Origin of the sequence: Okeania sp. KiyG1, assembly GCF_014132355.1 — a bacterium.
GTDB lineage: Bacteria > Cyanobacteriota > Cyanobacteriia > Cyanobacteriales > Microcoleaceae > Okeania.
Window position 1 is genome coordinate 1 of sequence record NZ_BLZO01000024.1, and the last position, 57,671, is coordinate 57,671.

Annotated in this window: 44 protein-coding genes, 1 pseudogene and 1 CRISPR repeat array (1 of these 46 running past the window's edge); of the genes and pseudogenes, 25 read left to right on the forward strand and 20 right to left on the reverse strand. The window is 35.5% G+C overall.

Features of this window, described 5'->3' with window-relative positions; translation table 11 throughout:
• Positions 1–323: 323 nt before the first annotated feature.
• Positions 324–593, reverse strand: a complete 270-nt coding sequence (locus SAGCYANO_RS02390; RefSeq protein ID WP_202218622.1) for a hypothetical protein — start codon at positions 591–593, stop codon at positions 324–326.
• A 34-nt stretch (positions 594–627) separates the two neighbouring features.
• Here SAGCYANO_RS02390 and SAGCYANO_RS02395 point away from each other — a divergent pair, with 34 nt between their 5' ends.
• From SAGCYANO_RS02395 to SAGCYANO_RS02430, 9 genes and pseudogenes are all read left to right on the forward strand, one after another.
• Positions 628–1,305, forward strand: a complete 678-nt coding sequence (locus tag SAGCYANO_RS02395; RefSeq protein WP_202218623.1) for a GvpL/GvpF family gas vesicle protein — start codon at positions 628–630, stop codon at positions 1,303–1,305.
• 1,330 nt (positions 1,306–2,635) lie between these two features.
• Positions 2,636–2,845 (forward strand): annotated as a pseudogene (gvpA, locus tag SAGCYANO_RS02400) (gas vesicle structural protein GvpA); the annotation flags it as partial.
• A 99-nt stretch (positions 2,846–2,944) separates the two neighbouring features.
• The gene (locus SAGCYANO_RS02405; RefSeq protein ID WP_202218624.1) at positions 2,945–3,445 is read left to right on the forward strand and encodes a hypothetical protein; all 501 of its coding nucleotides are present in this window, start codon (positions 2,945–2,947) and stop codon (positions 3,443–3,445) included.
• A gap of 39 nt (positions 3,446–3,484) precedes the next feature.
• Positions 3,485–3,757, forward strand: coding sequence for a gas vesicle structural protein GvpA (gene gvpA, locus SAGCYANO_RS02410; RefSeq protein WP_202218625.1), 273 nt, complete (start codon positions 3,485–3,487; stop codon positions 3,755–3,757).
• Between the two features lie 633 nt (positions 3,758–4,390).
• The gene (locus SAGCYANO_RS02415) at positions 4,391–6,241 is read left to right on the forward strand and encodes a hypothetical protein (protein ID WP_202218626.1); all 1,851 of its coding nucleotides are present in this window, start codon (positions 4,391–4,393) and stop codon (positions 6,239–6,241) included.
• A 472-nt stretch (positions 6,242–6,713) separates the two neighbouring features.
• On the forward strand, positions 6,714–6,863 hold the full coding sequence (locus SAGCYANO_RS02420) for a hypothetical protein (RefSeq protein ID WP_202218627.1): 150 nt from the start codon (positions 6,714–6,716) through the stop codon (positions 6,861–6,863).
• A 97-nt stretch (positions 6,864–6,960) separates the two neighbouring features.
• Positions 6,961–7,221, forward strand: a complete 261-nt coding sequence (locus tag SAGCYANO_RS43855; protein WP_237395627.1) for a helix-turn-helix domain-containing protein — start codon at positions 6,961–6,963, stop codon at positions 7,219–7,221.
• Positions 7,163–8,101 (forward strand): transposase, encoded by a 939-nt coding sequence (locus SAGCYANO_RS02425; protein WP_237395638.1) that lies wholly within the window; start codon positions 7,163–7,165, stop codon positions 8,099–8,101. Before SAGCYANO_RS43855 ends, SAGCYANO_RS02425 begins: the two co-directional genes overlap by 59 nt.
• A gap of 116 nt (positions 8,102–8,217) precedes the next feature.
• On the forward strand, positions 8,218–8,664 hold the full coding sequence (locus SAGCYANO_RS02430; RefSeq protein WP_202218628.1) for a GNAT family N-acetyltransferase: 447 nt from the start codon (positions 8,218–8,220) through the stop codon (positions 8,662–8,664).
• A 355-nt stretch (positions 8,665–9,019) separates the two neighbouring features.
• A CRISPR array of direct repeats spans positions 9,020–11,077; the repeat unit is 37 nt; unit sequence GTTGAAACTTACTAAAATCCCTATTAGGGATTGAAAC.
• Positions 11,078–11,097: 20 nt separating this feature from the next.
• Here the strand turns inward: SAGCYANO_RS02430 and SAGCYANO_RS02435 are convergent.
• The 3 genes from SAGCYANO_RS02435 to SAGCYANO_RS02445 form a co-directional block, all read right to left on the reverse strand.
• A complete protein-coding gene (locus SAGCYANO_RS02435; RefSeq protein ID WP_202218629.1) occupies positions 11,098–12,501 on the reverse strand; it encodes a tetratricopeptide repeat protein in 1,404 nt (467 codons plus the stop codon).
• Between the two features lie 2,924 nt (positions 12,502–15,425).
• Complete coding sequence (locus SAGCYANO_RS02440) at positions 15,426–16,151, reverse strand: IS630 family transposase (protein ID WP_202218630.1); 726 nt, start codon at positions 16,149–16,151, stop codon at positions 15,426–15,428.
• A complete protein-coding gene (locus SAGCYANO_RS02445) occupies positions 16,124–16,363 on the reverse strand; it encodes a helix-turn-helix domain-containing protein (protein WP_202218631.1) in 240 nt (79 codons plus the stop codon). The genes SAGCYANO_RS02440 and SAGCYANO_RS02445 overlap by 28 nt, the downstream gene beginning before the upstream one ends.
• A gap of 1,023 nt (positions 16,364–17,386) precedes the next feature.
• On the opposite strand from SAGCYANO_RS02445, the gene SAGCYANO_RS43860 reads away from it, so the two are divergent.
• The 3 genes from SAGCYANO_RS43860 (at position 17,387) to SAGCYANO_RS02465 (ending at position 21,210) form a co-directional block, all read left to right on the forward strand.
• Positions 17,387–19,609: a DHH family phosphoesterase gene (locus SAGCYANO_RS43860; RefSeq protein ID WP_237395659.1), complete on the forward strand. Its 2,223-nt coding sequence runs from the start codon at positions 17,387–17,389 to the stop codon at positions 19,607–19,609.
• A 412-nt stretch (positions 19,610–20,021) separates the two neighbouring features.
• The gene (locus SAGCYANO_RS02460) at positions 20,022–20,642 is read left to right on the forward strand and encodes a PAP/fibrillin family protein (RefSeq protein ID WP_202218632.1); all 621 of its coding nucleotides are present in this window, start codon (positions 20,022–20,024) and stop codon (positions 20,640–20,642) included.
• A gap of 298 nt (positions 20,643–20,940) precedes the next feature.
• Complete coding sequence (locus SAGCYANO_RS02465; protein WP_202218633.1) at positions 20,941–21,210, forward strand: cupin domain-containing protein; 270 nt, start codon at positions 20,941–20,943, stop codon at positions 21,208–21,210.
• Positions 21,211–21,855: 645 nt separating this feature from the next.
• On the opposite strand, the gene SAGCYANO_RS02470 is transcribed toward SAGCYANO_RS02465, so the two are convergent.
• On the reverse strand, positions 21,856–22,872 hold the full coding sequence (locus tag SAGCYANO_RS02470) for a stage II sporulation protein M (protein WP_202218634.1): 1,017 nt from the start codon (positions 22,870–22,872) through the stop codon (positions 21,856–21,858).
• Between the two features lie 81 nt (positions 22,873–22,953).
• On the opposite strand from SAGCYANO_RS02470, the gene SAGCYANO_RS02475 reads away from it, so the two are divergent.
• From SAGCYANO_RS02475 to SAGCYANO_RS02510, 9 genes are all read left to right on the forward strand, one after another.
• Positions 22,954–23,895, forward strand: coding sequence for a hypothetical protein (locus tag SAGCYANO_RS02475; RefSeq protein WP_202218635.1), 942 nt, complete (start codon positions 22,954–22,956; stop codon positions 23,893–23,895).
• Positions 23,896–24,206: 311 nt separating this feature from the next.
• Positions 24,207–24,398 (forward strand): hypothetical protein, encoded by a 192-nt coding sequence (locus SAGCYANO_RS43865; protein WP_237395661.1) that lies wholly within the window; start codon positions 24,207–24,209, stop codon positions 24,396–24,398.
• 53 nt (positions 24,399–24,451) lie between these two features.
• On the forward strand, positions 24,452–25,405 hold the full coding sequence (locus SAGCYANO_RS02485) for a DUF975 domain-containing protein (RefSeq protein WP_202218636.1): 954 nt from the start codon (positions 24,452–24,454) through the stop codon (positions 25,403–25,405).
• A gap of 24 nt (positions 25,406–25,429) precedes the next feature.
• Positions 25,430–25,903 carry a hypothetical protein gene (locus tag SAGCYANO_RS02490; protein WP_202218637.1) on the forward strand — a complete coding sequence of 158 codons (474 nt, stop codon included), beginning with the start codon at positions 25,430–25,432 and terminating at the stop codon, positions 25,901–25,903.
• Between the two features lie 67 nt (positions 25,904–25,970).
• The gene (locus SAGCYANO_RS02495; RefSeq protein ID WP_202218638.1) at positions 25,971–26,411 is read left to right on the forward strand and encodes a hypothetical protein; all 441 of its coding nucleotides are present in this window, start codon (positions 25,971–25,973) and stop codon (positions 26,409–26,411) included.
• 404 nt (positions 26,412–26,815) lie between these two features.
• Entirely contained in the window at positions 26,816–27,274 is a 459-nt protein-coding gene (locus SAGCYANO_RS48950) for an RDD family protein (protein WP_307785804.1), read from the forward strand.
• Between the two features lie 8 nt (positions 27,275–27,282).
• Positions 27,283–27,591, forward strand: coding sequence for a hypothetical protein (locus tag SAGCYANO_RS48955; RefSeq protein WP_307785805.1), 309 nt, complete (start codon positions 27,283–27,285; stop codon positions 27,589–27,591).
• A 1,646-nt stretch (positions 27,592–29,237) separates the two neighbouring features.
• On the forward strand, positions 29,238–29,900 hold the full coding sequence (locus SAGCYANO_RS02505; RefSeq protein WP_202218639.1) for a Uma2 family endonuclease: 663 nt from the start codon (positions 29,238–29,240) through the stop codon (positions 29,898–29,900).
• Between the two features lie 2,574 nt (positions 29,901–32,474).
• Positions 32,475–34,805 carry a cation-translocating P-type ATPase gene (locus SAGCYANO_RS02510; RefSeq protein WP_202218640.1) on the forward strand — a complete coding sequence of 777 codons (2,331 nt, stop codon included), beginning with the start codon at positions 32,475–32,477 and terminating at the stop codon, positions 34,803–34,805.
• Positions 34,806–35,427: 622 nt separating this feature from the next.
• Here SAGCYANO_RS02510 and SAGCYANO_RS02515 read toward each other — a convergent pair.
• Positions 35,428–36,036, reverse strand: coding sequence for an acyl carrier protein (locus SAGCYANO_RS02515; protein ID WP_202218641.1), 609 nt, complete (start codon positions 36,034–36,036; stop codon positions 35,428–35,430).
• Positions 36,037–36,167: 131 nt separating this feature from the next.
• Complete coding sequence (locus tag SAGCYANO_RS02520) at positions 36,168–36,509, reverse strand: hypothetical protein (protein ID WP_202218642.1); 342 nt, start codon at positions 36,507–36,509, stop codon at positions 36,168–36,170.
• A gap of 644 nt (positions 36,510–37,153) precedes the next feature.
• Between SAGCYANO_RS02520 and tmk (SAGCYANO_RS02525) the strand changes: the two genes are divergently transcribed.
• Positions 37,154–37,804, forward strand: coding sequence for a dTMP kinase (tmk, locus tag SAGCYANO_RS02525; protein ID WP_202218643.1), 651 nt, complete (start codon positions 37,154–37,156; stop codon positions 37,802–37,804).
• Positions 37,805–38,017: 213 nt separating this feature from the next.
• Here tmk (SAGCYANO_RS02525) and SAGCYANO_RS02530 read toward each other — a convergent pair whose 3' ends face one another.
• The gene (locus tag SAGCYANO_RS02530; protein WP_202218644.1) at positions 38,018–38,212 is read right to left on the reverse strand and encodes a hypothetical protein; all 195 of its coding nucleotides are present in this window, start codon (positions 38,210–38,212) and stop codon (positions 38,018–38,020) included.
• Positions 38,213–38,287: 75 nt separating this feature from the next.
• Here SAGCYANO_RS02530 and SAGCYANO_RS02535 point away from each other — a divergent pair, with 75 nt between their 5' ends.
• Positions 38,288–38,890 carry a glutathione S-transferase family protein gene (locus SAGCYANO_RS02535; RefSeq protein WP_202218645.1) on the forward strand — a complete coding sequence of 201 codons (603 nt, stop codon included), beginning with the start codon at positions 38,288–38,290 and terminating at the stop codon, positions 38,888–38,890.
• Between the two features lie 404 nt (positions 38,891–39,294).
• Here SAGCYANO_RS02535 and SAGCYANO_RS02540 read toward each other — a convergent pair whose 3' ends face one another.
• Together SAGCYANO_RS02540 and SAGCYANO_RS02545 are read right to left on the reverse strand one after the other, a co-directional pair.
• Positions 39,295–39,903, reverse strand: a complete 609-nt coding sequence (locus SAGCYANO_RS02540) for an acyl carrier protein (protein WP_202218646.1) — start codon at positions 39,901–39,903, stop codon at positions 39,295–39,297.
• A gap of 388 nt (positions 39,904–40,291) precedes the next feature.
• Complete coding sequence (locus SAGCYANO_RS02545; RefSeq protein ID WP_202218647.1) at positions 40,292–40,633, reverse strand: hypothetical protein; 342 nt, start codon at positions 40,631–40,633, stop codon at positions 40,292–40,294.
• 20 nt (positions 40,634–40,653) lie between these two features.
• On the opposite strand from SAGCYANO_RS02545, the gene SAGCYANO_RS02550 reads away from it, so the two are divergent.
• Both SAGCYANO_RS02550 and tmk (SAGCYANO_RS02555) read left to right on the forward strand, forming a co-directional pair.
• The gene (locus SAGCYANO_RS02550) at positions 40,654–40,806 is read left to right on the forward strand and encodes a hypothetical protein (protein ID WP_202218648.1); all 153 of its coding nucleotides are present in this window, start codon (positions 40,654–40,656) and stop codon (positions 40,804–40,806) included.
• Between the two features lie 591 nt (positions 40,807–41,397).
• Entirely contained in the window at positions 41,398–42,069 is a 672-nt protein-coding gene (gene tmk, locus SAGCYANO_RS02555; RefSeq protein WP_202218649.1) for a dTMP kinase, read from the forward strand.
• Between the two features lie 321 nt (positions 42,070–42,390).
• Here the strand turns inward: tmk (SAGCYANO_RS02555) and SAGCYANO_RS02560 are convergent, their stop codons facing one another.
• From SAGCYANO_RS02560 to SAGCYANO_RS02610, 10 genes are all read right to left on the reverse strand, one after another.
• The gene (locus SAGCYANO_RS02560) at positions 42,391–42,558 is read right to left on the reverse strand and encodes a hypothetical protein (RefSeq protein WP_202218684.1); all 168 of its coding nucleotides are present in this window, start codon (positions 42,556–42,558) and stop codon (positions 42,391–42,393) included.
• Between the two features lie 340 nt (positions 42,559–42,898).
• On the reverse strand, positions 42,899–44,194 hold the full coding sequence (locus SAGCYANO_RS02570) for a TldD/PmbA family protein (protein WP_202218650.1): 1,296 nt from the start codon (positions 44,192–44,194) through the stop codon (positions 42,899–42,901).
• A gap of 343 nt (positions 44,195–44,537) precedes the next feature.
• The gene (locus SAGCYANO_RS02575; RefSeq protein WP_202218651.1) at positions 44,538–45,398 is read right to left on the reverse strand and encodes a Tab2/Atab2 family RNA-binding protein; all 861 of its coding nucleotides are present in this window, start codon (positions 45,396–45,398) and stop codon (positions 44,538–44,540) included.
• 357 nt (positions 45,399–45,755) lie between these two features.
• Positions 45,756–45,974 carry a hypothetical protein gene (locus tag SAGCYANO_RS02580; RefSeq protein WP_202218652.1) on the reverse strand — a complete coding sequence of 73 codons (219 nt, stop codon included), beginning with the start codon at positions 45,972–45,974 and terminating at the stop codon, positions 45,756–45,758.
• Between the two features lie 1,260 nt (positions 45,975–47,234).
• A complete protein-coding gene (locus tag SAGCYANO_RS02585) occupies positions 47,235–47,942 on the reverse strand; it encodes an RNA-guided endonuclease TnpB family protein (protein ID WP_202218653.1) in 708 nt (235 codons plus the stop codon).
• Entirely contained in the window at positions 47,914–48,351 is a 438-nt protein-coding gene (locus tag SAGCYANO_RS02590; protein ID WP_202218654.1) for a hypothetical protein, read from the reverse strand. The genes SAGCYANO_RS02585 and SAGCYANO_RS02590 overlap by 29 nt, the downstream gene beginning before the upstream one ends.
• A gap of 1,710 nt (positions 48,352–50,061) precedes the next feature.
• On the reverse strand, positions 50,062–50,616 hold the full coding sequence (locus tag SAGCYANO_RS02595) for a hypothetical protein (protein WP_202218682.1): 555 nt from the start codon (positions 50,614–50,616) through the stop codon (positions 50,062–50,064).
• 364 nt (positions 50,617–50,980) lie between these two features.
• Positions 50,981–52,264: a CO2 hydration protein gene (locus SAGCYANO_RS02600; RefSeq protein ID WP_202218655.1), complete on the reverse strand. Its 1,284-nt coding sequence runs from the start codon at positions 52,262–52,264 to the stop codon at positions 50,981–50,983.
• Positions 52,265–53,102: 838 nt separating this feature from the next.
• Positions 53,103–54,707, reverse strand: a complete 1,605-nt coding sequence (locus tag SAGCYANO_RS02605) for an NADH-quinone oxidoreductase subunit M (RefSeq protein ID WP_202218656.1) — start codon at positions 54,705–54,707, stop codon at positions 53,103–53,105.
• 1,281 nt (positions 54,708–55,988) lie between these two features.
• A protein-coding gene (locus tag SAGCYANO_RS02610) for an NAD(P)H-quinone oxidoreductase subunit F (protein WP_202218657.1) crosses the window boundary here: on the reverse strand, positions 55,989–57,671 show its 3' portion. The gene runs 156 nt beyond the window's last position; the window shows 1,683 of its 1,839 coding nt (coding positions 157–1,839); its start codon lies off the right edge, out of view — the gene reads right to left on this strand; its stop codon occupies positions 55,989–55,991.

Sequence of the window (57,671 nt, forward strand, 5' to 3'; positions counted from 1 at the left end):
GTCATGTTATATCTACGCTTTCGTTAATTTACCCAAATCATCCTTAGCATTGCCAAAAGGTATGAAACAGGAAATCGAATTAATTCCATATAGAATAATGTAGGTTGGGTTTAACTGGTTCAACCCAATAAATTCTTGTACCATTTTAATCAAGTTTTGAGCCGATAAAATCTTACTTTTGACTTTTGACTTCCATGAAATGGTATTATTTGTGTTGGGTTTATCCTACGGATAAGCTGCGCTAACGGGGCATCCTCAACCCAACCTACGAGCAAAAAAAACTTACTTCTATCACGCCAAACATCTAAAATGTCATGTTATATCTACGCTTTCGTTAATTTACCCAAATCATCCTTAGCATTGCCAAAAGGTATGAAACAGGAAATCGAATTAATTCCATATAGAATAATGTAGGTTGGGTTTAACTGGTTCAACCCAATAAATTCTTGTACCATTTTAATCAAGTTTTGAGCCGATAAAATCTTACTTTTGATTTTTGACTTTTGACTTCCATGAAATGGTATTATTTGTGTTGGGTTTATCCTACGGATAAGCTGCGCTAACGGGGCATCCTCAACCCAACCTACGAGCAAAAAAAACTTACTTCTATCACGCCAAACATCTAAAATGTCATGTTATGTCTACGCTTTCGTTAATTTACCCAAATCATCCTTAGCATTGCCAAAAGGTATGAAACAGGAAGTCGAATTAATTGCAGATCAAAATCTGGCTGCTATAACTGAAGCAGACATATCTATTGAAGCAATACAAGAAACAGACGAAAAATTACTCCAAGCAGTATTAACCCACGATCGGGTAATTAGAGAAATATTTCAGCAAACTCCCCTAATACCACTCAGATTTGGAAATGCTTTTGCCGCTGTTGAAAATATTATTAATCACTTACAAAATTACCAGCAGCAATACCTGACAATTTTGGCTCAACTACAAGAAAAGGTAGAATATACTGTGAGTTTTTCTCCAGTTTCTCCTCCTTCTAGTCTAGAAATTAGTGATGCTCGTGGCAAAGCTTATTTATTAGCTAAAAAACAACAATTTCAACAACAGCAAGCTTTTCAAACTGAACAACGTCAACAGTGGGAAAAAATATGTCCATTAATTCTCAAGGAGTATCCCAAAGCAGTCTGCAAAGATAGCACACAGGAGAAAACGAAACAGGTCCATTTGTTGGCTAATCGTGAGGTAGAAGTTCTAACTACTCAACAATTACCAACTTGGCAAGCTGAGTGTTCTTATTGGCAAATTAGTTTGAGTGAGCCACTTCCACCTTATCATTTTGTCTGATTTTTACAAAAAAAACGTGCAGTTGAAAGCCAAGTGGCTTTAGCCCTTAGATGAAAACAAGTTGTGGAAATTTATTCCCAAATATCCCAAAGTGTGTAATAATACCAATGAATGCGAGTAGGAACAAGGTTTGTCCCATAGACTCACTGCTTGTATGGGTAAAACCCCCTGTGGGAAAGAAACTGTAGCATGGTTCTACCAAGATACTCAGCACAGACAAACACCCCAACAAGGTAGGGATTTATAGCTTGATCGTAAGTGTAAAACCACTCTTGAAAGCAAGACAAAAGTCAGGGCGATGTATGTGGCATTCTTGTCAGCATATTTGAGTCGGTAGGTAGTATATGAGCTACCACAACTGGAAAAAATTAATCAAGTCCAGTGATAGCTAGTAGCCTTTCAGAATCGTGTTTTTCAAACGAATTGCACGAACCACTACTTAGAATGACCCGTACTTTAGTCGGGTGAGAAGTCAATTCTGAAAATTACGATCAAAATGACAAGTTTCATGTTATAGTTATCTGGGATTGAAAAATATCTGTAAATTACGATCTCGGCATCCTAGTATTAGCAGCGTCTACTTGAAAGTAAACTAAAAAATTGGTGTTGGTAGATCAAGAGATGAAACTTTAAGACAAACTAGCTAAGTCTATAGCCGACTAAGGCTTTTATGAGTTTAGACGACAGCTTGAATATAAGTGTCAATGGTACGTTTGTCAGCAGTAATCTGTTTCTGATACCTCTAAAATATTTTACCGAAAAGCGACGTTGAAAGCCCCCGTGTTTTAACCGGGGGATGAAAACAAGCGAGTTGTTTAGACTAGACAACTTTAGTTGTCCTATCCTATTATCTGGATATACAAATGTTTAGACAAAAGTAAGCAGAAGGCTAGGTTTAGGCTTAAGCCGACTGTGTAGGGGCACAATGACATCGTCCCCAAAGAATATATCTTTGGTCAGCTAAGAATAGACGAAGCAACACGGATTTATCCTGTTGTGTAGTATCAACTTAGAATCCCCTCGGCAACAGCTGCGGGGAGTAGTCAATCCATTAATCTGTGTTATTATTACATACGTCTGCTAAGACCAGAAGATTTTAGCAACGATTATGGAGTGTTTTGCACTCGACTTTTCATAAGGATGAAAACCCCAGAGGGCATCCTAAACTCAATGTGTTTGAGTGGAATATTAACCTTCCCATGCCAGTAGACTTATGGAAAGGTGAGTCGAAAAATCGCTTTTAGTCACCGATGAAGAGCGTGTCTAGTGATTGTCTAGATTTTTAGAAGGTGTTAAACTGATGCTTGTTGAAAATTAAGGAATAAAAATTATGGCAGTAGAAAAAACCAACTCATCTTCTAGTTTAGCTGAAGTTGTGGATCGGATTCTTGACAAAGGTGTTGTCATAGATGCTTGGGTTCGTCTTTCTTTAGTAGGTATTGAATTACTGGCAATTGAAGCTAGGGTAGTCATTGCTTCAGTAGAAACTTACTTAAAATATGCTGAAGCAGTTGGTTTGACAGCTCTAGCAGCAGCACCAGGAGAAGCTATTGATTTTGACGATAAACCAATGGAAGCAGTAGGAGTAAAAGAACCTGCTGCTGCTGGAGCTTATTAATACAAAGGCACAACTTTAATTATGGCTCTTCAAGATATCTGGGCAAAAGAGCGGTCGCAAAGATTAACGGAAATTGCCGAACGCAAACTAGAGGTAGCCCAGCACAGACAACAAACTCAATCGAAACTTAGCACTATTAGACAAGAGCTTGACAAAAGTAGACAAGAGCTTGACAAAGAAGCTAAGGTGCTTCATACTATGCTGCAGGAGTTTGTGACAAAACTGCAGGAAACATGTTCGGCAGAAAAACAGCAAAGACAACTGGATAATGCCGAACGTCATCAACAAGTGCGGAAAATTTTAGAAGACTATATTGAAGCACTGCGTTTGTACGAACAACAAGCACGTCAGGATCGGTTAGAAGATATTGCTAAACGCAAGCAAGAAGTATCAGAACTTAAGCTTGAAGTATTGCAACTTCAGGGACAATTCAGTTCCGAGCGAGTATTAATGGCTCAGGAATTGACTGACAAATTACAACGCTTCCGAACTAATTTACATGATTATGTTTGGAGTTCCTAAGCAGTTCAATACTTTGAAATCAAGGAATAAATCAAAATTATGGCAGTAGAAAAAGTTAACTCATCTTCCAGTCTAGCTGAAGTCGTAGACCGGATTCTTGACAAAGGTGTTGTCATAGATGCCTGGGTTCGTCTTTCTTTAGTGGGTATTGAATTACTTGCAGTTGAAGCTAGGATAGTTATTGCTTCAGTAGAAACTTACTTAAAATATGCTGAAGCAGTTGGTTTAACAGCTCTAGCAGGATCGCCTGCAGTAGGAATCACTGATGAAACTGAAATAGGAGAACCTGTAGTTTCTCCTAGTTTAGTATAACTTACAGCGGTTTTCATTTAGGTAGACCAAAGTAGGGACGTTCCATAAAACGTTCCTACAAGGTTTTGCCTGTGAAGATGTGGTTTCTCAATGAGCAAAAGCGCTGTAAATAGGACTTACCGAAAAGCGACGTTGAGAGCAAGCGTGTTTTAACCGGGGGATGAAAACAAGCGAGTTGTTTAGACTAGACAACTAAAGTTGTCCTGTCCTATTATCTGGATATACAAATGTTTAGACAAAAGTAAGCAGAAAGCTAGGTTTAGGCTTAAGCCGACTGTGTAGGGGCACAATGACATCGTCCCCAAAGAATATATCTTTGGTCAGCTAAGAATAGACGAAGCAACACGGATTTATCCTGTTGCGTAGTATCAACTTAGAATCCCCTCGGCAACGGCTGCGGGGAGTAGTCAAGCAATACAAGGTATTTTTGTCCGAAGCGACTGATAGGGTTTGCGAAGTATTCCGGGACGGAAAGCAATCTCAAATCCTAGTTTTTCCTACCTAATGCGTAAGTCCTGATTCTATTAGATATCTCCGATAATTAATCTATAACTCTTGTAAAACAGTAGTTAAATTTTAATTTAAGGAGATGTCTATTTCTAAACCCTTTAATATTAAATTAAAAAGTTTGAGATGAAAAATTTCAAAGATCGGCAAGAGAAAGGGGATTTATCTTTTATTCTTAATCCCCTCAAAAAAACTACTAATTTATTTGGTGCTATACAGAAAAAAAATAAAAAAAATCAGAAGACAAAACCCCTGGGAAAGTCAGAAAAAAAACCAGAATCTCCTCCACCACTGTCACAACCAGACTCCTCGGAATTATCAACTGATGTAGTAGAACAATTCCAACTACCAGAGGAAGCATCTCCTCCACCACTGTCACAACCAGACTCCTCGGAATTATCAACTGATGTAGTAGAACAATTCCAACTACCAGAGGAAGCATCTCCTCCACCACTGTCACAACCAGACTCCTCGGAATTATCAACTGATGTAGTAGAACAATTCCAACTACCAGAGGAAGCATCTCCTCCACCACCGTCACAACCAGACTCCTCGGAATTATCAACTGATGTAGTAGAACAATTCCAACTACCAGAGGAAACATCCCCTCCACCACTGTCACAACCAGACTCCTCGGAATTATCAACTGATGTAGTAGAACAATTCCAACTACCAGAGGAAACATCCCCTCCACCACTGTCACAACCAGACTCCTCGGAATTATCAACTGATGTAGTAGAACAATTCCAACTACCAGAGGAAACATCCCCTCCACCACTGTCACAACCAGACTCCTCGGAATTATCAACTGATGTAGTAGAACAATTCCAACTGCCAGAGGAAGCATCTCCTCCACCACTGTCACAACCAGACTCCTCGGAATTATCAACTGATGTAGTAGAACAATTCCAACTACCAGAGGAAGCATCTCCTCCACCACTGTCACAACCAGACTCCTCGGAATTATCAACTGATGTAGTAGAACAATTCCAACTACCAGAGGAAGCATCTCCTCCACCACTGTCACAACCAGACTCCTCGGAATTATCAACTGATGTAGTAGAACAATTCCAACTACCAGAGGAAGCATCTCCTCCACCACCGTCACAACCAGACTCCTCGGAATTATCAACTGATGTAGTAGAACAATTCCAACTACCAGAGGAAGCATCTCCATCAGGTCTCCTATTGTACCCAGAGTCATCGGAACCGCCCACTGATATAGAACAAAAAGACCTAGACGTAGTTTCTCCCTCAGAACATCCAGACACATCAGACGTAGTTTATAAAAAGACTAAAGGATTAATCTATATTCAAGATTTGTACTCTAGAGGCAAAGCCAGTAATCTCTATACTCTAGATATAGAATCAGGAAAAACAGTCTTAATTGGTTCTATGGGTATGCACATAGTTGATATTGCTTTTTGTGGAAATATACTCTATGGTATTCGGTGGCGCGACCAAAAAACAACAGATTTAGTCAGAATAAATCCCACTACTGCCAAAACTACAATTATTGGTAAATTAGGTAATAGTAAAGTAGCTAGTTTGGCTTTTTCTAAACATAGAAAAGCTCTTTATGCCATGGGTCCTCAAGTATTATTAAGAGTAAATGTAAAGACTGGTGCGGGAAGAGTTATTAAGTCTTATAAACCTTATTATCCTTTTTATTGTGGTGGTTTAGCTTTTGATAGTAAAGGCAGAGCATATTCAGATTTTGCTAATAATAATAATCGGCAAAGATACCTGATGCGACTTAATCATAATGGTACTCCTATTGCTGTTGGTGGTCCTAGTGGAATTAAGAATTCTGGTAGCCTAGATTTTTACGGCGATCAATTATTTGCGATATTTAATGGTCAATTTGTTAAGTACGATTTAGTTACTGGTAAAGCAAGGTTGGTAACTCGTACAGAACATAATGTTCCTTGGGCGGGAATGAGTGTTAAATTACATCCTAGTGTGGATAAAATGTAGCTGATGGCTAAACGCTTAAAGCTTATATTATTCAAAAACTATCGGATTTGATATTAAAGAAATAATATCAAATCCGTTGGCTTCGGATTGGTATTATATCATGTTCGGATAATCAGTTATAGAACCCCCGATCGTATCTTTTAGTTCTCTCCAGAAAATAGGGAGTAGGGAGTAGGGAGTAGGGAGTAGGGTGGAAAGAATTGATGACACGCTCTACAATAATTGATTTGATTTTTGATGATTGGAAATGTCTTTCTCCGAAAAGATATATGTTTAAGTTAAGTAATAGGAGCGACCGCCTAAATTTTTAGAGATGCCACTCAGGGGTTCTATAAAAAAAACTTCTGGCCTTGAACCAATATTCCCTTCTGCCTTCTGCCCTCAACATAGCTGCCTTCCTTCCTCCAAAGTGTAAGTATTCAACCAAACATGATATTACATATATATAGATTGAACATAGTATTAATAAATAATGATTATACGAGACGCTTTAGATTCAGATTTAGATGATGTACTATCTGTCGAACGGGCGGCATTTGGTTCAGACGAGTTTGTTGAAATTGTGCAACTACTTCTTGGGGCTATCAACAGTATTAAAATAATTGGACAAAATGATACATAATTAGACATTTAATGTGATATACTAGACTTATGTTTAACTTATTAAGTATAGATGAAACAGCATAACTGCGCCCTTAGTGCCAACAAAAACAATAATCATGAAATCTTTTAAGACTAAGCTAAAACTTAACAACCAACAAAAAACAATACTTGCCAAACACGCAGGAGTAGCACGTCATGCCTATAACTGGGGATTAGCAACTTGCATAAAAGAGTACGAAGAAACTAAAAAACGCCCCAGTGCAATTACCCTGCATAAACGTTTAGTAGCTGAAGTCAAATCAGTTAATCCCTGGTATTATGAGGTGTCGATCGGGTGCCCCACAACAAGCATTAAGAGATTTAGAGAGGGCATTTAAAAACTTTTTAACTATTCCTAAACGTGGTTTTCCGGTCTTTAAGAAAAAAGGTAGAAAAGACAGTTTTTATTTAGAAGGAAGTATTAAAATTTTCCAAGGAAACTACATACAATTACCCAGAATAGGAATAGTAAAAACATACGAAATCTTACCCTCTGTACCAGTAAAAAACATCACTATATCAAAAAAAGCAGATAGTTGGTACATCAGTTTCAAGTACAATTTTGAATCCTATCCAACAGAAAAAGTAGGAGAAACTATTGGTGTAGATATAGGCATAAATACATTAGCAACCTGTTCCGATGGAACTAAATTTGCCAATGTCAAAGCCTACAGACAAGCCAAAAAACAATTAGTTCGTCATCAACGTGCAGTCAGCAAAAAAGTTATTGGTTTCCTGCGGAATGCTACGCAAACCAAAAACAGGCGCAAAGCAGTAAAAAAACTAGCAAAGGTTCACAAAAAAGCGGATGCGACCCCGCGACGACGTCAGTCGCAAGGGAACGCGCACCAAGCAGTAGCCGATATTAGAGCAGACGCACTACATAAACTCACAACATGGTTAGCTAAAAACCACAGCACCATAGTAATTGAGGATTTGAATGTAAGTGGAATGCTCAAAAACCATAAACTAGCAAGTGCCATAGCAGACTGTGGTTTTTATGAATTTAAACGTCAACTTACATACAAATGTGAATGGTACAGCAGTGAATTAGTCATAGCTGATAGATTTTATCCAAGTTCTCAAATATGTTCAAACTGTGGGCATCAACAGAAAATGCCGTTACACTTGAGAACTTATAAGTGTAGTGAATGCAGTTTTGAAGCTGATAGAGATTTAAACGCTGCTATCAACTTGAAAAACTATGTGAATCAGTAGCTTGAGTTTCAAGCGAATTTAAGCCTGTGGAGAAGATAAGTTACAGACTGCGGTCAGTGGTCTTCAGAGAAGCAGGAAGCTAGCTCCAAAGTTCATGCAACCATGTATGAGTAAGTTTGGGTAAGTTTAGTAGAACGGATGATAGTGCTAAACCTGTTATTTCCCTGTTAGCTTTCCAAGAAGATAGAGCAGTAGGACATATTATGTTCTCAAGAGTTACTCTGGAGCCAAATGTTCCTTTATCAATTTCAATTCTGGGTCCCCTAGCAGTTATGCCTGATGTTCAAAAACAAGGTATTGGCAGTAAATTGATTCAAAAAGGATTAGAGATTTTATCAACATCTGGAGTGGATTTAGTTTTTGTCCTCGGTCATCCTACATATTATCCACGTTTTGGATTTAAACCTGCAGGGGAGCTTGGGTTTGAGCCTACCTATCCTATACTTGAAAAGAATGCAGATGCTTGGATGGTTCAGGAATTACGTCCGGGAATTATTGGCAGTTTCAGTGGAAGAATTATCTGTGCAGATAGTTTGGATGACCCTAGGCATTGGCAGGAGTGAAGAGAAAGGAGATAATAATTGGTTGTCAAGTAGAAGTAAAACTAATTGGTGGGCCAAAAGTTAGGGATGATACTATGTTTTTTGTTTAGAAATTAGAGGAGTAAATGCGATGATCGGTAGCTGTAGAAATTGAGAGGGAGAAAATAATGGCTAAAATTAAGTCTGGCAAAGGGTTTGATGTGGGTAGAGGGTTTGAGGCGATCGTCGCAAATTCTCTATTGCTTGCCTGGCGGGGGTTTTGGCAAAATATCTTTTTTTGGCTCTTGCAAATTTTTGAGGGATTATGTTATTCTTTAATAGATGGTCGCAATCGAACCTTGAAAACTAAATATGGTAAGGGTTCTAAAATCCTGCAGTTGAAACTTACTAAAATCCCTATTAGGGATTGAAACGTATAAATACATCACCCAACAAAAATCATAAGCAAAGTTGAAACTTACTAAAATCCCTATTAGGGATTGAAACGGGAAGCAGACACACTTCAAAAAGTGAAAGGTCTAAAAGTTGAAACTTACTAAAATCCCTATTAGGGATTGAAACCTTTTTTGAACTTACCCATTACCAGCCTCCCATTGGTTGAAACTTACTAAAATCCCTATTAGGGATTGAAACGAATAAATCCTACCGGGTTCATAAGCCCATCCACGTTGAAACTTACTAAAATCCCTATTAGGGATTGAAACCTAGCTCTTTTATAAAATCATTAGCTTTTACCGAAGGGTTGAAACTTACTAAAATCCCTATTAGGGATTGAAACGGACAAATTGTAGCTCTCACGGCTCAATTACAGACGTTGAAACTTACTAAAATCCCTATTAGGGATTGAAACAAAAATATAATTGTGAAGCAGGAAAAATTTATAGGTTGAAACTTACTAAAATCCCTATTAGGGATTGAAACAACAGTTACGACGAAGGAGACAAGATAATGTTATGTTGAAACTTACTAAAATCCCTATTAGGGATTGAAACCAACTTATCAAGCCAAAGCCTTAAAGCAACAGGAGTTGAAACTTACTAAAATCCCTATTAGGGATTGAAACGAGAGATGAAGGAAGAATGGGTAATAGACCTTAAGTTGAAACTTACTAAAATCCCTATTAGGGATTGAAACAGCTGTGCGCTAATCACAAATATCATCCTAACAAAATGTTGAAACTTACTAAAATCCCTATTAGGGATTGAAACTTAGAAGATAATGGTTCTGCTAGAATATCTCCCTCTGTTGAAACTTACTAAAATCCCTATTAGGGATTGAAACAAAATTACCCCTATAGTAGACTTTTCGGCTTCTAAGTTAGTTGAAACTTACTAAAATCCCTATTAGGGATTGAAACTTCTGTTTCTACAGGCAACTACATAACTATTGAAATAGTTGAAACTTACTAAAATCCCTATTAGGGATTGAAACAGTATAAAATAGCCTGGGTTAAGGGCGGCTCGATCCATGTTGAAACTTACTAAAATCCCTATTAGGGATTGAAACGTATACAACCAACCTGCTCATAAGGCGGATATAAGTTGAAACTTACTAAAATCCCTATTAGGGATTGAAACAATATCTGGAACAAGAGCAGCTACTCCAGCAACCAAGTTGAAACTTACTAAAATCCCTATTAGGGATTGAAACATATTTATTGTATTTGAGTCTAATAATCGCTACCAGTTGAAACTTACTAAAATCCCTATTAGGGATTGAAACATCAAACGAGAATAGTGAAAACAATGAGACAGAGTTGAAACTTACTAAAATCCCTATTAGGGATTGAAACAGAAATTTGATGTAACTCCAAATATTTTTTTGTGGTTGAAACTTACTAAAATCCCTATTAGGGATTGAAACAAAATATCAAGTATTTGTTGGCTCTACTAAAGCGTTGAAACTTACTAAAATCCCTATTAGGGATTGAAACAAGGACAAGCAGTACTATAAAGATTAAGGAGGATTGTTGAAACTTACTAAAATCCCTATTAGGGATTGAAACATATGTGGCTTCCTTTATCGTCGCTAATGGTCTGGGTTGAAACTTACTAAAATCCCTATTAGGGATTGAAACCATTCATGATAGTTTTACTCCTAATAATAACTACGTTGAAACTTACTAAAATCCCTATTAGGGATTGAAACATACTCCTCTTGTGGATTATTAATAATATCAAGTACGTTGAAACTTACTAAAATCCCTATTAGGGATTGAAACTATAGGGATTCCAGCGATTAGTATTAATGGTCTGGGTTGAAACTTACTAAAATCCCTATTAGGGATTGAAACGAATACCTGAAAATACCAAAAGCTAATTTTAGGTGTTGAAACTTACTAAAATCCCTATTAGGGATTGAAACATAATATCTAGGTAGCGATCGCCTGTAGTGATAGTTGAAACTTACTAAAATCCCTATTAGGGATTGAAACAAGTATTCATTCTTGCCCTATTAAATTGATTTAATATCAGCATTCCGCTCAATTTTATCAATTACTTCTTTAACTCTTTCATACTCTAAATTTTTCTCTTCTTCTACAAACAATTCAGCAGCTTTCTGTAAATCTTCGAGAGCTTTTGGCAAATTTCCTAATTGCTGATATACAATTCCACGACTTTCATAAGCATTAGCAAAATTAGGCTGCAATTCAATGGCTCGATTAAGGTCTGCTAAAGCCGCTTCATAATCTCCTAATTCTAAGTAAGCAGCACCCCGATTATGATAAGTCAAAAATAGTTCTGGATTAAGCTTCAAAGCCAGATTATAATTAGAAATTGCCTCCCGATAATTTCCCAAAGAACTATAAGCATTCCCTCGATTATTGTAAGCATCTGGTAAATTTGGTTCAATTCCTAACGCCCGGTCGTAATCAATAATTGCTCCCCAGTTGTCTCCCAATAAACGACGAATATTACCCCGATTATTATAAGCATCTGCTAATTCAGGATTTGATTTAATTGCTTGAGAAAAATCTGCTATTGCCTGCTGATAATTTCCCAAGTTTTGCCAAATATTACCTCGATTTAGATAAGCTTCAGCATAATCGGGCTTAAGTTTAATTGCCCAATTATAATCCTCTATTGCACCCTGTTTATCTCCAAATTCAGTCCTAGCAACTCCGAGATTAAAATAAGTTTGAGCATGATTAGGTTTGAGTTTAATTACTTTAGAATAATCAGCAATAGCTCCTGGATAATCTCCTAATTTCCGCCGAATAATTCCCCGATTATTATAAGCATCCACAGCATTTGGCTCTAATTCTATTGCTTTGGAAAAATCAGCAATTGCACCTTGTTCATCTCCTATTCCAGAACGAGCAACACCACGATTACTATAGACATAAAATAAATTTGGTTCTAATTCAATAACTTTATCAAAATCTACAATTGCTGCTTGATAATTACCAATAATACTATGAATATTTCCTCGATTATAATAAGCTTCAACGCGACTAGGATCGAGATTAATTACATTGGTAAAATCTTCAATTCCCCCTTGATAGTCTGTTAATTCAATTCGTAAAATACCACGATTATAATAAGCCTCAATAAAATCCGGTCTCAGCTCAATCGCTTTACTAAAATCATTCAAAGCTCCGGGAAAATTTCCATCATTATATTTATCGACACCCCGATTAAAATAAACAGAAGCATTTTTATTTTCCGAGTTATTATTAATAATTTTATCCTCACTTACAGCAGCATAATATTCTGTAGTAGTTTGAGCTAATACATATTGATGAGGGAAAATTATTCCAATTAAAGTAAAGATATAAGCGAGACGTAGTTTAACCGCATAAGTGTTCCGGAACAGTATTGGTCTTAAATATTTTTGTCTGATTAAAGTTTTGAACATTATTTACTCCTAATAATAAGTTATGAGCATTTGAGCAATTGAGAATTTGAGCTTTTTAATTGATGAAGCAAGCATTGGTTATAACTGTTCCGGAACAGTATTGGTCTTAAATATTTTTGTCTGATTAAAGTGTTGAAAATTTTTCCTCCTAATCATAAGCTATGAGCATTTGAGCTTTTTAATGAATGAAGCAAGCATTTGTTATAACTGTTCCGGAACAGTATTGGTCTTGAATATTTTTGTCTGATTAAAGTGTTGAAAATTTTTCCTCCTAATCATAAGCTATGAGTATTTGAGCAATTGAGAATTTGAGCTTTTTAATGAATGAAGCAAGCATTGGTTATAACTGTTCCGGAACAGTATTGGTCTTAAATATTTTTGTCTGATTAAAGTGTTGAACATTTTTCCTCCTAATCATAAGCTATGAGCATTTGAGCAATTGAGAATTTGAGCTTTTTAATGAATGAAGCAAGCATTTGTTATAACTGTTCCGGAACAGTATTGGTCTTAAATATTTTTGTCTGATTAAAGTGTTGAAAATTTTTCCTCCTAATCATAAGCTATGAGCATTTGAGCAATTGAGCATTTGAGCTTTTTAATGAATGAAGCAAGCATTTGTTATAACTGTTCCGGAACAGTATTGGTCTTAAATATTTTTGTCTGATTAAAGTGTTGAAAATTTTTCCTCCTAATCATAAGCTATGAGCATTTGAGCAATTGAGCATTTGAGCTTTTTAATGAATGAAGCAAGCATTTGTTATAACTGTTCCGGAACAGTATTGGTCTTAAATATTTTTGTCTGATTAAAGTGTTGAAAATTTTTCCTCCTAATAATCAGCTATGAGCATTTGAGCAATTGAGCATTTGAGCTTTTTAATGAATGAAGCAAGCATTGGTTATAACTGTTCCGGAACAGTATTGGTCTTAAATATTTTTGTCTGATTAAAGTGTTGAACATTTTTCCTCCTAATCATAAGCTATGAGTATTTGAGCAATTGAGAATTTGAGCTTTTTAATGAATGAAGCAAGCATTTGTTATAACTGTTCCGGAACAGTATTGGTCTTAAATATTTTTGTCTGATTAAAGTGTTGAACATTTTTCCTCCTAATCATAAGCTATGAGCATTTTAGAATCTGAGAATTTGAGAATTTGAGCTTTTTAATGAATGAAGCAAGCATTGGTGATAAGTGTTCCGGAACAGTATTGCTTCTAAATATTTTTGTCTGATTAAAGTGTTGAAAATTTTTCCTCCTAATAATCAGCTATGAGCATTTGAGCAATTGAGCATTTGAGCTTTTTAATGAATGAAGCAAGCATTTGTTATAACTGTTCCGGAACAGTATTGGTCTTAAATATTTTTGTCTGATTAAAGTGTTGAACATTTTTCCTCCTAATAATCAGCTATGAGCATTTGAGCAATTGAGAATTTGAGCTTTTTAATGAATGAAGCAAGCATTTGTTATAAGTGTTCCGGAACAGTATTGGTCTTAAATATTTTTGTCTGATTAAAGTGTTGAAAATTTTTCCTCCTAATAATCAGCTATGAGTATTTGAGCAATTGAGAATTTGAGCTTTTTAATGAGTGAAACAAGCATTGGTTATAACTGTTCCGGAACAGTATTGGTCTTAAATATTTTTGTCTGATTAAAGTGTTGAACATTTTTCCTCCTAATCATAAGCTATGAGCATTTTAGAATCTGAGAATTTGAGAATTTGAGTTTTTTAATGAATGAAGCAAGCATTGGTGATAAGTGTTCCGGAACAGTATTGCTTCTAAATATTTTTGTCTGATTAAAGTGTTGAACATTTTTCCTCCTAATCATAAGCTATGAGTATTTGAGCAATTGAGAATTTGAGCTTTTTAATGAATGAAGCAAGCATTTGTTATAAGTGTTCCGGAACAGTATTGCTTCTAAATATTTTTGTCTGATTAAAGTGTTGAACATTTTTCCTCCTAATCATAAGCTATGAGTATTTGAGCAATTGAGAATTTGAGCTTTTTAATGAATGAAGCAAGTATTTGTTATAACTGTTCCGGAACAGTATTGGTCTTAAATATTTTTGTCTGATTAAAGTGTTGAACATTTTTCCTCCTAATAATCAGCTATGAGTATTTGAGCAATTGAGCATTTCAGCTTTTTAATGAATGAAGCAAGCATTGGTTATAACTGTTCCGGAACAGTATTGGTCTTAAATATTTTTGTCTGATTAAAGTGTTGAACATTTTTCCTCCTAATAATCAGCTATGAGTATTTGAGCAATTGAGAATTTGAGCTTTTTAATGAGTGAAACAAGCATTGGTTATAACTGTTCCGGAACAGTATTGGTCTTAAATATTTTTGTCTGATTAAAGTGTTGAACATTTTTCCTCCTAATCATAAGCTATGAGCATTTTAGAATCTGAGAATTTGAGAATTTGAGTTTTTTAATGAATGAAGCAAGCATTGGTGATAAGTGTTCCGGAACAGTATTGCTTCTAAATATTTTTGTCTGATTAAAGTGTTGAACATTTTTCCTCCTAATCATAAGCTATGAGTATTTGAGCAATTGAGAATTTGAGCTTTTTAATGAATGAAGCAAGTATTTGTTATAACTGTTCCGGAACAGTATTGGTCTTAAATATTTTTGTCTGATTAAAGTGTTGAACATTTTTCCTCCTAATAATCAGCTATGAGTATTTGAGCAATTGAGCATTTCAGCTTTTTAATGAATGAAGCAAGCATTGGTTATAACTGTTCCGGAACAGTATTGGTCTTAAATATTTTTGTCTGATTAAAGTGTTGAAAATGTTTCCTCCTAATAATCAGCTATGAGTATTTGAGCAATTGAGCATTTCAGCTTTTTAATGAGTGAAACAAGCATTGGTTATAACTGTTCCGGAACAGTATTGGTCTTAAATATTTTTGTCTGATTACAGCGGTTTTCATATGAATAAACCACAATGTTCAAACCAGCCCATGACATCATCTTCAGTAATTTGAGCGATACGGCTGACGCCACGCTCCGCGAACGCTTCGCTGATAACTCGATCTAATTGCTCTTGAGTTCGAGCTTGACGAGAGCGGAGAAACTCTTTGAATTTTGACCAACATAGTTCGATGGGTGACAAATCAGGTGAGTACGCAGGTAAGAAGATTAACTTGGCTCCTGTGGAGGAAATTAACTCTTGAATTCTAGAACCTTTGTGGACACTTAAATTATCCATCAGTACAATGGCCCCTGGCCATAGTTGAGGTACTAAAATCTGCTCTATATATGTTTCAAATACATTTTTATTTGTACTACCAATTACGGTCATTGATGCAATTAAACCATCCAAACTTAAAGCTCCTAAAACACTTGTATTCTTACCTTTATTTCTAGGGGCATTGCTGACTACTCTCTCTCCTACTTTTCCTCGACCATAAAGACGAGTCATCCCTAGATTAACTCCTGATTCGTCAACAAAAACCAAATTATTTATGTCTACTAAATCCAACCATTTTCGATAGTCATAGCGTTTTTGTTTTATATCTTCTCTGTCTTGTTCTGAAGCATAAAGACTTTTTTTTCTACTTATATTGAATTTTTTTAAAATTCGATACATTGTTGATACACTTACTTTCACTCCGGTTCTAATTTCTAAATATTCGCATAACTCACAAAGCATGCATATCTGGTTTTTGTTGGATTTTCTGCGCTCATTAAAGAATCAAAATTGCCATCAATTTTAATCTTTGGCCCTCCTCCATGTTGCTTTGGATTCACAGTTCCTGTGGTTCTATAATGCCGTAATAAATTACGGACAAAAGTCAAGCTAACTTGAAATCTTTGTGCTATTTGACGTTGAGAACCTTCTTGATTTTGATAGGCTCTAATCACACGAATACGTAAATAAGCGTGAGTATGGTCTGGCCATTTTTTCCTTCGGCGATCGCTCTAGATAACTATTTTCTCTTGAATTACATTTTACACTTTTGTGGTTCATCCATATGAAAAGCGCTGTAAAGTGTTGAAAATGTTTCCTCCTAATAATCAGCTATGAGCATTTGAGCAATTGAGCATTTCAGCTTTTTAATCAATGAAGCAAGCATTGGTTATAACTGTTCCGGAACAGTATTGGTCTTAAATATTTTTGTCTGATTAAAGTGTTGAAAATGTTTCCTCCTAATAATCAGCTATGAGTATTTGAGCAATTGAGCATTTGAGCTTTTCAGCTTTTTAATGAATGAAGCAAGCATTCGTTATAAGTGTTCCGGAACAGTATTGCTTCTAAATATTGTCCTAATGATTAAGGTTTTGAGCATTTTTTCTCCTATAATTGTGGTTTCCGTTTAGACAGTGGGGGGGTAGGAGCGAACGGCCGTTCGCCCCTACAGGTAGTTTATAATTCTATCTTTTGTGTAAGTCCTGATTTATTTTACAAACACTGTCTAATATAATTCTGAATATCAAAAATTAATAATAAAGAATCTAATTAATCAACAGGATTTACGCACGGGCACTAAATTCAGTGAGGGCGTTAGCGGAGCAAAACGCCCCTACAGATGGTGGTTTAAAAGTCAATTTGCGTAAGTCCTGTATTCTTTTTTCACGCTTGGTATAATATGATTCTGAATATAAACAATTAAGGTGGTAGTGCATTGTAATTATATTTGTTACGAGACACGGTAGTGGGAGCATCTTGCTCCCGTATTCCCTTGCTCCCGTATTAGTGGGCAGGATGGCCGCACTTTTTCCTTTTTTCCTCTCTTGGTGCGCATTCCCTTGCGTCTAGCCTCCTCCGGAGGAGCTAAAGCTTTTCATGTCGGCGACAGCCGTTAGCGGAGCTTTGCGCTAGCAAAACGCCGACGCGGGGTCGCACCGCTTCTTCCTTCTTCCCTCTTCCTTCTTCCTTCTTCAAATATGCAAAATAATTTCCCCCTTTCACCAAAACAACAAAACCTACCTAACCAAAGATGGCTAATATATCCAGAACAACCAGAAATAACTAAACAACTAGCCAAAACTCTAGAAATATCACCCCTAATTGCCCAGACATTAATTAACCGGGATATTTCTACTATAGACCAAGCACAAGCATTTTTGGACCCTGAGTCAATAAAACTACCTCTACCAATACAAGAATTTCCCGACTTAGATATTAGTCTCAACTTATTACAAACTACAATTTCTCAAGAACAAAAAATTGCTATTTGTGGTGACTATGATGCAGATGGCATGACTAGCACTGCTTTATTGTTGCGCGCTCTCAAACATCTAGGGGCAAAAGTTGACTATGCTATTCCTAGTCGAATGCAGGAAGGTTACGGCATTAACCAACGCATTGTTGAGGAGTTTCATCAGGAAGGAGTAAGTCTCATTCTCACTGTAGATAATGGTATTGCTGCTTATGAACCTATTGCTAGGGCAAGGGAATTAGGTGTAAATGTCATTATTACCGACCACCACGACATTCCACCGCAACTACCACCAGCTCACGCTATCCTCAACCCCAAACTTATTTCAGAAACTTCTCCTTATCGGGGTGTGGCAGGAGTGGGGGTTGCTTACATTTTGGCAGTATCTCTAGCGCAACGTTTGGGAAAACACCAAGGTTTAATTAAGCCACTTTTGGAATTATTCACCTTGGGTACTATTGCTGACTTGGCGCCCCTAACTGGAGTAAACCGTCGCTTGGTGAAACGGGGGTTACAATATTTGCCTCACTCCCAGTTACCAGGAGTTCAAGCATTAATTCAGGTATCTGGTGTCAAAGCTAAGGAAGATGGAAGATGGAAGATGGAAGATGGAAGATGGAAGAGGGAAGAGGGAACTTATCAAGAAGGAAGAGGGAAGAAGGAAGAGGGAAGAGGGTATCCCCCCTTGCCCCCCTTTGAAAGGGGGGAGGAAGAGGGAACTCAAACGCCAACCAATTTTCAACACTCTGTAGACGACGAGGTATTAAACTCAAAATCAAAAGATAATCAAAAATCTCTTAAACCTGATGATATTGGTTTTCGCCTTGGCCCCCGCATCAATGCAGTGGGACGTATTGCTGACCCACAAATTGTAATTGAGCTTTTGACTACTGATGATATGGGAATAGCTTTGGAAAGGGCGATGCAATGTGAAGAAATTAATCAGCAACGACAACTGTTATGTGAGGAAATTGAACAAGAGGCGATCGCTTGGTGTGAGTCAAGTCAGATAAATTTACAGGAGGAAAGGGTTTTGGTTGTGGTGCAACCTGGATGGCATCATGGTGTTATTGGTATTGTTGCTTCTCGGTTGGTGGAGCGTTATGGGGTGCCTGTTTTTATTGGCACTTATGAGGAGGAGGGACAAGAAATAATTCGTGGTTCTGCTCGTGGCATTCCTGAGTTTCATGTTTTTGAGGCGTTACAATTTTGCGATGAGCTATTAGGAAAGTATGGAGGTCATCGAGCGGCGGGAGGTTTTTCTTTCTCGGCAGAAAATTTAGATAAGTTTCGTTCTCGTCTGAGTGAGTTTGCTCATCAATGTTTAGAAATTCAGCATCTAAAACCGTTAATTAGTATTGATGCGGAGGCAGAAATTCAGGAATTAAATTTTGATTTATATCGTCAAATAGATTTACTTCATCCCTGCGGAATTGAAAATAAAGACCCTGTATTTTGGAGTCGGAATGTCAAAATTTCTGAACAAAGAATTGTGGGTAAGGGACATATTAAGTTAACTTTAATTGCTGGGGAAATAATTCAGGCGATCGCTTGGCGTTGGGGCGATTATTTTCCTCTGCCTTCAGTGGTAGATATTGCTTATAAAATGCGGGAAAATACTTGGAATGGTCAGAGTAATATTGAGTTGGAATTATTAGGAGTACGTTTGCCGATGGAAGTTTCTAGGAATTCACAAACTTCGCCTCAAATTTTTCCTCAAAAAGCGGAATTTTATTACAGTAGTCGCCCTTACATTTGCAGTCTTTATCAAATAGGAGATGTGCAGGAATTAAGAATTAGAAATTCCCGTGGAGAAGTATTAGCAATTCAACGGGGACAAAAAATAGGTTTGTTAGGTAAAACTCGTAATAATGCCAAACAAGTAGATGTTTCAGATGCTCGTTTTTTTAATTTAATTAAAGCAGCTATGAGTGCTTTAAAGTTATAAAAGAAGGAAGCTTCATTAAAGTCAAAAGTCAAAAGTCAAAAGTCAAAAGTTAGAAGTTATAAGTTAGAAGTTATAAGTAATATTTTAGGTATTTAAAACCTCTTATGAAAAATTAAATGTTCCCAGTGCGAGCATCTTGCTCGCTTCGAGGTGTACCTCACCAAGTTGGAACCCGCTTTCATTAATGGATAATGGATAATGGATAATTACCTCTCCCTAAAAGTGAGAGGATTGACCAATCAGGAAAAAATTTATTTTTTCCCTTTGAAAGGGGAGGCTAATAAAGCTGAATTATTGAATTATTGAGTTATTTAATTATTAATTATTCGGTAATTTCCACTATCATTATTCCTTTCTCCTGACTCCTGATGACTGACTCCTGACTCCTGAAGTTTTACAACTATTTAATCAAATGAATAATCAACTCTTGAAAGAAAAATTACAAGCAACAATCAAAAATATTCCAACTAAAAATGATGGTTCTCCTGTAACGAATTTGAAATTAGATAAAACTTTAGTTACAGAAATTGAACAATTAACAACAGACTTAGAAAATCTCAATCCTCATCCTCAACCACTCCGAAGCGCTACTAATTTATTAGATGGAACTTGGCAATTGCAATACTCTACAGCTAGAGAAATTCGTTTTTTAGATTCCCTACCATTGGGTTTACAAGTAGGTAAAGTTTATCAAGTAATTGATGTTGCTAATAAAGTATTTTTTAATCAAGCCCAAGTACAACATCCTCTGAAATTAATATCAGGAAATGTAAAAGTAACTGCTAGGTTTGAACCTGCTATTGATAAGTCTGGTTTAGCAGATAAACGCATTAATGTTTATTTTGACAAACGTTATTTGGCAATTGAGAAAATTGTGGGTATTAATACCCCTAAATTAAATCCTTTTAAAGTTGTGGCTGCGAATAATCCTCAAGGTAGAGTTGCTACACTGGATATTACTTATTTAGACGAAACTTTAAGAATTGGACGTGGAGGGGATAAAAGTTTATTTATTCTGAATAAAGTTGTGTAGCGCTACGCCCTAGGGAATAGGGAATAGGGAATAGGGAATAGTAAACTTTTAAAGGGTTTTAGGGTTTAGAAATTTCCTAACTTTAATGCGTAGCGCCATATAGGAGAAGACAGAAGTAAGAAGGAAGAGGATAGGAGTAAGAATTGTCCCAAGATTGTTCTGCCCAACTATCGCCTAAAATACGCTCCTTTTTGAGCGTTTTAGACTGAAACAGGCACATTTTTTTCGACCCCAAAAAGGCACTTGTCTTTATATATCAATACTTTTAGATTTAATCAGCAAGCCCTAATTAAAAATCATGGAAGAGATATTAAAAAATTTACTATCACATAAAAATGTCAAAGTTAATAAAATAATTTCACCCCCTAATTTTGTCAGTGAAGAATTTATTCAAGATGAAGATGAATGGGTAACATTGCTTCAAGGTGCCGCCATATTAGAAATCAATCAAAAGACAACAAAATTAGTCAAAGATAGTCATATTTTTATACCAGCTAAAACCCCACATAAAATTATTTCAACAGATCCAAATATAGAAACAATTTGGCTTGCTATTCATATTTATTAGCAGAAGGAAGAAGGAAGAAGAAATAAGGAAAAATTTTGCGTTGTCTGAGTTTTAAGCTTTTGATATGTCTTAACCTTTCCTTCGACTGCTATATCTCTAATATCATCTCTGAATAAATAAGGGAGTAGAGAGAATATTGAAGACTTAAGTTATTAATTAGGATTTGCTGAAAAAGTCTTTTTGCTCTTCGTAGTAGTCAGTAGTCAGTAGTCAGGAGAAATGGGAATTATAGAGGAGATAGTCGGAAAAATTGTAAGAGTGATTTTTCTGTCATAATCGTCCCAAAATACTAGCTTTTTGAGTTTTTTCCACCAAAAAACTGACACTTTTTTAGACAAAAAAATGCTACAAGCTTTATCTGTCAATGCTTTGATATTTAATCAGTAAGCTCTAATTAATAAGTAAGATTAAGAAATATTTTTAGCAATTTATTTCCATGAAATAAAAATATCTTATTCCTTACAGCAGATTCCACCAAACGTGAGATACACCTATCGCAGGCAAGATGCCCGCACTACAAATATTTAATTGTTAATCTCTGTATTTATTATGCGAGAAATATGCTGTATTTTCCTACTCCTTACTCCCAAGAATATATTATAGCGTTTCTCAAACTAATAAGGTACACCTATCTTTATTTCTATTCTATTCCCTATTCCCTGTTCCCTGTTCCCTGTTCCCTGTTCCCTCAAACCTAAAATTTTGTACTTCACCATTATGGGAATTGCAATAAATACATAAAAACAAAAATAACCCCATTCCAACAATATATTTAAAAATATCAGGTACTAACGGACTAGGTGAGAAAAACCCTTCAATAATTCCAGCAATAACTAACAACACCACAACACCAAAAACCAACTGTGCAGCTTGAAAACCATAAAACTTTAAAGCATCAACTCGACGATATTTACCCGGAAATAAAATAGCTCTTGCTATTAATAAACCCGCCCCACCAGCCAAAAATATTGCAGGTAACTCCAAAGCACCATGAGGAAATACAAAACCCCAAAAAGGAACAGCCAAATTATGCTGACTAACTAGAGCGCCAATTGCCCCAATTAATAATCCATTAAATACCAACAAATAAACTGTATAAATACCACCACTAACACCACCAGCTACTGCAGAAAAAGAAACCCGTAAATTATTAATCATAATATTACTAGAAGCAAGAGGTTCAACTCCCACTATCGACCCCATCCATAACTCTTGACGGTCTCGTACCTGAGAAATCAAAGATTCTGGCACTATCAACGACATAAACACTGGGTCTTGCCAACTATACCACCAGGCCACCAATCCACCAAGCAAAAAAAACGCCGTCGCCACTGCCGTGTAAACCCAAGTTTTTTGCACCACTGCTGGAAACCCCCAACGACAAAATTCCCAGACTGCTTGCCATTCCTGCTTCTGGTTTCCCTGATAAATTTGAGTGTAACCACGAGTAGTCAACCTCTGTAAATCTTGCTCCAGAATATTGCCCACTTGGTGAGTTTTAGCACGGGCCAAATCTGCCGATACAGAACGATATAAACTGGCCATTTCCCTAATTTGAGCTGCTGGCAATGATTTTAATCCCTTTTTTTCTACTTGCCTTAATAAAGAGTCTAAATACTGCCAATTTTTTTCTCTACGTTTAATCCAACGGTTAATATTCATTAAGTTTTCCTAATAGCTACCTATAGCTAGCTTAAGATAAATATAAAATTTTCACTGCAAATAATTGAAATAAATTTAGTTATGTCTGAAAATTCAACTCCACCTATGGAACCTCTGAGTGTAGGAAATGTTGTTAGCGCTGGGTTGAGAATATATCGAGACCATTTTATGTCTTATTTTCGTATCTCTTTGAGGGCAACTTTATGGTCTTTTTTACCTATAGTTTTTGCATTATTATGTATCCCTCTAGTTTTTCTTTCTGGAGATTATACAATTTTGTTTGTACTAATACTAATTCTTATTGTGCCGGTGTTATTTATTTATTGTGCTGCTAAATATTTTGTTAATTCAGCACTAATTTCACGTTTAGTTTTTGGCGTTTTAACAAATCAATTAGAAACTGTAAGTTCTGCTAGACAAATGGTTAATCCCCAAATGTGGAATATATGGAAAGCACTATTTGCTGTAGGGATAATTTTGTTTGTTTTCAATTTAATTTTAACATTGGCTCAACAGTTAATATTTTCTCTACTTGCATATATTCTAGCAAGCTTAAATCTTGAGTTAATGTTACCACTGATAAGTCTTCTACTTTCTGTAGTTGTTTTGGGATTATATATTTGGTTATACTCTCGTTTATTTATTCCTGAAGTGTCTTTGGCAGTAGAAACAAATATTAATACTAGCCAAGGGATAAGCAGAAGTTGGGAATTAACTAAAGGGTCTGTATTCCGAATTCAATTAATAGTTTTTATCACCTTTCTGGTAACTATACCAATGTATATTGTTGCCACAATTCCGATTTTAGCCAGTTTTGCTTCAATAGTTTTTACAGCAGCGAATTCTCCTGCCGCTGCACTACAGCAATTTGCACCTATTATTTTGATAACATTGATATTATTTTTCGTAGCGACAGTAGCTATTACTCCTTTTTGGCAGGTAATTAAAGGTGTGATTTACTATGATCTTCGATCTCGTCGGGAAGGTATGGGTTTAGAGTTAAGAAAGCGAGAAATAATTTAATTTTTTTCAATCTGACATAATGCAAAATTTAGCCAATAATCTACTTCAGGAAGCTGATATTTATCAGCCATTGTCTAATTCAACGGTTAATATCCACTAAATTTTCTGAATAGCTATATGTAACTGTCTTAAGATTAAAAATAAAATTTTTAGTTCAATTAACTTAAGAATAAATGTACTTATGTATGAAAATACAACAACACCAATTACACCTTATAAGTGATAAGTACCGGGAATATTGTTAGTGCTGGCATGAGAATTTATCAAGACCATTTTAAGTCTTATTTTGGTATAGCTATTAGAGGAACTTTATGGTCTTTTCTGCCATTTTTAGCTTTAATTCCCATACATCTAATTTTGGTTTATGGTCAAGCTATGATATTGGATTATTAAGTAATGTCTTTTTATTACCATTCTGGCAAGCTATAAAAGCTGTAGTTTATTATGACCTTAGAACTCGTCGAGAAGGTATGGGTTTACAGTTAAGAAAGCAAGACATTTAATCTTGTTGTAGCAGGGTCATTTCAGTTATTAGTTATCAGTTGTAAATTTAGTCATGTCTCAAAATCCAATAACACTAACTAAACTTCTCAGTGTGGGAAATGTTGTTAGTGCAAGTATCCGAATTTATCGAGATAATTTTAAGTCTTATTTTGGTGTAGCTATTAGAGCAACTTTATGGTATTTTTTGCCATTTTTAGCTTTAATTCCCATACCTATAGTTTTGATTTATGGTCAACAAGGCAATCGTTCCAGTTTTTTATTATTAATTGCTGTTTGGTTATTATTGTTTGCTTTTTGTACTGCAAAATCAATTGTTAATAGTGCAATAATTGGTAGATTAGTATTCGGAGAATTAGCTAATCTACCAGAAACTGTTCGTGAAGTTAGGCGAAGTTTAGCACCGAAAATATGGTCTTTCTTATGGGCATTTTTTCTATTTTCTTTAATTGTAATTTTAGTCCCATTTATACTTTTGTTTTTGATGTCATTTATTGGTGGTATTATCATAACTATTTTAGGTTTTTCAGTAAATAATAATGATTTAGGTAGTGTAATTTTAGGAAGTACTTTTTTAGCTATTTTATTCATTGTTCTTGCTATATTATTGGCTCGTTTTTTTATTCTTGAAATACCTTTGGCGGTTGAAGAAGTTGCCGGGGCAACTAAAACTTTAGGAAGGAGTTGGGAATTAACCAAAGGATATGTGAGACGAATTTTTATTATATTAGTAATAGCAGGTTTGATAACTCTTCCTGTTGGGATAATTTTACAAATTTTTACCACAATACTTCAAGGTATTCTACTATTAGCTATTTCTCCCACTCAACCAATAGATGCAACAAATCCAAATATTCAGTTTCTATCATTTCTACTTGGATATGCGATTGGATTATTAAGTAATGTCTTCTTATTACCATTCTGGCAAGCCATAAAAGCTGTCGTCTACTATGACCTCAGAACTCGTAGAGAAGGTATAGATTTACAGTTAAGAAAACAAGATATTTAATTTTGTAACAAGGTAAATTTAGTCATGTCTCAAAATCTAATAACAGTAACTAAACTGTTAAGCGTGGGCAATATTGTTAGTGCTAGTATCCGAATTTATCGAGATAATTTTAAGTCTTATTGTGGTGTAGCTATTAGAGCAACTTTATGGTTTTTGTTGCCATTTTTAGCTATCATTCCCATACCTATAATTTTGGTTGACGACCGAGCCAATAACTCAAGTTTTTTATTGTTAATTCCTGTTTGGTTATTATTATTTGCTTTTTGTACTACAAAATCAATTGTTAATCGTGCGATAATTGGTAAATTAGTATTTGGAGTATTAGCAAATAAACTAGAAACTGTTCGTGAAACTCGACGGACTTTAGCCCCGAAACTGTGGAATTTTTTATTGGCATTTTTGGGATTATTTTTAATTGGGATTGGAGTTGCATTTGTAGTTTTTGTTTTCATAGTATTTTTCTTGCTATTATCAGTGTTATTACAAATTTTCCGGTAAATGTAAATAACGATTTAACTACTTTAGCTTTAGGAAATACTTTTTTGCTATTTACTTGATTTTGTTTATGACATTATTGAATCGCTTTATTTTTTTTGAAATGCCTTTGGTTGTTGAAGAAAATATTACTGCAACTCGAAGTTTAGGACGCAGTTGGGTATTAACTAAAGGATATATAAGGCGAATTTTTGTGATATTGCTAGTAGCAACTTTAGTTGCATTACCTGTTGGTGTAATATTGTATATTTTTTCTGAAATATTCTATGATATTTTCAAAATACTCTATGAAATTTTTAGACTAAAACCACCTATATTTTCTGGCTCAAAAATTGATTCCAGTTTGGAGATAGTTTTTGACATATTGATAACAGCAACTATATTAATATTGCCATTTTGTATGACTTTGGGGCTAATCTCTGCTCCTGTAGGAGTTATGCTAGATATTGAACTAAACAATCCAACTTCTCTACTGCTATTATTGGTATTTTATTATGTCATTTTTCTTTAAACAATGTACTTATATTACCATTTTGGCAAGCAATAAAAGCTGTGATTTATTATGATCTCCGAACTCGTAGAGAAGGTATAGATTTACAGTTAAGAAAACAAAATATTTAATCTTATTAGCAGCAAATAAGTAGGGCTTGCTAAAGAAAGTCTTCTCGTAGGGTTAGGAGTCAGAAGTCAGGAGTCAGGAGTCAGAATTTACAGGGAGTTTAGAGGTGGGAGTCGGAAGAATAGTCCGTTAGTTTTTCTGTCAAGTGTGAGCCTTTAATACTAACTTTTTGAACCTTTTTGACCTAAAAGCTTGCACTTTTTCAATACCTAAAAAGGCTAAAACCAATATCATTCAATGCTTTCATATTTAATCAGCAAACCCTAAGTAAGCAGAAAATCTCATCAATATTAACAATGAAATTTTTTAATCAAATCTCTCTGCAAACTCCAGAGAGTGTGGAATTAGACTTTAATTTAGCTGGAGTGGGAAACCGTGCTTATGCTTTGTTAATTGATTACATTATCTGGAGTCTGATTCTACTTTTTGTCCTGATATTTGGCATCTTTTTTTCTATTCAATTTTTAGATATATGGAAAAATTTTGGAGGTGATGATGAGCAGGCATCGTTGTGGATAATTTCAATTCAGTTATTAATTCTTTTTGCTATCTATGTCGGATATTTTGTGATTTTTGAAACTATCTGGCAAGGACAAACACCGGGAAAACGTTATGTGAAAATTAGGGTTATTCGTGATGATGGTAGACCAGTTAGATTACAACAAACAACTCTGAGAGCTTTATTCCGTCCGGTAGATGATACTTTATTTATCGGAATGTTATTAATTTTGTTTAGTAAAAAGAAAAACGTTTAGGAGACTGGGTGGCAGGTACAATTGTTATTCAAGAAATTAAGGCAATTACTGATATAATTTCGACTTCCGAAACAGCAAAAAAATTGGCAAATTATTTACTAGAAGAAGCAGATATTTCTAAATTATTGCCTGAAGATTTTGCTGTAATTAAAGAATATTTACAACGTTCTAAGTTAATGACTAAACAAGCAAAAATAGAATTGAGTAAAAAATTAGCAACTCAAGCAAAAGAAATTATTGGCTTGACACAAACTCCACAAAAAGTTTCTGCTACAGAATTTTTAGAAGCTGTTTATTTAGCTTATCAGCAAAAATGAAGCAGGTTTTAGGTTTTAGATGATAGTTTTTAGGTGGTAGCTTTTAGGTTTTAGGTAAAATCTTATTGGGGTTTAATTAATAAAAGTTGCCGGAAGCAAAATTAAAAAATTAAGTTAACTATTTCCTCTTTATGGAGATGCCGATTAAGCGATCGCTATTTTTATTTCGATATTAAAAAAGTAAAAGAAGAAGGTGCTAGATAGTAGATAAAATGTAAGCATTAAGCCTTCAGCTATCAGCTATTAATTTTGGGGAAGGTAAAAATAATTGAGAAATGAGACAGAATAAAAGTTACTGTTAAAGTCCCCTTCCTAAATCTTAGAAGTAATGAATAATTAGGGTTTGCTGATAGCTGACTGCTAATCGCTGAATGCTTACGATAAAATATTATTGGGTTGAAATTAATAGATATCTCCAAAAATAAACTTGTTCTTTATTTAACATAAGCTAGAGTTGTAACAGTCACTGAAAAAATAATTTTTCGTATCTTTGTGAAAATCTACTTCCTGTTCCCTATTTCCTGTTCCCTACTATGAGCAAAAAGTCTCTTTTTCACGCCTATGTCTAATAGACATCTCTAAAAATAAAAATAGAATCAATCATGGCGCAGAAATCATCAATTATTTCCCCCTTATTCCCTATTCCCTATTCCCTATTCCCTCTTTTGGAGGAGATGTCTAATAAATAAAAGTTGCCTGAAGCAAATGTTAAAAAATTAAGTTAACTACTGAGCGATCGCTATTTTTTTTCCTATATTAGAGGTAAGCATTTCCTCCGGAATGCTGCGCAAACAGCTATTAGCATTCAACTATTAGCAGTCAGCTATTCCTTTCCAACGGAGATGCTTCCCTACGGGATGCTACGCAAACAGCAATTAGTAATTTTCATTACTTCTAAGGTGTAGGAAGGGGACTTTAACAGTAACTCTTATTCTGTCTCAATTTCTCAATTATTTTTACCGAAAAATTCTGGTCTAAAGCCTCCCCTTTTAAGCTATCCCTTATAAATAACTCCTGAAAACCTTGTGGGGAACAGGGGAGTAGGGAGCAGGGGAGAAAGGAGAAAGAATCATAGTAGATAGGAAAAACTACTTAAGTTATCAAAAAAATGTACTTTTTCATACATTTTTTCTCTGACAAAAACCTTTTAAAGACTTACGCATAACTTGTCTATGTTGTCAAATTTTATGTTAAGAAAGATGTTTATAAAGCATAGCTTTTAAGGGGATAAAAAAATAGCATATTCCTTATGTTAAACCTCCTTATTGCAGAGGTACTGATAACTGATAACTGAAATTACCTTCCACAAAATTAATAGCTAATAGCTGAATACTTACTATTAGAGTTGTTGGAAAATAACTCGAAAAAGCGAATTAAAGTCACAGAAATCATCTAACTTTCTTGCTGCTTTTCCTCCATGAACTTTTCCTGACGACAAACAAAATATAGCAATATGATTTGAGTTGTGAGATATTGGAGACTTTTGTTCTAGGTATGGAGGGAATAGGGAATAGGTATGGAGGGAAGAAACGAATACATAAGAATAAAAAACTGCTATATTCTATGCTTTAAAAAAACACCTCAATTCTCACATCTGATTCCTGATTGCTATAGATTTATAACCGAAATTATTAGTAGTATTTAAGATGCTTATTTCAACAGAAAAACCGGATATTAAGTTAATGACTTTAGAAGAGTTTTGGGACTGGTATCCTGATGGTTATGGTCGCTTTGAACTACATAATGGAGAGGTTGTTCAAGTGCAACCTACTGGAACTCACGAAAAAGTAGCTGGTTTTCTAGCTTTGGAATTAGGTGTGGAAATTAAACGCCTGAATTTACCTTTTTTTATCCCTCGACAGGGACTAATTAAAACCATAGATTCGGATAAATCGGCTTATATTCCTGATGTAATGGTATTAGATGATAATGCTATTAAAGCGGAAAATCCCCCCCAACCCCCCTTTGAAAGGGGGGATGTTAATGAGTCAATGTGGAATAAGCGATCGACTATTACTCAAGGTAAAAGTGTTAAATTAGCCATAGAAGTAGTAAGTACCAATTGGCAAGATGATTATTTAAATAAGCTTGGAGAATATGAAAAATTAGGGATAAACGAATATTGGATAGTTGATTATTTAGGTTTAGGAGGTCGCCGATATATTGGAGACCCCAAACAACCAACTATTTCGGTTTGTAATTTAGTTGAAAATGAATATGCGATTAATTTATTTAGAGGTCAAGATGTGGTGCGTTCCCCGACTTTTCCAGAACTCAATTTAACCGCAGAACAAATATTTGGAAGTTAAAAGTTAAAAGTCAAAAGTCAAAAATTAAAATTCAAAATGCAAAAGTCAAAAGTCAAAAGTCAGATTTTATCCGCTCAAAACTTGAAAGTTTGGGCGTTGCTGAATCAAGAGATGAATATTTTTTGAACAGGTAAATCTTATCCTTAATTAAAAGTCAAAATTCAAAAGTCAAAAGTTATCAAATCAAAATGCAAAAATCAAAAGTCAAAAGTCAGATTTTATCCGCTCAAAACTTGAAAGTTTGGGCGTTGCTGAATCAAGAGATGAATATTTTTGAACAGGTAAATCTTATCCTTAATTAAAAGTCAAAATTCAAAAGTCAAAAGTTATCAAATCAAAATGCAAAAATCAAAAGTCAAAAGTCAGATTTTATCCGCTCAAAACTTGAAAGTTTGGGCGTTGCTGAATCAAGAGATGAATATTTTTTGAACAGGTAAATCTTATCCTTAATTAAAAGTCAAAATTCAAAAGTCAAAAGTTATCAAATCAAAATGCAAAAATCAAAAGTCAAAAGTCAGATTTTATCCGCTCAAAACTTGAAAGTTTGGGCGTTGCTGAATCAAAGGATGAATATTTTTTGAACAGGTAAATCTTATCCTTAATTAAAAGTCAAAATTCAAAAGTCAAAAGTTATCAAATCAAAATGCAAAAATCAAAAGTCAAAAGTCAGATTTTATCCGCTCAAAACTTGAAAGTTTGGGCGTTGCTGAATCAAGAGATGAATATTTTTTGAACAGGTAAATCTTATCCTTAATTAAAAGTCAAAATTCAAAAGTCAAAAGTTATCAAATCAAAATGCAAAAATCAAAAGTCAAAAGTCAGATTTTATCCGCTCAAAACTTGAAAGTTTGGGCGTTGCTGAATCAAGAGATGAATATTTTTTGAACAGGTAAATCTTATCCTTAATTAAAAGTCAAAATTCAAAAGTCAAAAGTTATCAAATCAAAATGCAAAAATCAAAAGTCAAAAGTCAGATTTTATCCGCTCAAAACTTGAAAGTTTGGGCGTTGCTGAATCAAGAGATGAATATTTTTTGAACAGGTAAATCTTATCCTTAATTAAAAGTCAAAATTCAAAAGTCAAAAGTTATCAAATCAAAATGCAAAAATCAAAAGTCAAAAGTCAGATTTTATCCGCTCAAAACTTGAAAGTTTGGGCGTTGCTGAATCAAGAGATGAATATTTTTTGAACAGGTAAATCTTATCCTTAATTAAAAGTCAAAATTCAAAAGTCAAAAGTTATCAAATCAAAATGCAAAAATCAAAAGTCAAAAGTCAGATTTTATCCGCTCAAAACTTGAAAGTTTGGGCGTTGCTGAATCAAGAGATGAATATTTTTTGAACAGGTAAATCTTATCCTTAATTAAAAGTCAAAATTCAAAAGTCAAAAGTTATCAAATCAAAATGCAAAAATCAAAAGTCAAAAGTCAGATTTTATCCGCTCAAAACTTGAAAGTTTGGGCGTTGCTGAATCAAGGGATGAATCTTTTTGAACAGGTAAATCTTATCCTTAATTAAAAGTCAAAATTCAAAAGTCAAAAGTTATCAAATCAAAATGCAAAAATCAAAAGTCAAAAGTCAGATTTTATCCGCTCAAAACTTTAAAGTTTGGGCGTTGCTGAATCAAGGGATGAATCTTTTTTGAACAGGTAAATCTTATCCTTAATTAAAAGTCAAAATTCAAAAGTCAAAAGTTATCAAATCAAAATGCAAAAATCAAAAGTCAAAAGTAAGATTTTATCCGCTCAAAACTTTAAAGTTTGGGCGTTGCTGAATCAAGAGATGAATCTTTTTTGAACAGGTAATACCAAATTGATAAATGTTTGCTACAAATAGTTAGGGTATTTATTCTAATGCGCGAATTTAGAATTTAGAATGCAGAATGGATATATTTAATACAATTTTTGATGTTGCAAATTACCTTTTTCGTGAAATAGACTTTATATGAAAGTCTTTTTATGGTGCTTACTATTCGTAACATTCTTTTTAAAAATTGGTATAAATCTCATCCTTAATTAAAATTCAAAATGCAAAAGTAAGATTTTATCAGTTCAAAACTTTAAAGTTTGGGCGTTGCTGAATCAAGGGAGAAATCTTTTTTGAACAGGTAAATCTCATCCTTAATTAAAATTAAAAATGCAAAAGTAAAAAGTAAGATTTTATCAGTTCAAAACTTTGATGTTACAGTAATTTACGGAAGTTATTTAACATTAAAAGTTTGAATACTCGGTTACTCAAGTGTAAATCCATTTTATGTTATTTATTCTATCTTAAATTAGGGCTTACCGATTAAATCTAAAAGTCTTTATAGATAAAGGTAAGAGCCTTTTTAAGTATCAAAAAGTGCGAGGTTTTAGGTGCTAATGGTTCAAAAATTTAGGATTTTGCTCAAGAGTTGGGGAGAAAAATCAAGGGACGATTCTTCCTACTATCTCCTCTATAATTCCCCTAACTCCATTCTCCTGACTCAGTATTTCAAGCCTCCTATTCAGTAGGAGGTACTGATAACTGATAACTGATAACTGATAACTGAAATAACTCCTTCTTCAATAGTTTAATTAGTAGAGAAAATTTTATGCAACTTGCCCCCAAACCAGAAACAGCAAATATCGATCGCTCCCCAGCAGAAACCATCACCCTAGATGTCAGTGGGATGAAATGCGCCGGATGTGTCAAAGCAGTCGAACGCCAACTCACCCAACAAACAGGCGTTATCTCCGCTCTAGTCAACCTCGCAACCGAAGTAGCAACCGTCCAATGCCAAACAGGGGCGATCGATCCAAACACCCTCGCCGAAAAACTCACAAATAACGGTTTCCCCACTCAACCACGTCTCGATACCTCCGAAATAGACGCAACCAAAAAACAAACCGAACGCCATAACCAAGAAATTAAACAACAAATTAGACGGATAGCGATCGCTGCCTTCCTCATTATTCTCTCAGGTATGGGACATTTGGGTCACTTGATTGGTCTAGAAATTCCCATTGTGAGCAATATTTGGTTTCATGCAGCATTAGCAACCTTAGCTTTATTATTACCAGGACGCGAAATTATCATCGATGGTGTTCAAAGTCTTTGGCGAAACGCTCCCAACATGAACACCTTAGTTGGTCTCGGCGCCATGACCGCTTACATTGCCAGTATTGTTGCTCTACTATTTCCCGAATTAGGTTGGGAATGCTTTTTTGACGAACCCGTAATGATCCTTGGTTTTATTCTTCTTGGCAAAACCCTCGAACAACAAGCAAGATATCGAGCAGCATCTACCCTCCAGTCATTAATAGCACTGCAACCTGCCACCGCACGTTTAGTCCCCCCACCAAACGGGGAGAATAATTCTGAGTCTGTAGAAATTCCAGCTTCACGAGTCAAAGTCGGAGAATATCTCCAAGTATTGCCTGGAGAAAAAATTCCTGTGGATGGAGAAATATGTAATGGCAGAACAACAATAGATGAGTCGATGCTGACAGGGGAGTCTATACCTGTAACAAAAGAATGTGGCGCTAAAGTTACTGCCGGAACTATCAATAACTCAGGCGCTATAGTTATCCAGGCAACTCACATAGGTTCAGAAACTACATTAGCTCAAATAGTTAAATTAGTAGAAACCGCTCAAACCCGCAAAGCACCCATTCAAAATTTGGCAGATACCGTGGCAGGTTATTTTACCTACGGCGTAATGACCATCGCTTCCGTAACCTTCCTCTTTTGGTATTTAGCAGGTACTAATATCTGGCCGAATGTGTTGCAGATGACCGACCATGAAGGGATGATGATGGCACATTCCACTTCCACTTCCCCACTATTATTAAGTTTGAAATTAACTATCGCCGTTTTAGTTATTGCTTGTCCTTGTGCATTAGGTTTAGCCACACCCACAGCAATATTAGTAGGTTCTGGTGTCGGTGCAGAAAGAGGTTTATTAATTAAAGGTGGGGATGTGCTGGAAAAAGTACATGAATTAGATACTATTGTCTTTGACAAAACTGGAACATTAACCACAGGTCATCCCACTGTTACAGATATTGTCGGCGATAACCCGCAATGGTTATTACAAGTTGCAGCGACGGTGGAAAGTGGCGCGAGTCATCCCTTGGCAAAAGCAATTTTACAAAAAGCTCAACAAGAGAATATCTCATTACTCACAGCAACAGACTTTCACACCGAAGCTGGTTTAGGAATATCTGCTGTTATAGATGGTAAATCTGCTTTAGTGGGAAATTTGGAATGGTTGAAAAGCCATGAAATTGTTATCAATGCTGAAAATATCCCCACTTTAAACGGCAAAACAACAGTTTATATTGCTGTGGATGGAATATTAGCTGGAGTTATCGGAGTTAGCGATGTGCTTCGGGATGACGCTAAAGCAACAGTGCAGCGTTTACAAAGTATGGGTTTAAGAGTGATGTTATTAACAGGCGATCGCTCTTCTGTTGCCGAAACTATTGGACAACAGTTAAATATAAATTCAAAAGATATTTTGGCAGAGGTGGCACCATCTGGAAAAGCAGAGGCGATCGCTTCTTTGCAGTCAAATGCGGGGAAAGTGGCAATGGTGGGAGATGGTATTAATGATGCTCCTGCTCTAGCTCAAGCAAATGTGGGTATTGGGATGCAAGCTGGTACAGATGTGGCAGTGGAAGCTGCTGATATTGTGTTGATGCAGGATAAATTGATGGATGTGGTGCAGTCTATTAAGCTCAGTCGTACTACTTTCAACAAAATTCGTCAAAATTTATTTTGGGCTTTTGCCTATAATATTGTGGGCATTCCTGTAGCTGCGGGAGTGTTGTTACCGAGTTTTGGTATTATTCTCAACCCTGCTGCAGCGGGTGCTTTTATGGCATTTAGTTCCGTGAGTGTTGTGACAAACTCTTTATTACTGCGTAGAACATTTCGTTGAAAGAGGAATTAACAATAGACATCTCCTCCACCCATAGGGAGTAGGAAGTAGGGGTCATTTCAGTTATCAGTTATCAGTTATCAGTACCTCCGACTAAAACCGGAAGCTTGAAAATACTGAACTGAATATTTTTTCATCCCCTTAAAAGGGGAGGCTTTAGACCTCACTTTTTGGTAAATAATTGATAATTTCTGTGCGATAATTGACTTTATTTTTTATCATCTGGTTAAAAGGGGAGGCTTTAGACCTCACTTTTTGGTAAATAATTGATAATTTCTGTGCGATAATTGACTTTATTTTTTATCATCTGGAGATGTCTAATTTATTTTATAGCAGGGAAAAGTGGTGCGACTCCGTGAGGAAACAGTGGGAAAAACTTTTCCCTTTCCCGTACTATAAATTAATCGGTAGTCCTGTATATGTAATGATATTATATCCGAATAATTAGCGGTCAAAAAATTTCCTCCTTTTCCTCCTTTTTATTATTATTTTCTTCTTCTTTCTTCCCTCCTGACTCCTCCATCGTTTATTTATAAGTATTCAACTGGGCATGATATGATAAGTCAATATCAGCGATTAGTTCTTGACATTAATCTTGAAAAGATTAGGTTTTTTCTACAGTTTATGTCCGATAGTGATGGTATTCATACAATAAAAACAAAAGGTCTTCAATCATATAAACTTCAGCCCATTCTTCCACTGGTAATTTTATCCCTAATTCTTCTTCAATTCGCAAAGCCAACTTAGAGCTAAGTACATCTGGATCTATTTTCAAATCATCAACTAACCTATCATCTAATTCCAACTGTTTTTGAGGTCTATTTAAAATCTCTTCAAGAAGCTTAAAAAGAGCTAAATCAATTTCTTTTCTCTTTTTTAAAATTCTTTCAGCTTCCTTTTCTCCTTTTTTTGTTGTAATTAGCCAAGCTATCTCACCAAGACTAGGTATTCGACCTAGCTCATCCCATTCTCTTTCAATGCGGTTAATTATACCTTCAATATCTAGATTCCATATTTGATATTCCAAATTATTTTTATCAACATACTCAAACATTCCAATTTCCATGAAACCAGTCTCCAGTATCTCTCGGGTTGCTTCAAGAGTCATCAACTTTATTTCTTGTGAATTTGCTTGTGGGAACTTTTCCCTAAACCGACCTATGATTTGCCATAAACCTACATAGTCTTCTGTTCCTTCAATGATATAGTCATCCCAAAATTCATATTTCATAGCTTTTATCTCTATATAATTACTACTACAACTAGGGCAGATTAATTGATAATTCGACATCTGAGTTATAGAGATTTTTTATGATTACTATCATTAGAACATAGCATACTTTTAGACCGGAATGCTTAATCTTAAATAATGCTGTCTATATATTCCCAATTAGGGTTTTCTATTATCGACTTACTTAACAAATCAAATTTTTGACGGCAATGATTATCTAATTTTAAAGGAATTTCTTCATTTCTAAAAACTATATTTATGCCTATTTTTTCAGTATTACTTGCGATGTTAATATTGATATCTATAGTAACAAGTTTAGAGAAAACAACTTGACCATGAACTTCACTAGCCATTAAATAGTTGCCTCGAATATACACAACTTCAAAACCACAATAACTGAGAATATCTGTCAAAATTAACTTTAGATTTTCTACATCGACAGCTACAGTAAATACACCAGTATAGCGAGCCATAAAAAACTCCAATAATAGAAAAATTATTTGAATTGAAGAAGGAAGAAAGAAAAAGTGGATTGGGACAGCCAACGACCTACCACTTCCTGTCTACAAACCCCAACAAGCTTGTAAAAACTGCGGATGACGGCGGGGTATTAAACCCAAAATAAAAAGATAAAATATAAACTAATATTCTATATACTCTCTATAGGTAATAATATTATATTATTTCCGTTTTCTTGGCGAACAAAAAAACAGATATTCTCGTTTAAACTGCAAATATATCCATTTTTCCTGTTCCAGTTTTCATTTATTTATAAGTATTTAACCAGCCATGATAGAATAATTTGATTGATAGGAATTCTAGATAATTAGTAAGAATTTTATTACTTCGATGTCTGCCATTCCTGATTTCCTAAAAAGAAGGGGTGGGGCGGGTTCATCTAAATTTAATGTTCAACAATTAAGAATAGCGCGGAACCCGACCCTACTATGTCTGCCATTCCTGATTTCCTAAAAAGAAGTGGGGCGGATTCATCTAAATTTAATGTTCAACAATTAAGAATAGGGCGGAACCCAACCCTACTATCTAATATTTATTTGACAAACACTCTCTTAGCAAATTATAAAAAAGCAGTTAAAAATAGACAAATAAATGCAAAATGATAGGTAAATTAATTGTCTTTGAAGGTGTAGAAGGAGGGGGGAAAACCACTCAAATTCAACTTTTACGAAATTGGCTATTAGAAAAAAAACAATCAAGCAAACTTTTCTCAAAGTTTATAGATTTAGAAGTAATTGTCACACGAGAACCAGGAGGAACAAAATTAGGTCAAGCTTTACGAGAATTACTATTAAATACAGATATATCTGGAGAACAAATTCAAGAAAAAGCAGAATTGTTACTATACGCAGCAGATAGGTCTCAACATATTGAAAACTTGATTAAACCCTACTTAGAAAAAAGGGCTATAGTATTGTGCGATCGCTTTATTGACTCGACTATTGCTTATCAAGGATATGGTCGTGGTTTAGATTTAGATTTAATTCAAAAACTCAATCATATTGCTACAGGTGGCTTAAAAAACGAATTAACTTTTTGGTTAGATATTGATGTTAAAATTGGTTTAACTAGAGCTAAAAATAGGGGAAAAATTGATAGAATGGAACAAGCAGATATTCAATTTCATCAAAGAGTGCAACAAGGCTATCAAGAATTAGCTAAAAGTAATCCTTCAATAGTACGAATAGATGCTAATTTGACTATAGATAAAATTCAAGAACAAATTCAAAAAGTTCTGAGAAAAAATTAATAGAATTGGCTTAACGAAGTCAGAAGTCAGAAGTTGTTTTTGTAAAGGGGATTTGAGCAAGCCTACAAAAACATTCGCCTTAAAAGGTGGGATTTTAGACCTAATTATTTTGATAAATTTCTTAAGTATTTGTAGATAAATTTTATGATATTAACTTTACTAATATAGAAATTAGGAATGATTTATGAGATATTTAAGAACAATTAATATCAATCAAAATCCTTTTATATTATGACTCCTGATATCATGTCCGTTTAAATCGTTTGTGTAAACCCAAGGGTGAATATCTACAGGAAATAATGGTTTTTTTCTTGCGAGGGTAGCTTTCCTCCCTCTTTCCTCTTCTCTCTTCCTTCTTCCTTCTTCCTTCTTCCTTCTTCCTTCTTCCTTCTTCCTTACCTTTGCCATACAATACCGATGCTACCGGACATGATATGACTCCTAATTATTACTAAAATCTTATAACTGAAATATAATTGCTATATGTTAAAACTATACGAATTTTCTACTTCTGGTAACTGCTATAAAATCCGTCTACTGTTAACTCAGTTAGAAATCCCTTTTGAAAGAATTGAAATTGATATTACAAAAGGAGAAAGTCGTACCCCAGAATTTTTACAAAAAAATCCTAATGGCAAAATACCTACTTTAGAAATAGAACCAGGAAAATATTTATCTGAGTCTAATGCAATTCTTTTTTATCTCAGTGAAGGAACAAAATTTTTGCCTAGTGATAAATGGGAAAAAGCTCAAGTTATGCAATGGTTATTCTTTGAACAATATAGCCATGAACCTTATATTGCCACATCTCGTTATTGGATAAGCATTTTAGGAAAAGCAGAAGAATATCAAGCAGAAATTAAGCATAAACAACCAGAAGGTTATGCGGCTTTAAATGTCATGGAAAAACATTTAGAAAATAATCAATTTTTTGTAGGTAATACTTATACTATTGCTGATATTTGTTTATTTGCTTATACCCATGTTGCTCATGAAGGAGGATTTAATTTAAACCAATTTCCAGCAATCCAAAATTGGATAGAAAGAGTCAAAAATCAGCCTCTTTATCGTTCTATATTAAGTTAAATATACATTTCCGAAAATTTTCAATCAGAAGTTGTATGTATTTAGTAATAACGTAGTTATTCTGGGAGATTAAATTAGATTGAGATTAACTAAATCAAAAAATCTCATCTAAATTTATTAATATTTTACCGAATAATTAAGGTTTAAAGCCTCTCCTTTAAAGGAGAAACAAGCGGTCGTTTTGCTTCGCATAACTACGTTAACGGCTGTCGCCGAATGTTTGCGCAGCATGACCTAGGAAAAAGCGCAGCTTCCCGAAGAGTGAGATGGCAAGGTCTCGGAGCTTGCCGACCATCGACCAATAGAGAAAAAATTTTCCTTTTATTCAATCCTCTCCGTAAAAGGAAGAGGTAATTATCAATTATCCATGATCAATTATCAATTAATGAAGTTTTTTCTAAAGTTTATTTCAGATCGTGATGGTATTCATACAATAAAAACAGAAGGTCTTCAATCATATAAACTTTAGCCCATTCTTCCACTGGTAATTTTATTCCTAATTCTTCTTCAATTCGCAAAGCAAACTTAGAGCTAAGTACATCTGGGTCTATTTTCAAATCATCAATTAACCTATCTTTTAATTCCAACTGTTTTTGAGGTCTATTTAAAATCTCTTCAAGAAGCTTAAAAAGAGCTAACTCAATTTTTTTTCTCTGTTTTAAAATTCTTTCAGCTTCCTTTTCTCCTTTTTTTGTTGTAATTAGCCAAGCTATCTCACCAAGTCTAGGTATTCGACCTAGCTCATCCCATTCTCTTTCAATGCGGTTAATTATACCTTCAATATCTAGATTCCATATTTGATATTCCAAATTATTTTTATCAATATACTCAAACATTCCAATTTCCATAAAACCAGTTTCAAGTATCTCTCGGGTTGCTTCAAGAGTCATCAACTTTATTTCTTGTGGATTTGCTTGTGGGGACTTTTCCTTAAACCGACCTATGATTTGCCATAAACCTACATAGTCTTCTGTTCCTTCAATGATATAGTCATCCCAAAATTCATATTTCATAGCTTTTATCTCTATATAATTACTACTACAACTAGGGCAGATTAATTGATAATTCGACATCTTAATTATAGAGATTTTTTGGGGAATTACTATCATTAGATAATAGCATCTTTTTAGACCAGAATACTAGGGGTTAATTTCTCATAATTTGATAGCTAATTATATGTAGCGTCAGCTCTGTCTCAGCAATCGGCTAGACAATAAATTTTAACTTTTTAAGCAGGAAAAACATAATATTTTCAATATTAATTTCAAGAACTAATCACTTATATTGACTTGTCACTACCTACCAATTAATCTTTTCCTTATTGCTCAGTCTATCTGATACTAATTTAGAGTTTTTTGGTAATTACATGATGGCTAACTGCTGAGAGCTGAATGCTTAATATTAAATAATACTGTCGATAAATTCCCAATTAGAATTTTCTATTATCGACTTACTTAACAAATCAAATTTTTGATGACAATGATTATCTGATTTTAAAGGAATTTCTTCATTTCTAGCTACTAGATTTATTTTGATTTTTTCAGTATTAGTTACTATGCCAACATTTATATCTAAAGTAACAAGTTGAGAGAAAATAACTTGACCATGAACTTCACTAGCCATTAAATAGTTGCCTTGAATATAGGCAACTTCAAAACCACAATAACTAAGAATATCTGTCAAAATTAACAGTAGATTTTCTACATCGACAGCGACAGTAAATATACCAGTATAGCGAGCCATAAAAAACTCCAATAATTTAATTGAAGAAGGAAGAAGGAAGAAGGAAGAAGGAAGAAGAAAGAAGGAAAAAGAAAGAAGGAAGAAATGGATGGGGACGGTCAACGACCTGCCACTTAGTGTCTACAAACCCCAACAAGGTTGTAAACGCTGCGGATGACGGCGGGGTATTATAGCGCTACGCGCAAGTCAAAAGTCAGAAGTCAGAAGTAATTCCTGACGCTTGTTTGAAGATTTATCAATGTCCGCGCCTTATTTGCGTTGCTATAAAGTCAAAAGAAAAAGATAAATTAATATTCTATATACTCCCTATAGGCAATAATACGATATTATGTCAGTAAAAAAACATATCTTCTCGCTGCAATAACAAATATTTCTATTTTTCCTGTTCCAGTGTTCATTTATTTATAAGTACTTAACTAGACATGATAGAATAATTTAGTTGATAGGAATTATAGCTCGTTATTCAATAATTGATAATTGATAATGGATAATTGATAATTACCTCTCCCTAAAAGGAAGAGGATTGAATAAAAGGAAAAAATTTATTTTTTCCCCTTGAAAGGGAGGCTTTAAATCTGAATTATTGAATTATTGAATTATTGAATTATTAATTCTTCGGTAAGAATTTGATTACTTCTATGTCTACCATTCCTTATTTCCTAAAAGTCTAGGAAAACAACTAAAATCAAATTGTTGGTATCAAGAAATTAGCGGTCATTAGCAAATTCTGAAAAATCAGTTAAAGATAGACAAATAAATGCAAAATGATAGGTAAATTAATTGTCTTTGAAGGTGTAGAAGGAGGGGGAAAAACCACTCAAATTCAACTTTTACGAAATTGGCTATTAGAAAAAAAACAATCAAGCAAACTTTTCTCAAAGTTTATAGATATAGATTTAGAAGTAATTGTCACACGAGAACCAGGAGGAACAAAATTAGGTCAAGCTTTACGAGAATTACTATTAAATACAGATATATCTGGAGAACAAATTCAAGAAAAAGCAGAATTGTTACTATACGCAGCAGATAGGTCTCAACATATTGAAAAATTGGTTAAACCCTATTTAGAAAAGGGGGCTATAGTATTGTGCGATCGCTTTACTGACTCGACTATTGCTTATCAAGGATATGGTCGTGGTTTAGATTTAGATTTAATTCAAAAACTCAATCATATTGCTACAGGTGGCTTAAAAAGCGACTTAACTTTTTGGTTAGATATTGATGTTAAAATTGGTTTAACTAGAGCTAAAAATAGGGGAAAAATTGATAGGATGGAACAAGCAGATATTCAATTTCATCAAAGAGTGCAACAAGGCTATCAAGAATTAGCTAAAAATAATCCTTCAATAGTACGAATAGATGCTAATCTGACCACAGATAAAATTCAAGAACAAATTCAAGAAGTTCTGATGAAAAAATTAATAGAATGGGCTTAAATAAGTAGTCATATCATGTCCGCTGGGACGCGTTTGTGTAAAATAAAGGGTGAATATCTACAGGAAATTTACGTTTTTTCAAGCTTTTAACCCACATTCCGCACTTCAAGAGCGTAACATAAAAATTAGTATAAAATCCGTAGCTTGCTTAGGTCTTTATACTATATAAATTATCTTCATTTACCTCAATCGAGAGTCAAATTCTCAGATTACTTATGCCAGCATAAACACTTACTGAATCCTTGACTCCTATTGACCACTATAATTTACTTCTTACTTCTTACTTCCTTCTTTCTTACTTCCTTCCTTCTTACTTCCTTCTTACTTCCTTCTTAATGCATGACTTTTGACTTTTGACTTATTTTTTATACTACATTTTGTGGTGCGGAATGTGGGTTTTAAGCCTTCTTCCCTCTTCCCTCTTCCCTCTTCCCTCTTCCCTCTTCCGCGATCGCAAACTGTTTGGCAAATTCTACCCGTCCAACCCAAGCACCTAGGGTCTCCCGTACAATTTACAAAAGAGTCTCCGATCAAGTAAATTCTAATTTCCATCTTAATGCATGACTTTTGACTTTTGACTTATTTTTTATACTACATTTTGTGGTGCGGAATGTGGGTTTTAAGCCTTCTTCCCTCTTCCCTCTTCCCTCTTCCCTCTTCCCTCTTCCGCGATCGCAAACTGTTTGGCAAATTCTACCCGTCCAACCCAAGCACCTAGGGTCTCCCGTACCATTTACAAAAGAGTCTCCGATCAAGCAAATTCTAATTTCCATTCAATTATAAATCAAACAAATTAATAGCTAATCCTAATTAATATTAGGCAAGTAATTTAATCTTCTCTACCAATAGTAGATAACCCTTCTAAAATTACATGAGGAGTGTAACAAGAGCCATTCCACTCGCCATCACTTCCCAATACTGCTAACTGCTTTAATGCTGTATAAACATTTCCAGCAACCATCGTATTCTTAACTCTACCAACTATTTCACCCCTTCTAACACGATAACCAAGTTCAACATTAATAGAAAAATCACCAGAAATACCAGCACCACCACCGAGAATTTGATCGACTATAATTCCATCATCCAACATCTCGATTGATTCTTTTAACGATCGCTCTCCTGGCTCAACTATAAAATTAAATAATTCTGGTGTAGGGTAGCTTCCCAGATCAGGGCGAAACCCATTACCAGTAGTCCCACTACCCAATAATCTACCAGTCGTCCGGTCTGTATAAAACAATTGTAAAATACCATTTTCAATAAATTTTATCGAGCGAGTAGGAATACCCTCATCATCAAAAGGACAACTAAAAGGTCCCTCCTCTGGTTGTTGAGAAATAGTCAATTGTTTGCTAGTGACAACTTCCCCCAGGCGATCGCTCCAAGGAGAAGCACCTTCCAGCACCTGCTTACCGTTCAAAGCTGCGGAAATTGTACTCCATAGTAAATCTGCTGCTTTAGCTGTAAACAAAATAGGTACTTTCCCCCTGGGGGACATCACATTTTTGTTCGCCCAATCTAATCGCTGCAAAATTCGATTTGCAACTTTCCTGGGGTCAAGGGTATTTCGCTGAATTTGGCCATCAGATATATTTAATAAGTCGTCACCTCTGACCCAATCAGTTTCAACATAGCCACTAAGGGTTGTATCTATATGATGACAATCTAGCCCTAGGGAATTAACTAAACGAGTAGATTCAATTTCGCAGTCCCATTCCCCATGACAAATCACATCTGGATAAATTTCTCGAATTAATGCGATCGCTTCTTTTCCCCAAGTAACCAGTTGTTCAACTGATATAGATATTCCTTGGTTGGGATAATATCGATTTTTCGCTTTCGAGGATAGTTCAATATATTCTGGTTCATTAAGACTACTGATAGACAGGGCAAGTTCTACTAAAGCATTGGGTTCCACTGGCCCATGAGCTACAGCTATTCCTGGACATCCATTTCGCCAAAGTCGGAGCGCTATACCCTCTGACTGAGTGCTTTCTAGTTGCTTGAGTCGATTGCTTTCAAAAAATACGGGCCGGGAGTGCGATCGAGCTTGAAATACCTCTGCTGCCTCAGCTCCCGCTTTGGCAGCTACTTCTAGCAGTTTTTCTGCTAATTGGGTCATAAAATTCTGTTTGGGATTTATGATTTTGGACAATAGAACTGTTAGTAGGATTTTACCGAAAAACTGGATCTAAAGCCTCGTCTATAAGCAGGCGACTTTTTGATTGATTAAGTAGGAAGAAATTATGCTATAATAATATTCTTGTAGCGGGTGGGCAATTCGAGACATTAAACGGACGCGGAGAGAAGCGTAACCCACCCCCATCCCCTCCCGGGAGGGGAGCAAGAGGAGTGGGTACAGCACCCGAAGAAACGTCAACCTACCGAGGACCTTAGGCTCGGCAGGGATCTCTGTATCTTTAAGCCAGGGAGGATGTCAACAACGTCCAGTACCCAAAAATTAACTAGATATTAATTTCTTGCAGCAACCAAAAACCAGCAAATGATTCAGATTCTGGATTTGACTGTACAGCCAGAAAATGAACTTGTTTGACCTTAGACTTTGCTTCAGAAAATCTTTTAGCTTCCTCAATAGTTGATGAATTAGCTAGATTAGCTAAAATCCAACAATCATTACCTCCAGTTTCTAGCAGTAGTCTAGCTGGAGGACCTGAATTAAATTTGACAAAAGCTAGCTCTAATCCTGACATCCAAGCAGCTAAAGGTTTTGCTCTAGATGAATAAATAATTAAACCAGGAATCTGTAAATTGGGTGCAAGACCGATGGCGCTGAGGGGAAAAGCTTCTCCAAAGTCAATGTCCCACTCTGACATTTCTGCAAAAGCCTCTGTTTCTAAACTAACAAATGTCCATTTTTCTCCAATTAAGGCATCTGGTAGAGGTTGTGGTGCAGGACTCATGTATTGAACCGAAGGATTTGTTCCTGCTTGATAATTAGAATAAGTGGGATAAACTTCTTCCATTCGTTGTTGTAGCCATTGGTTAAGCGCGTAGGTGCGACGACTTAGAACCGCCGGAATGGCCATTTCTGTACAAGCTTTGGTAATCATGTTGTTCATTTGACGACGGAAAAAGCGAATTTTTTGAGGAGCTTCTGGAGCATCAGCGATCGCTTTTTCAATGGCGCTCTTTAGCCAAATAGAGTTTACCTGTTGATTACTTGTAAACTCAGAGTAACGATACAAAGAGTCTGTAGGATGATTAATATCTAGGGGACTTTCGCATATTAAGAGTTCCCAGAGTTTTTTTTGTCTTTCATCAAGTATTGGACGACTGTAAAAGTCTAGTTCCCAAATAGTTCCCATGCCTTACTCTTAAATTAATAGTATAGTTATTTTAAGCTATGCCGGGATATGATAAATGTTTGTTACAAAGACTTAGGATATCTCTAATAGTCCTAATAAAGAGCCTAGCCATTTATAGCAAAATTTATCTAAATGTTGGCTTTTATCAACAGGACTTACGCAAAATCTCAAATTATACACCACCTATAGGGGCGTTCTGCGTAAGTCTCGATCAAAATAATTTGGTCGCGCAACCCAATTATTTTGATAAATGGATATTATAATCTTCAATTTTCGTACTGAAAAAATAAGAAGTCTCAAAAAGACTCCTTAACATTGTCTACAAATAAAAAATATTTTTCAGCAGATGGGAATAATTTATGCTGAAATGCCTATTAATTCCCTAGAATTTTGTTTACGAGTACTTAACCAGTTTCCACCAGGCTGAAATACTTGAGACTGAAATACTTGAGAACGACTTAATAGCATTGATTCTAGGTCAGGCATTTCTTCCCGACATCGAGGACAATACCAGTAAATACTATTATGGCGTACATGGCGTAGTAATGTTGTAGAGCAGCAAGGACAAGTGTGCATAATATACCTCAAATTTATTTTAAAAATATGACAAGATTTAAAAACAAACACCTAATAAATAACTGATAATTTCATCAGGGTAATTAAAATAAGACTAAATATTGAAGCCTTGTATCTACATAGATAGATTTAGCTACAAAAATCATAAAATTTATTTTAAAAAGGTTGAAATAAGCTTATTTTAATTAATTGATATCTTCGCTATCTAGTAAGTAAACTTTGTGAAAACAGAATAAACTAAGCACTATGAAAAACTGAAGAATTAATGGAGAGCAAGCAAAACCCCAGAATAAACTGATTAACCCCGTTGATATAGCTAAAATAAAAGATATGTCTTCAGAGGTGTGCTTATAAATTAATGCAGAACTCACAGAAAGAGTTAATAGAATTATATAAACTGATTGCACTTCTCCGTTCTCCAAATGCAAATTTGATATTTAGATCTCAGCTTTTAGGTTAAGTTGTTAACCTTACCAAGTAAGTTAATCTATAAATATGAAGAACTTGTGAAGATAGAGAAAATTGTCACAAAAGTTGACACTATAATCGCAATCCTATAGAGTGCGGACATTCCTCTATTTCTTATTCTCTACTCCCTTTTCTCTCAAATTTATTGTCAAATGCTAAAGAAGGTACTGCGCATACTTTTTCAGCAAACCCTAAATAGATAGGCGTTAAAATTTATAGTAGGGGCGAATGGCATTCGCCCTCTTAGATGAAGGCAGAGAGCAGAAGGGAAGAAGTTTCAAAACTACTTTACTTTTTGTTACATACTTAGTTTTTTGGCATTGCATAATTGCAGGATGATTTTGTCACCAGAGCAGAAAGCATAATCCCCGTGTTGACCTGTCTCCGTGTCCCCGTGGAGCGCCGAAATCATCCCAGTATCCAGCAACGCCTTCGTGCCTACCTACTTATGTCTATACCTTACATCTTTATCTATTTTGGAATCAGGACTTACGCACGGACACTAAATCCAGTGAGGGGGCAATTCGGAGCTTTGCGGAGCGCAAATGCCATTTGCTACGCACAACTACGTTAACGCCCCTACACATGGTGTTGTCAAGGTTAATTTGCGTAAGTCCTGGGAATAAAAGGAACACCTTAATTGATAGTAGTAAAGAAAGATATTTGACACTCCACGGGATAAATCCGCGTGGATTCTGACGGTTGTAAAAACAGGGGATAAATCCACCTGTTTTTACTTCTCATCAGTTGAGGGACTGTCATTGACCCCTACCTTTAAATCATCCATATCCATTACAGATACAGTTTTCTGTTGGCGAAGCCTGCCGGAGGCATAGATTCAAAGGACATGAAAAACCAAGCCATTGACCAATATGGGTGTGAAGCATTCCAATCAGCATTGCAAGTGTAACCATCAACACCTGTAAAAGTATGTTTAACTCTTTTACCTATTACACCATGACGATGATCTGATTTACTGGTGTATGCTGCTGGTACAGACTCTACTGGTACACCTACTTTAATCGCTTTATACCTAGTAAATAACTCTAACTGATAAAAAGCCCAATGGTCTCGGTTTTTACTAGCATCTGACTTGGTTTTCTGCCGTTGCTTTGAACTTTGTCTGATACCCGACAAATCCTCAAACCGTAAACCCATGTTGTAGTCTTGGGCAAATTGTACTAACTGTTTAGAAATTACATGATTGATGTGAGTCATAATTCTGCGCTCACGCCTTTCGATGTCCTTGATTTTTTTCAGTTTCTTAGCTTCCTGAAGTTGTCTCCGTAATAATTGAAATTTACGCCTTAAACTTTTTACTTGCTTTCCACTCCAAAATTTACCAAAGCTATGAGGCAATGCTGCAACTGCAATATTATTTTGACCTCTATCTACTCCAATCCAACCATTAACTAATTCCGGCTCTGGAACATCCATAGATACCGAAATTAGAGCATACCAAATACCTTTTCTAGATTTGGAGATTTTGAGAGAGCCCAAGAAACCATCTCCATGAATAATTTTTTCTAAAGTTTCTTGGTGTGAAGCTGAATGAACTGAAGCGAGGTATTCGTTTTTTCTGGCCTCGATATAGACTCAGAGAAACTGTAAATAAATCGCCTTGACGACTAACCCTATATCCTTGGTTATTGACTTCTATTGGCAAACGTTTAAACTTTTTCACCTTGGTTTGAGCACAAGTATTCCTAATAGTTTGATTAATCCACATTGAACCAATTTCAATATGATGAAAATCCTTGCTTGTATACTTGCGACGAACTGATTTATCAACACTTAGCAATGTATTAGCTACTTCAGTATTGAGCAAAGTCAGGCGCTCAAATTCTGCTGCTTTACAAGCATTAAGGCGATAAAAAGGTAGTTTTAGTGTCAAAGTTAATTTACTCATAGGATTAATGATAACACAACCCTACACAATTGTGTGGGGCACTACGGGATAAATCCCGTGGCTCATGTTTCATCGAGGGGTTGAAACCGCCTGGCTCTCATCTTCAACTCAAACTTTTGTAGCAAATATTATTAGGCTATTAGGTACTTGAGAGTAATTTGCGACTTAATACAGATATTTTCCAGAAATATAGCAGTCGAAGGAAAGGATGCAGACATATCAAAAGCTTAAAGCTCAGACAACGCAAGATTTTTCCTTCTTCCTTCTGCTATATCTACATCTTTATCTTTATATTCAAGATATCAAGCAGCAATATATATTATTTGGCGTTGCTGAATTGAAGTATGAATGCGCGATTGTTTGGTTCTCGCCTTCGCCCCCGCGCATCCCCCGTTCAAAAAAAGCGAAGCAACATTTGGCATCCCCGTTCAACAAAAAGCGTAGCATCCTCTGGCTTCCCTTTCCAAGGGGGACGGGAGGGGGATAAAAAAGGGGACTTTTAGAGTTTTATTCCCCCAAAATTGGGGGGCTAGGGGGCTTGCATCATACCCATAATCAGCAACGCCTATTATTTTTTATTTCAAGAAAGCAGGCAAGAATTATCATTTTTTATAAATAGGAATGAACATTACTTCAATACTAGCATGAACAACAAAGAAATCAGACAAAAAATATTAAATAAAAAGTTAAAATCAGCATTTTAGCGTAGCATTTGAGTAAATTCTCTAGGGTAGATATCAATTTTGAATACAAATAAAATTTATCAAAGTTCAGTAAGACTGCTGTTGAAGCATCAGTTTTTACTATTTATGATCGTATTAGAACATCTGCAATACCTGAACTAGGTCATTATGTATAGATGTAAATGTGAGATTTATTCAAAAAAATCGCAATATAAACTATGAAAGAGCAATACACTCAAACTAATGTCGCGAGACTTCTAGGAGTATCTTTTCAGAGGGTTCATACTCTTAGAATTAGGAATAAGATTAAGTTTTATTGGGATGCAAGCTTAAAGGCTTGGGTAACATCAGAGGAGCATCTTCAACAATATCTAACTGACAGAGGAAAAAAAGTACATTTGTCGTCTCATAAATAATCAAATTGGAAATACAGAACTATAAAAAAGGATACTAAATCAGCATCCTTTTTCACAGTTATTAACGATAATAGTGTGGTGTTATTATTACGATAACATTACTTATGTTGAATTTGAAGCAGTGAAGATTTGATACAAATATATGTTGCAAATAAGTAATATCATGTCCGCTGGGGCGCGTTTGTGTAAAATCAAGGGTGAATATCTACAGGAAATTTACGTTTTTTCACACTTTTAAGCCCTCTTCCCTCTTCCTTCTTCCAACTTCGGTCTTCCTTCTTCCTTACTTCACTATATAATACCGATGCTACCGGACATGATATAATAAAGGACAGGAAACTTGATAATTATCACTTTGTTAAGAAACATAAAAAATAGGCAAATAAAGTAATGCCTATTTTTCTATTTATTTTAACTTATCAAATATACTTTCCCTAGTTCTAGGAAGTAGTCAATGCTATCAAAATCTTACATGGAATTGACATTTACAGAAAGCTTGTGAAGCAATATCAGCAGCCGAAGCAGTTGGAGTTAATTTTCGACCCTTGACATCATCCCGACACAAGCTCTGCGAGGGATTCCCATCCATCGACCGTTACTACCGATCGCCCTTATTTCACTTGATACGGCAGAGATGAATGGTGCAGATTGATTTTCAGATCGCCGTTTTCATCGCGAACATAACCAAAAGTGTATTCTACCTTGATCTCGCTACCGTCTGCTTTGGTGAAAAAATATTCACCCATCGAGGTAGCTGTATCGCAGTTAGTAATAATTCCTTCATTCTCAAAGCGCACATTGTTATAGGGCGCAAGAGCAAAACCTTTATCTTCGCTGATACTGCCACTGACAAAATAAGACAAAGCCTCTTTCTCTGTACCTCTGAATGGCTCATTGCTGGCCAGTGTTGGTTTGAACAAAACCGTACCAAGATCATAACCATAAAGCCTGTCAAGAGTACTTTGTGCTTCTGCTTCTGGGTTTTCTGCCTTGCCAATGGCGACAATGGCTTCGCCCCAGCTTTGCTGTGCAGCTAGAACATCGTTTTCTGTGACAGGATTTTCGCATGATGCAGATTGTACTATTGGCGTAGATTGAGGGTTCGTGCAACCAGCCATTGTGGTTACTGCAGATACGATTAAAAGTGCAAAGAAATTTGGTTTCATGGTCATCTTTTTCTTTTATAGGACTAGGCGTTAATAGGTTAACCTAATTTCCCCCTACAAGGCTACAACGACTACAGACAATTTTCTTGAGAAAGTTGCTGAAATTGTTCATCATTTCTAGATAATTGGCCAAGGAAATTTAAGGTTTAACGCTCAAAAGGAGCGCATTTTAGGCGCATAGTTGGGCAGAAAAATCTTGGGACAAAACGCCCGCTCCTACCTCCTCACTCATTCCCATTTCTCCTGTATTCCCCTCCTCCTGGGAGGGGTTAGGGTGGGTTGGGAGGGGTTAGGGGTGGGTTGTCTCCTGTCTCCTGTCTCCTACCCCTACTAAAAGACTAGTTAAGCGCAAACCCTAATTATATTAACGATAACCTTGGCGCTGAATATCTCGCAACCGAGCTTCTGGACGCTTAAATCTATCTAGTTGTGCTTCAAAAAATGCACGATTTGCTTTTAAATGTTCTAGGTCTGGGTCATCTAAAGGATGTAATGTTGCCTGTCTTAATGCTTGAATAACTGCGGAAGTTACACAATACATTGAGCGTTGAAAAGTAACTCCTAACTGAATCAACATATCATCTTCCCCTCGACAATTTTGTTTGTAATAATCAACTAAAAATGATGGTAAAAAATGCAGCATATCCTGCATTAATAATGTGGGAGGGATACCAGCATTTCCTACTGGAAAAACATCTGCATAAAGAATGCCATAATGAAAGTCTTTTTGATTTTCTGGTATCTGTTTTGCTTGAGCATTATAAGACTTTGTGCCACGGAAAGGTGCAGTGCGATAAAAGACAGCTTCTACATAAGGTAAAGCAGCTTCAAATAACCAAGTAAAACCACAAGATTTGGGAATAATTTCGTATAATTCACCCCGAATATAAACATGATGATAAATCGGGCGATCTGCTACAGCAAAAATTCCATTTACTAGAAAATTCATTGCTTCTGGAACGCTGGTTAGTTTACCTTCGTTATATAAGTCAAACATTTCAAAAAAAACAGCAGCCATTACTTCCCAAAATAAACCAAGATTACTGTAATAAGAAAGTTGTCTGACCTGTTCGATAAACATTTCTGGGAACAATTTATATAAGCCTAACATTACAGGATTTCCTTTAAAATAAGCTTTAATTGCTTTATCTGCTGCAGCCTTATATTCAGGAGTATCTAAATAAGGGTCAAATTTACCTCCCATTTCCCGATGCCAAAACATTGCTCGCATACAAGCTTCGGCAAATTCCATATTAATTCTGTCATGCCATAAATGATGTAATAATTTTGATTTTTTGCCACTTTCTCCCTTTTCAATAAATGCTAAAAGTTCTGGATGAGCTGTTGCTTCTCCACGCCAAACTCTTAAGTCGGCATCATCACCTGCATAGTGGTTATGAAGTTCTAAATATTCTTTTGGCAGGAAGTATTTAAAGAATGGTAAGGGGTCTAAAAATACTCGTTCGGCAATATAAAGTAAGTCGCGCCAATAGAAATCCATTGGTACTGCATAAGCTTTATAAATACCGATAATTTGCATTAGGTTTTCTGGGGTATCTGGTAGCATTGCTCCACCTGCTTCGAGGCGGTGAATAATTTCGGCAAATTCATGTTGAGATGGGGGAAGTTTTGTTGTTGTTTGTGTCATTTCAATTATCAGTTATCAGTACTTTGTAGGTTGGGTTGAGGAACCCCGTTAGCGGAGCTTATCCGGAGGATAAACCCAACAACGAGTTTGTATAGCACTACGCAAATAGGGCGCGGATCTTCCTCTATTTCCTACTCCCTACTCTCTTTTCATTTTAATTTATTGTCCTAACCAAAGAACGTACTGCTATATCTGTATCTGTTGGGTTGCGCTACCGCTTAACCCAACCTACGGTATTATAAACTTTCTGTTTTTATCTCTAGCAAAAAAACCTAATTTCTCTACTCCAGGAAATTAAAATCTGCTATCTGCTGTATTTATCAAGCTATAGCAAAGAACGAGTTGGTTAGCTAGTAGTGGACTGTTTCACCTAAAATAGTGCATTAGCTTTTTTAGTCACCCCATCCCCCATCACCCCCAAATTCCCCTCCACCGGAGGGGTTAGGGGTGGGTTCCCATCACCCCATTTTCTAATGCAACATTTAAGATGAAACAGTCCAGTAGGGTGTGTTAGAGGTAGCGTAGCACACCAAAACCCTATATCTATTAGACATCTTGAAAGTGAATTGGTATAACAACGAGGTTGTATTTGTTGGGTTGCGCTAGCGCTTAACCCAACCTACGGTATTATCAATAATTATCTGAACTTTGTAGGTTGGGTTGAGGAACCCCCGAAACCCAACAACAATAATTGTATTTGTTGGGTTGCGCTAGCGCTTAACCCAACCTACGGTATTATAAACTTTCTGTTTTTATCTCTAGCAAAAAAACCTAATTTCTCTACTTCAGGAAATTAAAATCTGCCATATTTATCAAGCTATAGCAAAGAACGAGTTGGTTAGGACTTATGCAGATGATAAACCTTAGACAGGGAAGTGTTTTTCCTACTGTTCCCTGTTCCCTGTTCCCTGTTCCCTGCTATAGCTAAATTTTGACTTTTGACTTTTGACTTTTGAATTTCTATATTTGACTTTTGAATTTCTACAGGAGAATTAGTCACTAAAAATTTGGAAGTTGCTTCACTCCAACGCACTAACCAAGTAGGTTGAATTCCTAAAAAGAAAATGACTACTGCTAATACTAAAGCAGGGGTACGTTCAGACCAAATAACTTTAGGATAATAAGCTGTCTCATTATCTAGTTTGCCGAAACAAGTACGGTTTAACAAAATCACAAAATAAACGGCAGTTAAACCACTGGCAATAATACACAACAGAGTCGGAATAGGAAACACCGGAAAACTTCCCTGAAATACCAGAAACTCAGCAGCAAAACCAACCATTCCCGGAATACCTGCACTTGCCATTCCACCCATAATTAATAAAGCACTCGTCAAAGGTAAACCACGCACCGGACTCATCAAACCATTCAACACAGATAATTCACGAGTACCAACTTTGCTTTCCACCACACCCACTAGGTGAAATAGAATCGCTAAAATTAAACCGTGAGCAACCATTTGAGAAATAGCTCCCACTAAACTCAAAGGTGTATTAGCCGCAGCAGCAACAATAATATAACCCATGTGACCAATTGAACTGTAGGCCACCATTCGTTTAATGTCTTGTTGAGCGATCGCTGCTAATGCTCCATACAAGACGCTAAAAGTACCAAGTATCGCTATTCCGGGGGCGACTATTTGCCAGGTTTCAGGAAATAATCCTAAAGCAAAACGCAATAGTCCATAAGTGCCTAATTTTGCTAATATGCCGCCTAGAAGAATGGTGACAGGGGGAGATGATTCGACATAAGCATCTGGCAACCAAGTGTGTAAAGGTACTAATGGAATTTTGATGCCGAATCCTACTAAGAGAATAGTTAGTAAGATAAGTTGGGTTTTTAGTGATAGTCCTTGGGTTGAGATTAGGTCATAATCAAAACTGGGAGAATTGCTTAACCAAGTTACTCCTAAAAATCCTGCTAATATTAGAATTCCGGATACTGCTGTATAGATCAGAAATTTTGTTGCTGCATAACCTCGTTTTTGACTACCCCAAATTGCTATTAATAAATAGATTGGGATTAATTCTAGTTCATAAAAGAGAACAAATAATAATAGGTTTGCGGAGAGAAAAGCACCTGCTATTCCGGCATTTACTAACAAAATTAAGGGGTAGTATAATCGCGGGCGATCGATATTATTGCCATAACCATAAACTACGATAAATGTTAGTAAGGAATTTAGGGCGAGTAAGGGTAAGGATAAACCATCTATGCCGATACTATAGGTTAAGCCTAATTGGGGAATCCAGGTAAAATGTTCTTGAAATTGTAAACCTGGATTATTTAGGTTAAATTTAATGGCAATTTCTACAGTCCAAGCTATTAGAGATAGGGCAATTGCTAAGGTGATTTTTCGTAATTTTTCATCGGTAATTTTTCCGGGAAAAAATCCGACTAAAGCTGCCCCTAAAATTGGGATTATAATTAAAACACTGAGCATAATTTTTTGTTATTTTTCTGTTGATTAAATTTCAGTCTGTCACGACATATATTTTTGATTTTGATGTGAGAATTATTCATCGGAATGATTGAAAGTTTTGCCTCATAACAATTACTATTAACCAGCTTAATCATAGAGTAAAACTAATCAAAATAATAGCCTGCCACGACATAGATTTTTAATTCTGATGTAAGAATTATTCATTTGAGATTTTTTCTGTGAATTAACCCGCTGCTAAATCAGCTTAAAAATTTCCCAAATATTAGCCAACGACCAGAGTTATTTTTCAGTGTCATGTAGGGATGATTTGCCGGAATAATTGATTGAATTTTTTCCTGTCAATCAACTCACTACTAAATCAGATTAGATTCAACATCTCAAAATTTTAGTCTAGTACAACCAACGGGTAATTTTTCAGTATCATCTACAGATTATTCATCGGAATAATTGAGATTTTTCCGTAAATTAACTGACTGCTAAATCAGCTTGATTATCTGCTTAAAAAATTCCCAAATATTAGCCTAGTACCAGAGTTATTTTTGAGTGTAATCTACAGATGATTTCCCAAATAAATTGATTGAAATTTTTCCTCAAATCAATCCACTACTAAATCAATTTAGATTTAATATCTCAAAATTTTAGTCTGGCAAAAACTATAATTTTTGAGTGTAATCTACGGATGATTTACCGAAATAATTGATTGAGATTTTTCCTGTAAATTAACTGAATACTAAATCAGATTAGATTCAACATCTCAAAATTTTAGTCTACTACAACTAACGAGTAATTTTTAAGTGTAATCTTAAGTGTAATCTACAGATTATCCATCGAAATGATTTAGATTTTTCCGTAAATTAACCTGCTGTTAAATCAGCTTTATGGCAGGCTTAAATATTTCAAAAATTCAAGGCAAGCATTACAGTTATTTTTGACTATGATATACAGAAAATTAATCAGAATATAAGCTTTCTCAAGTTATAAATTTTCTCAATGAAGTTGCGCTTAATAAAAGATAACAGCCATTAGTAAAATTCAGGTTTTGGTAAAAATTATTAAGCGCATTGTTACAGAGAAATAGTATCAGCTATTAGCGGTCAGCTCTTCCTAGGTCATGCTACACAAACGGCTTTTTAATCAATGAAGTAAAAATTTGTTTAACTCAGGACTTACGCAAATTTACTTTTAAACCACAATTTGTAGGGGGAAAATGGTATTCGCCCTCCCTATATATAGCTGACCGCTGATAGCTGAAATGCTGACCGCTATATAGCTGACCGCTTTTTAAAATAAACCGACTACTAACCAACTTAATAATAGAGTCATACCAATCAAAATTGTCAATACATAAAACTGAGACTGACCAGAAACATTATATTTCAAACCTTGACCGCCAAACACAGTCGCTAAACCCACAAAATTAACTACACCATCCACAAGATAGCGGTCAACCCAAGAAATAATTCTTGATACCAAACCAACCACAAAAATAATAGTAACTCTATACAATTTGACAGTGTAAAAATCGTAGGCAAAAAAGTCTTGTATTGCTGGGAAAGGAAATTTAATCGGTTTCTCCCACTTATCATTTAGATAAATCAAACCACCAATACCAAAACCAAGCACGCTCGATAACAATAATAAACCAGCAACAGCTTTATTAATAGTCGCGATATCCGGCAGTAATTCCCATTGCGCCAACAACAGAGGAACATGCAACGTCAAACCAGCCAAAATAGTCATCGGCAAAACTAACGCCCATAAACCTTCAGGCGATCGCTCAGTCATTTGCTTAGGTTTACCGCAAAAAATCAAACCAAACTCGCGAATAATACCAAAAGCAGTGAACCCATTCACCAACAACAACACACCTACTAACCAAGGTTGACTACTCCACAAATAATCTGTCATTTGCAACAGTACCCAGAAACCACCCAAAGGAGGCAAAGCAACTAAACCAGCAGCACCCACTAAATAAGAAATTCCGGTAATGGGGCGACGAGACCACAAACCACCATATTGAGTTAAGTCTTGACTAACACAGTTTAAAATTACCCCACCCGTACTCATTACCAACAACGCCATCGCACAAGCGTAAGTAAATAACAACATCAAAGCAGTTTCGTCTTGACCAGTTCCCACAGCAATAAATACCAAACCCATATAAGTACTAACCGAATAAGAAAGCGATCGCTTAATATCAATTTGGGCAATAGCAATTAAAGAAGCACAAACTGCGGTAAATGCTCCCACTCCAATCATTACTATAGAAGCAACAGGTGATAAAGCTAAAACAGGTTGCACTTTAATTAACACCCACGCTCCGACCGCTACCACCACCGAATTCCGTAAAATAGTACTTGGCACTGGTCCTTCCATTGCTTCATCTAACCACAGATGTAGGGGAAACTGAGCGCATTTACCCAGAGGTCCGGCAATTAAAGTTAGACTTAATAAGGTAGCAGTTGTAGGAGCAATGTTTGCAGTTTTTGCCCACTCAGCTAACTCTGTATAATTCCAAGTTCCTGCTAGGGGTAATAGAGTAACTACTCCCATCAGCAAAAATAAATCTCCCACCCGTTTTGTTAGGAAAGCATCTCTTGCTCCTGTCACTACTAATGGTTGACTAAACCACAACCCCACTAATAAATATGTACCCAGAGTGAGAATTTCTAAAATGATGTAACTCCAGAATAGGGAATTACACAAGACTAAAGCACACATTCCAGCTTCAAATAATGCCAGTAAAGAATAAAAACGTGCCCATCCCCAATCCATTTCCATATAGGCGATCGCGTAAATTTGGCTCAGAAGATTGAGACCAGTAATTAACATAGTCGCCCCAATAGTAAGGGTAGATATTTCTACAGAAATGCTAATATTTAGCCCTGCCACATCTAGCCAAGGTATTAATAATTCTTTAGTTGGTTGATTCCAAGCTACTGATAGAGCGATTAAGCCATGTAA

Coding starts and splice junctions, on each gene's coding strand:
- SAGCYANO_RS02575 (WP_202218651.1), bottom strand. CDS start 45,398: ATGGGAACTATTTGGGAACTAGACTTTTACAGTCGTCCAATACTTGAT.
- SAGCYANO_RS02580 (WP_202218652.1), bottom strand. CDS start 45,974: ATGCACACTTGTCCTTGCTGCTCTACAACATTACTACGCCATGTACGC.
- SAGCYANO_RS02530 (WP_202218644.1), bottom strand. CDS start 38,212: ATGGCAAAGGTAAGGAAGAAGGAAGAAGGAAGAAGGAAGAAGGAAGAA.
- SAGCYANO_RS43855 (WP_237395627.1), top strand. CDS start 6,961: ATGAAATCTTTTAAGACTAAGCTAAAACTTAACAACCAACAAAAAACA.
- SAGCYANO_RS02470 (WP_202218634.1), bottom strand. CDS start 22,872: ATGAATATTAACCGTTGGATTAAACGTAGAGAAAAAAATTGGCAGTAT.
- SAGCYANO_RS48950 (WP_307785804.1), top strand. CDS start 26,816: ATGAAATTTTTTAATCAAATCTCTCTGCAAACTCCAGAGAGTGTGGAA.
- SAGCYANO_RS02515 (WP_202218641.1), bottom strand. CDS start 36,036: ATGAAATATGAATTTTGGGATGACTATATCATTGAAGGAACAGAAGAC.
- SAGCYANO_RS43860 (WP_237395659.1), top strand. CDS start 17,387: ATGCAAAATAATTTCCCCCTTTCACCAAAACAACAAAACCTACCTAAC.
- SAGCYANO_RS02590 (WP_202218654.1), bottom strand. CDS start 48,351: ATGAGTAAATTAACTTTGACACTAAAACTACCTTTTTATCGCCTTAAT.
- SAGCYANO_RS02505 (WP_202218639.1), top strand. CDS start 29,238: ATGCTTATTTCAACAGAAAAACCGGATATTAAGTTAATGACTTTAGAA.
- SAGCYANO_RS02535 (WP_202218645.1), top strand. CDS start 38,288: ATGTTAAAACTATACGAATTTTCTACTTCTGGTAACTGCTATAAAATC.
- SAGCYANO_RS02490 (WP_202218637.1), top strand. CDS start 25,430: ATGTCTCAAAATCTAATAACAGTAACTAAACTGTTAAGCGTGGGCAAT.
- SAGCYANO_RS02460 (WP_202218632.1), top strand. CDS start 20,022: ATGAATAATCAACTCTTGAAAGAAAAATTACAAGCAACAATCAAAAAT.
- SAGCYANO_RS02545 (WP_202218647.1), bottom strand. CDS start 40,633: ATGGCTCGCTATACTGGTATATTTACTGTCGCTGTCGATGTAGAAAAT.
- SAGCYANO_RS02405 (WP_202218624.1), top strand. CDS start 2,945: ATGGCTCTTCAAGATATCTGGGCAAAAGAGCGGTCGCAAAGATTAACG.
- tmk (WP_202218649.1), top strand. CDS start 41,398: ATGATAGGTAAATTAATTGTCTTTGAAGGTGTAGAAGGAGGGGGAAAA.
- SAGCYANO_RS02465 (WP_202218633.1), top strand. CDS start 20,941: ATGGAAGAGATATTAAAAAATTTACTATCACATAAAAATGTCAAAGTT.
- SAGCYANO_RS02420 (WP_202218627.1), top strand. CDS start 6,714: ATGATTATACGAGACGCTTTAGATTCAGATTTAGATGATGTACTATCT.
- SAGCYANO_RS02440 (WP_202218630.1), bottom strand. CDS start 16,151: ATGCTTTGTGAGTTATGCGAATATTTAGAAATTAGAACCGGAGTGAAA.
- SAGCYANO_RS02415 (WP_202218626.1), top strand. CDS start 4,391: ATGAAAAATTTCAAAGATCGGCAAGAGAAAGGGGATTTATCTTTTATT.
- SAGCYANO_RS02540 (WP_202218646.1), bottom strand. CDS start 39,903: ATGAAATATGAATTTTGGGATGACTATATCATTGAAGGAACAGAAGAC.
- tmk (WP_202218643.1), top strand. CDS start 37,154: ATGATAGGTAAATTAATTGTCTTTGAAGGTGTAGAAGGAGGGGGGAAA.
- gvpA (WP_202218625.1), top strand. CDS start 3,485: ATGGCAGTAGAAAAAGTTAACTCATCTTCCAGTCTAGCTGAAGTCGTA.
- SAGCYANO_RS02475 (WP_202218635.1), top strand. CDS start 22,954: ATGTCTGAAAATTCAACTCCACCTATGGAACCTCTGAGTGTAGGAAAT.
- SAGCYANO_RS02435 (WP_202218629.1), bottom strand. CDS start 12,501: ATGTTCAAAACTTTAATCAGACAAAAATATTTAAGACCAATACTGTTC.
- SAGCYANO_RS02485 (WP_202218636.1), top strand. CDS start 24,452: ATGTCTCAAAATCCAATAACACTAACTAAACTTCTCAGTGTGGGAAAT.
- SAGCYANO_RS43865 (WP_237395661.1), top strand. CDS start 24,207: ATGGTCTTTTCTGCCATTTTTAGCTTTAATTCCCATACATCTAATTTT.
- SAGCYANO_RS02520 (WP_202218642.1), bottom strand. CDS start 36,509: ATGGCTCGCTATACTGGTGTATTTACTGTAGCTGTCGATGTAGAAAAT.
- SAGCYANO_RS02605 (WP_202218656.1), bottom strand. CDS start 54,707: ATGCTCAGTGTTTTAATTATAATCCCAATTTTAGGGGCAGCTTTAGTC.
- SAGCYANO_RS02600 (WP_202218655.1), bottom strand. CDS start 52,264: ATGACACAAACAACAACAAAACTTCCCCCATCTCAACATGAATTTGCC.
- SAGCYANO_RS02425 (WP_237395638.1), top strand. CDS start 7,163: ATGAGGTGTCGATCGGGTGCCCCACAACAAGCATTAAGAGATTTAGAG.
- SAGCYANO_RS02495 (WP_202218638.1), top strand. CDS start 25,971: ATGACATTATTGAATCGCTTTATTTTTTTTGAAATGCCTTTGGTTGTT.
- SAGCYANO_RS02510 (WP_202218640.1), top strand. CDS start 32,475: ATGCAACTTGCCCCCAAACCAGAAACAGCAAATATCGATCGCTCCCCA.
- SAGCYANO_RS02595 (WP_202218682.1), bottom strand. CDS start 50,616: ATGAAACCAAATTTCTTTGCACTTTTAATCGTATCTGCAGTAACCACA.
- SAGCYANO_RS02570 (WP_202218650.1), bottom strand. CDS start 44,194: ATGACCCAATTAGCAGAAAAACTGCTAGAAGTAGCTGCCAAAGCGGGA.
- SAGCYANO_RS02395 (WP_202218623.1), top strand. CDS start 628: ATGTCATGTTATGTCTACGCTTTCGTTAATTTACCCAAATCATCCTTA.